This is a genomic window from Solidesulfovibrio sp. C21, assembly GCF_047785625.1.
Lineage (GTDB): Bacteria > Desulfobacterota > Desulfovibrionia > Desulfovibrionales > Desulfovibrionaceae > Solidesulfovibrio.
In genome coordinates this window covers 1-54,421 of sequence record NZ_JBLODY010000024.1, presented here as the reverse complement: position 1 = coordinate 54,421, position 54,421 = coordinate 1, and the positions used below count along the sequence as shown (strand labels likewise).

Annotated in this window: 51 protein-coding genes and 1 other RNA gene; 15 read left to right on the top strand and 37 right to left on the bottom strand. The window is 65.6% G+C overall.

Translation table 11 applies throughout. The features are described 5' to 3' along the window. Window positions 1-169: 169 nt before the first annotated feature. The 23 genes from tyrS to ACMZ6R_RS09415 form a co-directional block, all read right to left on the bottom strand. Entirely contained in the window at window positions 170-1,444 is a 1,275-nt protein-coding gene (tyrS, locus tag ACMZ6R_RS09525) for a tyrosine--tRNA ligase (protein WP_416110755.1), read from the bottom strand. 38 nt (window positions 1,445-1,482) lie between these two features. Next, entirely contained in the window at window positions 1,483-1,842 is a 360-nt protein-coding gene (locus ACMZ6R_RS09520; protein ID WP_416110753.1) for an SPOR domain-containing protein, read from the bottom strand. Window positions 1,843-1,850: 8 nt separating this feature from the next. Then, window positions 1,851-2,330, bottom strand: a complete 480-nt coding sequence (locus ACMZ6R_RS09515; RefSeq protein ID WP_416110751.1) for a hypothetical protein — start codon at window positions 2,328-2,330, stop codon at window positions 1,851-1,853. Between the two features lie 27 nt (window positions 2,331-2,357). Beyond that, a complete protein-coding gene (locus ACMZ6R_RS09510; protein WP_416110749.1) occupies window positions 2,358-3,134 on the bottom strand; it encodes a TIGR00282 family metallophosphoesterase in 777 nt (258 codons plus the stop codon). Window positions 3,135-3,302: 168 nt separating this feature from the next. Beyond that, entirely contained in the window at window positions 3,303-4,862 is a 1,560-nt protein-coding gene (gene rny, locus ACMZ6R_RS09505; RefSeq protein ID WP_416110747.1) for a ribonuclease Y, read from the bottom strand. A gap of 162 nt (window positions 4,863-5,024) precedes the next feature. After that, window positions 5,025-5,206: non-coding RNA, 6S RNA (ssrS, locus tag ACMZ6R_RS09500), on the bottom strand. A gap of 25 nt (window positions 5,207-5,231) precedes the next feature. Then, window positions 5,232-5,489, bottom strand: a complete 258-nt coding sequence (locus ACMZ6R_RS09495; RefSeq protein ID WP_416110745.1) for a cell division protein ZapA — start codon at window positions 5,487-5,489, stop codon at window positions 5,232-5,234. A 45-nt stretch (window positions 5,490-5,534) separates the two neighbouring features. Further along, the gene (zapB, locus tag ACMZ6R_RS09490) at window positions 5,535-5,714 is read right to left on the bottom strand and encodes a cell division protein ZapB (protein ID WP_416110743.1); all 180 of its coding nucleotides are present in this window, start codon (window positions 5,712-5,714) and stop codon (window positions 5,535-5,537) included. 44 nt (window positions 5,715-5,758) lie between these two features. Continuing rightward, a complete protein-coding gene (gene glmU / locus ACMZ6R_RS09485; protein WP_416110741.1) occupies window positions 5,759-7,120 on the bottom strand; it encodes a bifunctional UDP-N-acetylglucosamine diphosphorylase/glucosamine-1-phosphate N-acetyltransferase GlmU in 1,362 nt (453 codons plus the stop codon). A gap of 84 nt (window positions 7,121-7,204) precedes the next feature. Continuing rightward, window positions 7,205-7,642: a F0F1 ATP synthase subunit epsilon gene (locus ACMZ6R_RS09480; RefSeq protein ID WP_416110739.1), complete on the bottom strand. Its 438-nt coding sequence runs from the start codon at window positions 7,640-7,642 to the stop codon at window positions 7,205-7,207. A gap of 135 nt (window positions 7,643-7,777) precedes the next feature. Next, a complete protein-coding gene (locus ACMZ6R_RS09475; protein ID WP_416110737.1) occupies window positions 7,778-8,203 on the bottom strand; it encodes a F0F1 ATP synthase subunit epsilon in 426 nt (141 codons plus the stop codon). 5 nt (window positions 8,204-8,208) lie between these two features. Continuing rightward, on the bottom strand, window positions 8,209-9,621 hold the full coding sequence (gene atpD, locus ACMZ6R_RS09470; protein ID WP_416110735.1) for a F0F1 ATP synthase subunit beta: 1,413 nt from the start codon (window positions 9,619-9,621) through the stop codon (window positions 8,209-8,211). A gap of 18 nt (window positions 9,622-9,639) precedes the next feature. After that, window positions 9,640-10,524, bottom strand: a complete 885-nt coding sequence (locus ACMZ6R_RS09465; protein WP_416110733.1) for a F0F1 ATP synthase subunit gamma — start codon at window positions 10,522-10,524, stop codon at window positions 9,640-9,642. A 65-nt stretch (window positions 10,525-10,589) separates the two neighbouring features. Further along, the gene (gene atpA, locus ACMZ6R_RS09460) at window positions 10,590-12,098 is read right to left on the bottom strand and encodes a F0F1 ATP synthase subunit alpha (protein WP_416110731.1); all 1,509 of its coding nucleotides are present in this window, start codon (window positions 12,096-12,098) and stop codon (window positions 10,590-10,592) included. Between the two features lie 4 nt (window positions 12,099-12,102). After that, window positions 12,103-12,654, bottom strand: coding sequence for a F0F1 ATP synthase subunit delta (locus tag ACMZ6R_RS09455; protein ID WP_416110729.1), 552 nt, complete (start codon window positions 12,652-12,654; stop codon window positions 12,103-12,105). Next, window positions 12,651-13,235: a F0F1 ATP synthase subunit B gene (locus ACMZ6R_RS09450; protein ID WP_416110727.1), complete on the bottom strand. Its 585-nt coding sequence runs from the start codon at window positions 13,233-13,235 to the stop codon at window positions 12,651-12,653. Before ACMZ6R_RS09450 ends, ACMZ6R_RS09455 begins: the two co-directional genes overlap by 4 nt. 44 nt (window positions 13,236-13,279) lie before the next feature. Beyond that, a complete protein-coding gene (locus ACMZ6R_RS09445) occupies window positions 13,280-13,699 on the bottom strand; it encodes a hypothetical protein (RefSeq protein ID WP_416110725.1) in 420 nt (139 codons plus the stop codon). A 37-nt stretch (window positions 13,700-13,736) separates the two neighbouring features. Continuing rightward, window positions 13,737-14,243: a bactofilin family protein gene (locus ACMZ6R_RS09440; RefSeq protein WP_416110723.1), complete on the bottom strand. Its 507-nt coding sequence runs from the start codon at window positions 14,241-14,243 to the stop codon at window positions 13,737-13,739. A gap of 61 nt (window positions 14,244-14,304) precedes the next feature. Continuing rightward, window positions 14,305-15,417: a rod shape-determining protein RodA gene (gene rodA / locus ACMZ6R_RS09435; RefSeq protein ID WP_416110721.1), complete on the bottom strand. Its 1,113-nt coding sequence runs from the start codon at window positions 15,415-15,417 to the stop codon at window positions 14,305-14,307. Window positions 15,418-15,438: 21 nt separating this feature from the next. Beyond that, window positions 15,439-17,304, bottom strand: coding sequence for a penicillin-binding protein 2 (gene mrdA, locus ACMZ6R_RS09430; protein WP_416110719.1), 1,866 nt, complete (start codon window positions 17,302-17,304; stop codon window positions 15,439-15,441). Next, on the bottom strand, window positions 17,294-17,764 hold the full coding sequence (locus tag ACMZ6R_RS09425) for a hypothetical protein (protein WP_416110717.1): 471 nt from the start codon (window positions 17,762-17,764) through the stop codon (window positions 17,294-17,296). Before ACMZ6R_RS09425 ends, mrdA begins: the two co-directional genes overlap by 11 nt. Further along, complete coding sequence (gene mreC, locus ACMZ6R_RS09420; protein ID WP_416110715.1) at window positions 17,761-18,699, bottom strand: rod shape-determining protein MreC; 939 nt, start codon at window positions 18,697-18,699, stop codon at window positions 17,761-17,763. Before mreC ends, ACMZ6R_RS09425 begins: the two co-directional genes overlap by 4 nt. A 154-nt stretch (window positions 18,700-18,853) precedes the next feature. Next, window positions 18,854-19,894, bottom strand: coding sequence for a rod shape-determining protein (locus ACMZ6R_RS09415; protein ID WP_416110713.1), 1,041 nt, complete (start codon window positions 19,892-19,894; stop codon window positions 18,854-18,856). Between the two features lie 107 nt (window positions 19,895-20,001). Here ACMZ6R_RS09415 and ACMZ6R_RS09410 point away from each other — a divergent pair, with 107 nt between their 5' ends. The 5 genes from ACMZ6R_RS09410 to ACMZ6R_RS09390 all read left to right on the top strand — a co-directional run bounded on the left by ACMZ6R_RS09410 (window position 20,002) and on the right by ACMZ6R_RS09390 (window position 23,250). Beyond that, window positions 20,002-20,916: a TIGR01212 family radical SAM protein gene (locus ACMZ6R_RS09410; RefSeq protein ID WP_416110711.1), complete on the top strand. Its 915-nt coding sequence runs from the start codon at window positions 20,002-20,004 to the stop codon at window positions 20,914-20,916. Between the two features lie 180 nt (window positions 20,917-21,096). Beyond that, complete coding sequence (locus tag ACMZ6R_RS09405) at window positions 21,097-21,567, top strand: methylated-DNA--[protein]-cysteine S-methyltransferase (protein WP_416110709.1); 471 nt, start codon at window positions 21,097-21,099, stop codon at window positions 21,565-21,567. A gap of 36 nt (window positions 21,568-21,603) precedes the next feature. Then, entirely contained in the window at window positions 21,604-22,095 is a 492-nt protein-coding gene (locus ACMZ6R_RS09400) for a hypothetical protein (protein ID WP_416110707.1), read from the top strand. 43 nt (window positions 22,096-22,138) lie between these two features. Further along, entirely contained in the window at window positions 22,139-22,792 is a 654-nt protein-coding gene (locus ACMZ6R_RS09395) for a riboflavin synthase (RefSeq protein ID WP_416110705.1), read from the top strand. A 26-nt stretch (window positions 22,793-22,818) separates the two neighbouring features. After that, window positions 22,819-23,250 (top strand): DUF4019 domain-containing protein, encoded by a 432-nt coding sequence (locus ACMZ6R_RS09390; RefSeq protein WP_416110703.1) that lies wholly within the window; start codon window positions 22,819-22,821, stop codon window positions 23,248-23,250. A gap of 3 nt (window positions 23,251-23,253) precedes the next feature. Here ACMZ6R_RS09390 and ACMZ6R_RS09385 read toward each other — a convergent pair whose 3' ends face one another. From ACMZ6R_RS09385 to ACMZ6R_RS09375, 3 genes are read right to left on the bottom strand one after another with little or no spacing between them, the layout of a single operon-like run. Beyond that, window positions 23,254-24,198 carry an ABC transporter substrate-binding protein gene (locus ACMZ6R_RS09385; protein ID WP_416110701.1) on the bottom strand — a complete coding sequence of 315 codons (945 nt, stop codon included), beginning with the start codon at window positions 24,196-24,198 and terminating at the stop codon, window positions 23,254-23,256. Then, a complete protein-coding gene (locus ACMZ6R_RS09380; protein WP_416110699.1) occupies window positions 24,195-24,998 on the bottom strand; it encodes an ABC transporter ATP-binding protein in 804 nt (267 codons plus the stop codon). Before ACMZ6R_RS09380 ends, ACMZ6R_RS09385 begins: the two co-directional genes overlap by 4 nt. After that, window positions 24,995-25,672: an ABC transporter permease gene (locus tag ACMZ6R_RS09375; protein ID WP_416110697.1), complete on the bottom strand. Its 678-nt coding sequence runs from the start codon at window positions 25,670-25,672 to the stop codon at window positions 24,995-24,997. The genes ACMZ6R_RS09380 and ACMZ6R_RS09375 overlap by 4 nt, the downstream gene beginning before the upstream one ends. Window positions 25,673-26,014: 342 nt before the next feature. Between ACMZ6R_RS09375 and ACMZ6R_RS09370 the strand changes: the two genes are divergently transcribed. The 5 genes from ACMZ6R_RS09370 (at window position 26,015) to leuS (ending at window position 31,502) form a co-directional block, all read left to right on the top strand. Next, a complete protein-coding gene (locus ACMZ6R_RS09370) occupies window positions 26,015-26,491 on the top strand; it encodes a VOC family protein (RefSeq protein WP_416110695.1) in 477 nt (158 codons plus the stop codon). A gap of 144 nt (window positions 26,492-26,635) precedes the next feature. Further along, entirely contained in the window at window positions 26,636-27,862 is a 1,227-nt protein-coding gene (locus tag ACMZ6R_RS09365; protein WP_416110693.1) for a bifunctional 3,4-dihydroxy-2-butanone-4-phosphate synthase/GTP cyclohydrolase II, read from the top strand. Window positions 27,863-27,916: 54 nt separating this feature from the next. Continuing rightward, on the top strand, window positions 27,917-28,387 hold the full coding sequence (gene ribE, locus ACMZ6R_RS09360) for a 6,7-dimethyl-8-ribityllumazine synthase (protein ID WP_416110691.1): 471 nt from the start codon (window positions 27,917-27,919) through the stop codon (window positions 28,385-28,387). A gap of 48 nt (window positions 28,388-28,435) precedes the next feature. Next, on the top strand, window positions 28,436-28,924 hold the full coding sequence (gene nusB / locus ACMZ6R_RS09355) for a transcription antitermination factor NusB (protein ID WP_416110689.1): 489 nt from the start codon (window positions 28,436-28,438) through the stop codon (window positions 28,922-28,924). A gap of 64 nt (window positions 28,925-28,988) precedes the next feature. After that, complete coding sequence (leuS, locus tag ACMZ6R_RS09350) at window positions 28,989-31,502, top strand: leucine--tRNA ligase (RefSeq protein WP_416110687.1); 2,514 nt, start codon at window positions 28,989-28,991, stop codon at window positions 31,500-31,502. 152 nt (window positions 31,503-31,654) lie between these two features. Here leuS and ACMZ6R_RS09345 read toward each other — a convergent pair whose 3' ends face one another. Further along, entirely contained in the window at window positions 31,655-32,740 is a 1,086-nt protein-coding gene (locus ACMZ6R_RS09345) for a calcium:proton antiporter (RefSeq protein WP_416110685.1), read from the bottom strand. A 69-nt stretch (window positions 32,741-32,809) separates the two neighbouring features. Beyond that, on the bottom strand, window positions 32,810-33,997 hold the full coding sequence (locus ACMZ6R_RS09340; protein WP_416110683.1) for an acyltransferase family protein: 1,188 nt from the start codon (window positions 33,995-33,997) through the stop codon (window positions 32,810-32,812). A 230-nt stretch (window positions 33,998-34,227) separates the two neighbouring features. Between ACMZ6R_RS09340 and ACMZ6R_RS09335 the strand changes: the two genes are divergently transcribed. Continuing rightward, window positions 34,228-36,621 carry a methyltransferase domain-containing protein gene (locus ACMZ6R_RS09335; RefSeq protein WP_416110681.1) on the top strand — a complete coding sequence of 798 codons (2,394 nt, stop codon included), beginning with the start codon at window positions 34,228-34,230 and terminating at the stop codon, window positions 36,619-36,621. A 190-nt stretch (window positions 36,622-36,811) separates the two neighbouring features. On the opposite strand, the gene ACMZ6R_RS09330 is transcribed toward ACMZ6R_RS09335, so the two are convergent. Further along, window positions 36,812-38,323, bottom strand: coding sequence for a sigma-54 interaction domain-containing protein (locus ACMZ6R_RS09330; RefSeq protein WP_416110679.1), 1,512 nt, complete (start codon window positions 38,321-38,323; stop codon window positions 36,812-36,814). A 307-nt stretch (window positions 38,324-38,630) separates the two neighbouring features. On the opposite strand from ACMZ6R_RS09330, the gene ACMZ6R_RS09325 reads away from it, so the two are divergent. Beyond that, window positions 38,631-38,993, top strand: a complete 363-nt coding sequence (locus ACMZ6R_RS09325; RefSeq protein WP_416110677.1) for an iron-sulfur cluster assembly scaffold protein — start codon at window positions 38,631-38,633, stop codon at window positions 38,991-38,993. Between the two features lie 203 nt (window positions 38,994-39,196). Continuing rightward, window positions 39,197-41,650 (top strand): glycogen/starch/alpha-glucan phosphorylase, encoded by a 2,454-nt coding sequence (locus tag ACMZ6R_RS09320; RefSeq protein WP_416110675.1) that lies wholly within the window; start codon window positions 39,197-39,199, stop codon window positions 41,648-41,650. Window positions 41,651-42,193: 543 nt separating this feature from the next. Here ACMZ6R_RS09320 and ACMZ6R_RS09315 read toward each other — a convergent pair. The 8 genes from ACMZ6R_RS09315 to ACMZ6R_RS09280 all read right to left on the bottom strand — a co-directional run bounded on the left by ACMZ6R_RS09315 (window position 42,194) and on the right by ACMZ6R_RS09280 (window position 51,848). Then, window positions 42,194-43,516: an HD domain-containing protein gene (locus ACMZ6R_RS09315; RefSeq protein WP_416110673.1), complete on the bottom strand. Its 1,323-nt coding sequence runs from the start codon at window positions 43,514-43,516 to the stop codon at window positions 42,194-42,196. 42 nt (window positions 43,517-43,558) lie between these two features. Continuing rightward, window positions 43,559-44,857, bottom strand: a complete 1,299-nt coding sequence (locus tag ACMZ6R_RS09310) for a dihydroorotase (protein WP_416110671.1) — start codon at window positions 44,855-44,857, stop codon at window positions 43,559-43,561. Further along, window positions 44,854-45,792, bottom strand: coding sequence for an aspartate carbamoyltransferase catalytic subunit (locus tag ACMZ6R_RS09305; protein ID WP_416110669.1), 939 nt, complete (start codon window positions 45,790-45,792; stop codon window positions 44,854-44,856). The genes ACMZ6R_RS09310 and ACMZ6R_RS09305 overlap by 4 nt, the downstream gene beginning before the upstream one ends. Before the next feature lie 92 nt (window positions 45,793-45,884). Further along, window positions 45,885-46,685: a sirohydrochlorin cobaltochelatase gene (locus ACMZ6R_RS09300; RefSeq protein WP_416110667.1), complete on the bottom strand. Its 801-nt coding sequence runs from the start codon at window positions 46,683-46,685 to the stop codon at window positions 45,885-45,887. After that, a complete protein-coding gene (locus tag ACMZ6R_RS09295; protein WP_416110665.1) occupies window positions 46,685-47,557 on the bottom strand; it encodes a cell division protein FtsX in 873 nt (290 codons plus the stop codon). The genes ACMZ6R_RS09300 and ACMZ6R_RS09295 overlap by 1 nt, the downstream gene beginning before the upstream one ends. Beyond that, window positions 47,554-48,255 (bottom strand): cell division ATP-binding protein FtsE, encoded by a 702-nt coding sequence (locus ACMZ6R_RS09290; protein WP_416110663.1) that lies wholly within the window; start codon window positions 48,253-48,255, stop codon window positions 47,554-47,556. The genes ACMZ6R_RS09295 and ACMZ6R_RS09290 overlap by 4 nt, the downstream gene beginning before the upstream one ends. A 42-nt stretch (window positions 48,256-48,297) precedes the next feature. After that, window positions 48,298-51,132 (bottom strand): ATP-binding protein, encoded by a 2,835-nt coding sequence (locus ACMZ6R_RS09285; RefSeq protein ID WP_416110661.1) that lies wholly within the window; start codon window positions 51,130-51,132, stop codon window positions 48,298-48,300. A gap of 239 nt (window positions 51,133-51,371) precedes the next feature. Next, window positions 51,372-51,848 (bottom strand): C40 family peptidase, encoded by a 477-nt coding sequence (locus ACMZ6R_RS09280; RefSeq protein ID WP_416110659.1) that lies wholly within the window; start codon window positions 51,846-51,848, stop codon window positions 51,372-51,374. A 374-nt stretch (window positions 51,849-52,222) separates the two neighbouring features. Between ACMZ6R_RS09280 and ACMZ6R_RS09275 the strand changes: the two genes are divergently transcribed. Together ACMZ6R_RS09275 and ACMZ6R_RS09270 are read left to right on the top strand one after the other, a co-directional pair. Next, window positions 52,223-52,990 carry an ABC transporter ATP-binding protein gene (locus tag ACMZ6R_RS09275; RefSeq protein WP_416110657.1) on the top strand — a complete coding sequence of 256 codons (768 nt, stop codon included), beginning with the start codon at window positions 52,223-52,225 and terminating at the stop codon, window positions 52,988-52,990. Window positions 52,991-53,071: 81 nt separating this feature from the next. After that, window positions 53,072-54,199, top strand: coding sequence for a branched-chain amino acid ABC transporter substrate-binding protein (locus ACMZ6R_RS09270; protein WP_416110655.1), 1,128 nt, complete (start codon window positions 53,072-53,074; stop codon window positions 54,197-54,199). Window positions 54,200-54,421: the final 222 nt, after the last annotated feature.

Genomic DNA, 54,421 nt, shown 5'->3' with positions numbered 1-54,421 from the left:
CCATCTTCACTCTCCGGCCTCGCGCCCGCCAGCCCCTCCCCCGCCCGGCCAAAGCGCACCGGATGGGGGGTCCGGGGGGCGCGCTCGCCTCCCGGCGGGGTCTGGGGCAGAGCCCCAGCCGGCCTCCGGAGGCAGAGCCCCAGCCGGCTTCGCTCGCCGTCAGCCAGCCCTACCCCAACGTCACGACGCCGTAGTTCTTCTTGCCCTTGCGCAGGATGAGCAGGTCGCCGCCGAGAAAGTCTTCGGCAACGAGGGCCCGGTCCTCGGAGGGGACACGTTCGTTGTTGAGGTAGATGCCGCCGGCCTTGATGTCCTTGCGCGCCTGGGAGTTGGACGGGCACAGGCCGATGTCGGCCAGGAGCTTGGGCAGCGGCGGCACATCGGAGAGCGCGTCGAAATTGAGTCCCGGCGCGGCTTCCAGGGCGGCCTTAAGTGTCCACGGGTCCACGGCGTGGAGATCGCCGCCGCCGAAGAGCGCCTCGGTGACGGCCTCGACCTTGGCCAGCTCTTCCTTACCGTGGATCATGGCGGTGGTTTCGCGGGCCAGACGCTTCTGGGCGGCGCGCAGATGCGGCCGCTCGGTGGTCTCCACGGCCAGGGCGTCGATCTCTTCCCTGGGCAGGAAGGTGAAATAGCGCAGGAAGTTGCAGACGTCGCGATCGTCGGCGTTGATCCAGTACTGATAGAAGGCGTAGGGCGAGGTCAGCTCGGGGTTGAGGAAGATCGCGCCCTTTTCGCTCTTGCCGAATTTCGCGCCCGAGGCGGTGGTGATGAGCGGAAAGGTCAGGCCGTAGACGGTGTTGCCGGTCTTGCGGCGGATGAGTTCCAGGCCGGCGGTGATGTTGCCGAACTGGTCGCCGCCGCCGATCTGGAGCGTGCAGCCGAGGGTGCGGCTTAAGTGCTCGAAGTCCATGGACTGGAGGATCATGTAGCTGAATTCGGTGTAGGAGATGCCGGTCTCCTCGCGGCCGATGCGCGATTTCACCGAATCCTTGGCCATCATGTAGTTGATGGTGAAATGCTTGCCGATATCGCGCAGGAACTCGATAACGGACATGGGCCGGGTCCAGTCCAGGTTATTGGCCGGCGTGACCTCGCCTTCGACGCCGAGGCGGGCGAAAAAGGCCATGGCCTGGGCTTTGATCTTCGCGGCCGAGGCGGCAATGGTTTCGGCGGTCTTGAGCTGGCGTTCCTTGTCCTTGCCGCTGGGGTCGCCGATAAGCCCGGTCGCGCCGCCGAGCAGGAAAAGGGGCTTGTGCCCGGCCTTGGCGAAGCGGGCCAGGGCCAGAAGCGGCACGAGGTTGCCGATGTGCAGGCTGTCGGCCGTGGGATCGAAGCCGCAGTAGAGCACGCGGCCCGGGGTGTCGAGGTGTTCGCGCAGTCCGGCGTCGTCGGAAGTCTGGTGGACGAGGCCACGCCAGGAGAGTTCGTCGAAGATGTTCAAGGCAGGTCCTTTTGGGTTGTCGGGAATCGCGCGGAAAATCAGATGTCCTTGCCGGGGATCGGGGCGACCGGCTTGGCCGTTTCACCGGTCTTGGGACCGCGCAGGTACGGCTTGACGCCGCTGATGCGTTCGAGCTGCGTCAGCGTGTCCGGGGTCTTGTTGTAGACGTCGACAAGCACGTTGAGAAAAAACTGCCCGTTCTTGATGTCGGTTTCGATGCGGCAGTCGAAACCGTTTTTCTGCAGCTTGTTTTTAAGCGCCTCGGCGTTCTGGTATTTGCTAAACGAGCCGACCTGATAGGTATCGTGGGGACGTTGCCAGTCGTAGACCGTTTCATCGCCGCAGCCGGCGAGGGTCGAGGCAAGAATGAGGGCCGTCAGCACGAGGATGCGCAGCATGGGTATCCTTATGGTTTTTTGCCGCCGCCGCGACGTTTGGCGTCGTTGTATTCGATGACCTCGGTGCGGCCGTTCTGCTTTTCCGTAACCAGCATGAGCTTGTCGCCGTCGACATTGATGCTCACCAGGCGTGAACATTTATTGATGTTCGGGGTGACGAGGGAGGCTTTGTCGGCCCCCACGGTCACGAGGTCGAAGGTGATGGGGCACTCGGCGTCGCCGACGCCGTGGCGCAAGAGGAGCGCGTCGTAGCCGTCGGCCGGGTCGCCCACGCTCATGTAGGACTGGGCGGTCAGGGACGCGTCCTGGGCCTGATGGATGACCTTGCCGCCAAGCAGAATGGAGGAGGACGCGCCGTCGCGCACCACTTCCAGCGGCCCGGCGACGGTCATGTAGATGGCCATGCGCTCGGGAGCGGCCAGAGCCGCGCCGGCGGCGAGGACGACGAACGCGGCGGCCAGGGCCAGGGCATGAAGGCGTCGGATCATGGCAGGTTCCTCCGGTTGCGGCGGCGCTTACGCAAGCCGCCAGGCAGCGATAGTTACGACCTTGCCCGTGGCCGCGTCAACATCCAGCAGCGCGCCTTGCATTTCCGGCGGCGTGCGGGCCACGGCAAAGCGGACGGGCAGCCCGGTCAGGTAACGGGCGATGACTTCCTCGGGGTCCATGCCGATGGCGGAGGCGGCCGGCCCGGTCATGCCGCAGTCGGTGAGCGTGGCCGTGCCCCGGGGCAGAAGCTGGGCGTCATTGGTCTGGACGTGGGTATGGGTGCCGAGCACGGCGCTGACCCGGCCGTCCAGGTAGTAGGCCAGGGCCTTTTTTTCCGAGGTGGCTTCGGCGTGGAAATCGACGAGCCGCAGCGTCACGTCCGCGGGCATTTTGGCCAGGATGGCGTCGGCGGCGCGAAAGGGGCAGTCCATGGCCGGCATGAACACGCGCCCGAGGAGATTTATGATGGCGAAGGCGGGGCGGTCGTGCGGCCGATACACCCTCCAGCCGCCGCCCGGCGCGCCGGGCGGATAGTTGGCCGGGCGCAGCAGGCGGTCCTCGGTCGCGAACACCGGCACGAGGTCCTTGTGGCGAAAGATGTGGTTGCCGCCGGTCAGGACGTCGATGCCGGCCTCGAGCAGCTGCCGGGCCGCCTTGGCCGTCAGCCCGAGGCCGCCCGAGGCGTTCTCACCGTTGGCGATGACCAGATCGAGGGAAAGATCGCGCCGGATCTGGCGCAAGCGCTCGAAGACGATGCCCCTGCCCGGCCGGCCGACGATATCGCCCAGAAAAAGAATGCGCATGGGGCGGGCCGCTCCCTTCGGCCAGGGGTCAGAGCATTTCGTCCGCGTCGGCGGCCGCGCCCGACAGGGCGCTGGGAACGGGCGTGTCCAGGGGCGGCGGCGGGCCGCCGCATTTGCGACACCGCAAAACAAAGGGGGCGCGGATGCGCCCCCGACACAAAAAAACGCCTATTTGGCGAACCCCACCGCCCGCTTCTCGCGGATGACCGTGACCCGGATCTGGCCGGGATAGGTCAGGTTGTCCTCGATGCGCTTGGCGATGTCCTTGCACAAGATAAACGTCTTGTCGTCGTCCACGTTCTCGGAATCGACCATGACCCGGATCTCGCGGCCGGCCTGGATGGCGTAGGCCTTGGACACGCCGTCGAAATCGGTGGCCAGGTTCTCGAGTTCCTCCAAACGCTTGACGTAACTCTCGAGGAGCTCCTTGCGGGCCCCGGGCCGCGCGCCGGAGAGGCTGTCCGCGGCCTGGACCAGGGTCGCCAGCACGGATTTGGGCGGCACGTCCTCGTGGTGGGCCTGGATGGCGTGGAGAATGTCGGCCGGTTCCCCGTACTTCTTGGCCAGGTCCGCGCCGATGAGCGCATGGGGGCCTTCGATCTCGTGGTCCACGGCCTTGCCGATATCGTGGAGCAGTCCGGCCCGCTTGGCCCGCTTGACGTCGAGGCCGAGTTCCGCGGCCATGATGCCGGCCAGGGAAGCCACTTCCAGGGAGTGCTGGAGCACGTTCTGGGAGTAGCTGGTGCGGTACTGGAGCTGGCCCAGCAGGCGCACGAGCTCGGGATTGATGCCGTGGACGCCGGTGTCGAAGGTGGCCTGCTCGCCGATCTCGCGGACCTTCACGTCGAGCTCCTGCTCGCACTTGCGGACAATGTCCTCGATGCGGGCGGGGTGGATGCGGCCGTCGGTGATGAGCCGCTCCAGGGCCATCTTGGCGATCTGGCGTTTGAGCGGCGAAAAAGCGGACAGGATGACGGTCTCGGGCGTGTCGTCGATGATGAGGTCCACGCCGGTGGCGGCCTCCAGGGCGCGGATGTTGCGGCCCTCGCGGCCGATGATGCGGCCCTTCATCTCCTCGGACGGCAGGCTCACGGCGGTGACGGTCTGCTCGGCCACGAAGTCGCCGGCATAACGCTGGATGGCCAGGGCCAGAATCTTCTTGCCGCTTTTGTCCGCCGTTTCCTTGGCTTCGGTCTCGATCTGGCGGATCATGCGGGCGGCCTCGTGGCGGGTCTTGGACTCGATTTCGTCCATGAGCCGCTTTTTGGCCTCTTCCATGGTCAGCCCCGAAATCTCCTGAAGCCGTTTGTCGTGCTCGGCGGCCAGCCGGGTAAGCTCCGCGCCCTTCTCGTCGAGCTCGCGCTCCTTGGCGGTCAGGCGCTTTTCCGTGGCCAGCATTTCGGATTCCTTCTGGACGATCAGCTCCTGCTTTTCCTCCAGGCGCTCGCGGCGACGCAGCACCTGATCCTCCTTGTCCTCCACGGAAGCGATCTTGTCGCGGAAGTCCTTTTCCAGCTCCTGCTTTTGGCGGAACAGTTCGTCCTGGGCGGCCAGAACGACTTCCTTCTTATGGGCGGAGGCTTCCTTGCGGGCTTCGTCCAGGATGCGGTCGGACAGGGTTTTGGCTTCGTTGAGGGTTTTTTGGGAAATCCATTTGTCGAGGTAGTAACCGGCCGGCAGACCGAGTCCCACGCCCACAATCCCCATGAATATGGTCGAGAATTCCATAGGTTCTCCCGAAGCGGGGAGAGGAAGGGACTCGAATAGCAAGGGAGCGGATTTTTTCAAATCCGTGAGACGGCCTGCAGCATGCCGCAAAGGGTATGGCGCGAATCCAGGAGGCTTGCGAGCGGAATTTTTCCCCGCCGGCACACTTTGCCTGGTTTATGTAAAAGCCCCGGAGCGCCGTGTCGTCAATTCTTTTGAACCTTGGCAACCAAGGCGGACGCCCCTGTTTGACCTTCAGGCCACCCGGTCGCAGCCGGGCACGCACACCAGCCACACGTCGCGGCATCCTATTTTTGAGTATCGGCTCAAAAATAAACTAACAATCACGCACACTCCAGGGAACTTTCCAACAGCCGCCCATGGCGGCAATCAATCTATCTTTGTCAGCAGCGCTCCGACCCGGGTTTCGAGGTCGTCGAGCCGCTGGTTCGAGATGAGCACATCGTCGGCCAGACCCAAGGCGACATAGGCCAGCAATTTCTCCTTACCGAGAGTTTTCCCGCCCGCCTTCAACATGTTGTTGCAGCGTTGCTCCACCAGTTTCCTGGCGGACTCGACGCGCTGTGCTTGCGCGTCTGTCTTGAAAGACAGCTCAAAGCCCAAAATGGACACATTGTAACTGGGCATCGACACCCCGCAGCCGTCCCGGCGGATGTGACGTCAATCGGGAGGTTACGGCTCCAGTTCTACCTGAAGCTTGGCCAGGAGTCCGTCGATCCTATCGGCCACAGCCTTCTTTTCATTGGAAAGCGTGGCCACCTCGGCCCGAAGCGTCGCGTTTTCCTCTTCCAAGGCCTTTTTGAGGGCCACAAGCTCTTCCACGCGTTGCTCAAGCGTATCGAAAATGTCCATGGCTGTTTCCTACGCCCGAATAGTCCCGAAATCAAGCCGCCATCCTACTTGCGCGGTTTTGTCACCTGTCTGCCGCGTCCCAGGGCCAACGCCCCGCCCGGCACATCGGAAGTAATCACGGAACCGGCCCCGACAAGGGCCCCATCGCCGATCGTCACGGGCGCGACCAGGGCGCTGTTGGAGCCGATGAAGGCATGGGCGCCGATGACGGTCTGGTGTTTGTGCACTCCGTCGTAATTGCAGGTGATGGTGCCGGCCCCGATATTCGCCTCGGCCCCGACGGTTGTGTCGCCGAGATAGGTCAGATGGCTGGCCTTGGCCCCCGGGCCCAGGGTCGATTTCTTCATTTCCACGAAATTGCCGATCTTGGCCCCTTCGAGAAGCACCGCGCCGGGACGCAACCGGGCATAGGGACCGACTTGGCAGCCGGCCGCCACGCGCGCGTCCTGCAGGTGACAAAAGGAATGCACGGTGACGTTAGCACCGATTGCGACATTGGCGAGGACGCTGTGTGAAAAGACCGTGGCCCCGGCCGCGACCCGCGTATCACCGTACAGCTCCAGCGGGCCGCACAGTTCCACCCCGGGGGCGAGGGCCACACGCGGTCCGATGCGCACCGCCCCGGCCGCCCGGATGACCACGCCGGCGTCGAGATGGCCGTCGACGATGCGACGACGCAGCGCTTCCTCGGCCGCGACCAGTTCACGCGGGCTGTTGATGCCGAGATAGGCCGGGTCGTCGCCCCGGTTGACGGCCAGGACGGCAAGCCCCGCCGCCGCGCCAAGGCCCACCAGATCGGTGATGTAATATTCGCCGCTCTTGTTGTCGTTGCGCAGACCGGCCAGCAGCGGCGCGACCGCCTCCAGGCGCAACAGATACACGCCGGCGTTGATTTCGCCCGTGGCCGGGCCGTCACGCGACACGTCGTAATCCTTGGCCTCGACGATGCGCACGCCCCCGCCCTGACGCACCACCCGGCCATAGGCGCCGGGATCGGGCAGTTCGATCGACACGAAAGCGACATCCGCCGCCGCGCCAAGGGCTTCGGTAACGAACGCGCCAAGGCTTTCGGCCGTGACCAGCGGCGCGTCGCCGTTGGCCACCAGCACATGGCTGTAGCCCGCGTCCAAAAGGAGCGGCATGGCCACGGACAGCGCATGGCCGGTGCCGAGCTGCTCGGCCTGGAGCACGAACCGGCCGGCCAGGTCGGGAAAGGCGGCCTCGACCGCCTCGGCGCGGTGTCCGATCACCGTCAGCACGCCCTCGCCCAGAAGCGTGGCCAGGGCCTGTTCGCCGTACCACAGCATGGGCTCGCCAAGCAGGGTCTTGAGCACCTTCGGGGCATCGCTTTTCATACGCGTGCCCTTCCCCGCCGCCAGAATCAACGCGCCAATGCGCTTGTCCATGAAAATCTCCCAAACGCCATCAGAAGATATGCGTAGGCCCCGCGCCCTCCGGCGCGGCCGAAAAAGGAAGCCCGGCAACCGGCCCTACGCGCCGGGGTGGAGTCCCAGACCGCTTTTGCCCAGCTCGTGCAGCTTGATGCGCATGACCGACCGCTCCAACGCCGACCTGGCCCGGACGTAATCGATATTTTCCCGGCGTTCGAGAGCCAGCCGGGCCTCCGCCCTTTCCCGGGCCCTCTTGGCCCGGTCCACATCGATTTCATCGGGCAGTTCGGCTGCTTCGGCCAAAACAAGGACCTTGTCAAAGGCCACGTCGGCAAAACCGCCGGAGACGAACACCGTGTGCACCACCCCATCAACGCGAAACGAAAGGTAGCCCACCGCCAACGACGTGAGAAACGGGATATGCAGGGGCAGCACGGTAAACGCGCCCGCCGTGCCGGCTCCGGTCACGGAGGCGACTTCCTGGCCGAGCACCAGCCTGTCCGGCGTCACGATTTCAAGCAACAGTGATTTCGCCATGTCTTTCCTTTTGTTCCAGTCCGACCGCCCTCAATCTACCAGGAAAACGACGAGGACAAAAGGAGCGTACAGGCAACAAAAAACGGGCGCGGCCTTTCGGTCGCGCCCGTGTTGCATTTCGTGTTCCGTCCGCGGCTAGTGGGCCGTGGACGGCGAAGTGCCGGCGACTTCCCGAACCTTCATCCGATAGAAGGCCCGCTGCATGGAAGCCTGCGCTCTGGCGAAGTCGACTTTTTCGCGTTCGCGTTCCAGACGCTGCTTGGCCCGTTCCTGGGCCTTGCGCGCGCGTTCCACATCGATGTCCTCGGGGCGCTCGGCCACCTCGGCAAGGACAGTCACCTTGTTCCCCGAAACCTCGGCAAAGCCGCCGGAAACGAAGACATAGTGCGCCTTTCCGCCGACCTTGTACATCAGGCTACCGATGCCAAGGGCGGACAGAAACGGGATGTGGTTGGCCATAACGCCGAATTCGCCAAGCAGACCCGGCGCGCCCACATACTCCACGTCCTGGGACAAGACGAGCTTGTCCGGAGTGACGATTTCAAGGAGGAGTTGGGCCATGGCGGTTAACCCTTCGTGGCCTTTTCAACGGCCTCGTTGATGTCGCCGACCATGTAGAAGGCACCCTCGGGAATCTCGTCGTGCTTGCCTTCGATAATTTCCTTGAAGCCCTTGATGGTGTCCTCAAGCTTCACGTAGCGGCCTTCCTTGCCGGTGAACTGGGCGGCAACGAAGAACGGCTGCGACAGGAAACGCTGGATCTTACGCGCCCGGGAGACGGTGAGCTTGTCCTCGTCGGAGAGCTCGTCCATGCCCAGGATGGCGATGATATCCTGAAGGTCCTTGTACTTCTGCAGGATCTGCTGGACTTCGCGGGCCGTGGCATAGTGCTCGGCGCCAAGAACCAGCGGGTCCAGGATGCGCGACGTGGAGTCGAGGGGGTCCACCGCAGGGTAGATGCCGAGCTCGGCGATCTGACGCGAAAGGACCAGCGTGCCGTCAAGGTGCGAGAACGTCGTGGCCGGCGCGGGGTCGGTCAAGTCGTCGGCGGGCACGTAAACGGCCTGCACCGAGGTGATGGAACCCTTCTTGGTGGAGGTGATGCGTTCCTGCAGGGCGCCGAGGTCGGTACCCAGGGTCGGCTGGTAGCCGACCGCGGAAGGCATACGGCCAAGGAGGGCCGACACTTCGGAACCGGCCTGGGTGAACCGGAAGATGTTGTCGATAAACAGCAGCACGTCCTGGCCTTCCTCGTCGCGGAAGTACTCGGCGCAGGTCAGGCCGGTCAGGGCGACGCGGGCACGGGCTCCAGGAGGCTCATTCATCTGGCCGTAAACAAGGCAGGCTTTGCCCAGAATATCGGCTTCTTTGAACTCGTTGTAGAGGTCGTTGCCCTCACGGGTGCGCTCGCCGACGCCCGCGAAGACCGAGAGGCCGCCGTGGTGCTTGGCGATGTTGTTGATCAACTCCATGAGAATAACGGTCTTGCCGACGCCGGCGCCGCCGAACAGGCCCATCTTGCCGCCCTTTGGGAAGGGGATCAAGAGGTCGACGACCTTGATGCCGGTTTCGAGCAGCTCGATGCTCGTGGACTGGTCCACAAAGGACGGGGCCGGGCGGTGGATCGGCCACATGGCGGCGGCGTCAACCGGACCCATCTCGTCGACGGGACGACCGACGACGTTCAGGATGCGGCCCAGGGTCGCCTTGCCGACCGGGACCGTGATGGGCAGGCCGGTGTCCTTGGCTTCCATGCCACGCACCAGACCGTCGGTGGAGTCCATGGCGATGCAGCGCACGACGTTGTCGCCGAGGTGCTGGGCCACTTCGACCACGAGGTCCTGGGCGTAGGGGTTGTTGGGGTTTTTGATTTCGAGAGCATTTAAAATGCTCGGCAGTTTGCCCTCAGGAAATTCGACGTCGAGAACGGCGCCGATGACCTGAACGATTTTTCCGACATTTCCGCTTGTCGCGCTCATTGTATGGTGCCCCCTTGGTTATCCCTTGAGTGCTTCGGAACCGCCGACGATGTCCATCAGTTCCTTGGTAATGGCCGCCTGCCGGGCCTTGTTGTAGACCAGGGTCAGCGAGCTGACGAGGTCGTCGCAGTTCCTGGTGGCATTGTCCATGGACCGCATCCGGGCAGCGTGCTCGCTGGCGGAGGTGTCGAGCAGCCCGCGGTAGATCTGGACATTGATGAACCTGGGCAGGAGTTCGGCAAGCAGGCCCTCCACCGACGGTTCGTAGATGTACTCCGCCTTGGGCCCGACCGGCTCCGTCGCCTCTCCGCCGGCCTCGGCCGGGGACAGGGGCAGGACCGGAAGCAGGGTGGCTTCCTGCCGGGCAAGGCTGATGAACTTGCCGAAAGCCATGATCACTTCGTCGTAGGTCCCGTTGACAAATCCGCCGATAACCTCGGCGCCGATGCGCGAGGCAAGGGTGAAGTCAAAGGAATTCATCTCGTTGACATAGGCGGCGACGGTCTCGAACTCGCTGTGCCGGAAGGAATCGCGGCCCTTGCGTCCGATGCACAGGAGTTTGACCGTCTTGCCTTCGGCCGCCTTGGCCCTGGCGACCTTGAGGACCGCCGAGACGATGTTGTGGTTAAACCCGCCGCAAAGGCCACGGTCCGAGGTGATGGCGACGATAAGGACCGTCTTCACTTCCTCCCGGGACTCGAGCAGCGGATGCACCGTATGGTCCGCTCCCTTGGCCAACTCGCCGAGCATCTCGTAGAACTTGTCGGCGTAGGGGCGAAACCGCTCGATGCGCGCCTGGGCGTTGCGCAACTTGGCCGAGGCCACCATGTTCATGGCCTTGGTGATCTGCTTGGTCTTCTTGACCGCAGTTATCTTAACCTTGACGTCTTTGAGCGCAGGCATGGCTCCCCCTTTAGGCCTGTCGTGACGTTGACAAAAACACTTTGCTGTTTTCGATCAACGCGCGGCTAGGCCTTGAAGCCCTTCTTGAACTCTTCGATAGCCGCGCCGAGCTTGGCGATAAGGCCGTCGTCGAGTTTCGCCTTCTCCCGGATCTCGGCCAGGATGTCGCTCTTGGCGTTGTGGAAGTACTCCTGCATCGCGACCTCGAACTGGCCCACGCCCTCGACGGGCACTTCGTCCATGAAGCCGCGGGTGCCGGCGAAAAGCGACACGACCTGCTCTTCAACGGTCATGGGCCGGTACTGGGGCTGCTTCAGGAGTTCGACCATGCGCACGCCGCGGTTCAGTTTCAGCTGCGTGGCCTTGTCCAGGTCGGAACCGAACTGGGCGAAAGCGGCCAGTTCGCGGTACTGGGCGAGGTCGAGACGCAGCGTGCCGGCGACCTGCTTCATGGCCTTGACCTGGGCGGCGCCGCCGACGCGGGAGACCGACAGACCGACGTTGATGGCCGGACGGACACCGGCGTTGAACAGGTTCGGCTCGAGGTAGACCTGTCCGTCGGTGATGGAGATGACGTTGGTCGGAATGTAGGCCGAAACGTCGCCCGCCTGGGTTTCGATGATGGGCAGGGCGGTCAGCGACCCGGCGCCGAGCTTGTCGGACAGCTTGGCGGCGCGCTCCAGCAGACGGGAGTGCAGGTAGAAGACGTCGCCCGGATAGGCCTCACGTCCGGGAGGACGACGCAGCAACAGGGACATCTGGCGGTAGGCCACGGCCTGCTTGGAAAGATCGTCGTAGATGATCAGGGCATGGCGGCCGTTGTCGCGGTGATACTCAGCCATGGTGCAGCCGGAGTAGGCGCTGATGAACTGCAGCGAGGCCGGCTCGGAAGCGGTGGCCGAAATGATGGTGGTGTAATCCATGGCCCCGTAGCGGCGCAGGGTCTCGGCGACCAGGGCGACGGTGGACTTCTTCTGGCCGATGGCCACGTAGAAGCAGTGCACGTCCTGTCCCTTCTGGGCCAGGATGGCGTCGAGGCAGACGGCGGTCTTGCCGGTCTGACGGTCGCCGATGATCAGCTCGCGCTGCCCGCGGCCGATGGGCGTCATGGCGTCGATGGCCTTGAGGCCCGTGTACATGGGCTGGTGGACCGACTTCCGGGCGATGATGCCGGGGGCCTTGATTTCGACCTCGCGGGTCTCCTTGGCATCGATGGGTCCCAGACCGTCGATGGGGTTGCCCAGAGGGTCGATGACGCGGCCGGTAACGGCCTCGCCGACGGGCACCGAGAAGATCTTGCCCGTGCGCTTGACCGGGTCGCCTTCCTTGATGTGGGTGTCCTCACCGAGAAGGGCCACACCGACGTTGTCCTCTTCCAGGTTGAGCACCAGACCCATGACCCCGCCCGGGAACTCCAGGAGCTCCATGGCCATGGCGTTTTGCACGCCATAGACGCGGGCGATCTGGTCGCCGACGGACAGCACCGTGCCGGTCTCGCTCATTTCCACGCGAGACTCGTAGTTTTGGATCTGCTGTTCGATGATCTGGCTGATCTCTTCCGCTTTAATTTGCATGGCCCTACTCACCCCTCTTGATTTGTTCTTTCAATATTTCAAGTTGGGCGCGAAGGCTCGCGTCCAACACCTTGTCGCCGACCTTGAGGAGCACGCCGCCGAGGATGGCGGGGTCGACGGCAAAGGACAGCACCAGCTTTTTGCCGGATTGCTTTTCGAGTTTGGTCTTGATCTGGTCCTGCCGCGTGTCAGCCAGGGCGTACGCGGTGACGAGCTGGCCGCGCAGCACGCCCTCGGCCTCGTCCAGAAGCGACCGGTAGTAGGCGGCCACCTCCAGCACGAAGGGCAGGCGCTCCTTGTCGGCCAGGAGCGAAAGGAAGTTGACGACACTGGGCTTAAGGCCAAGCTTGCCCAACACCCCGGCCAACACCGCCTTCTTGTCCTCGGGGGCGATGACGGGATTGGCGAAGACCTTAAGCAGGTCCGGGGACGCCTCAAGGACGGCGGCGAAGGCTTCCAGGTCCTTGCCGTACTCCGCCGGGGCTTTCTTGCCGGCTTTCTTGGCCAGCGCGAAGAGCGCCTTGGCGTAACGGCGCGCGACGATGTTGCCGGTCAATTGAACACCACCTTTGTTAAGTATTCATCCACAAGCTTTTCCTGGTCCTTGGCCGAGAGCTTTTTCTCCAGCATGGCGGACGCGGCGGAAACCACGGACTCGGCCAGTTCGGCGCGAATCTGCTGCACGGCCACCTTGGCCTCGGCCTCGGCGGCGGATGCGGCCTGGGCCTTGATCTGGGCGGCCTTGGCTTCGGCGGCGGCGACGATGGAGTCGCGCAGGGCCTCGCCCTGACGGCGATACTCCTGCTCGATGGCGGCCTTCTCGTCGGCCAGGTTGCTGATCGAGGCCTCGATGTCGGCCAGACGCTTGGCGGCGTCGGCCTTGCGCGCATCAAGGTCGGACAGCTGGTTTTCAATCTGCTGCGTGCGGCCGCGGAAGAAACCCACGATCTTCTTGCCGGCCAGCTTGGCGATCACGCCGAAGACCAGCACGAAGTTGACCACACGAAACAGGAAATCCTTCCAGTTAAGCCCGTGATGCGCCGCTTCCGCGCCGTGTGCGGCCTCCCCGGAGGCGTAGGCCACAGCGGCCACGCCGAGCACCAGGACAACGGCGGCGATGAGGTGGAGCTTTTTCAATTGAACCCTCCCTTTCCTTGAGAAATCCACGTGAACCCCCGAACCTAGGCCGCGAGCACCTTGGCCACTGCCTTGGAAGCAAGACCCGAGATCTTGGTCGAAAGCGTCTTTTGCGCCGTTTCGGTCTGCACGGCGATGTCGCCTCTGGCCGCTTTCAGCGTTGCGGCAGCCTCGGCGGCGGCGGCGTCGAGCATATCCTTTTCCTGGGACAGGCCCTCGTCCTTCATGGCCACACGCTGCGCCGTGGCGGCCTGGCGCGCCGCATCGAGGGCGGCCTCATAGTCTTTGAGCTTGGTATCGGCGGAAGCGGTGAAGGAGTCGATGCCGTCCACCTGGGAGGCGATGAAATCCGCACGCTTTTTGAGCATGCGACGGATGGGCCCGATGAGGATGACGTTAAGCAGGATCAGGATGAGCAGAAAATTGACGAATTGGACGAAAAACGTTGCGTTTAGGTCAATCATCGGCACCCTCCGGGAGGTTGTGAAAATTTTTGCAAAGTCAGCAAGCGGCTGTAGCGGATTTGGGCCAGCCTGTCCAGCCCTTTTTGCCAAAAAGGGGAACCGCCATGCGGCTCAAAAACCGCACAACGCCTGTTTTTTCCGACCTATACCCCTGTGGCGCATCCTCGCCGCCCGTCAGCGCCGCCGGACCGTTTCCGTGATCCGGGCGAACATCGTTCGGCCCGCCCATGACCACCTCGCCATCAAGGCGCCCGCCTTCCTCCAGGGACATGGCCGGGGCGCGCACCGAGCCGGTCAGACGCCCGGTTGCGTGCACAGCGACCAGGACCGAGGCCGTGACCTCGGCCGCGACCACACCGCCGCAGACCAGCCGGCCGACCTCGAGCCGCCCGGTGACCCGCGCGCCTTTCCCCACGATCAGGGTCCCGGAAGAGACGATCTCGCCTTCGAATGTCCCGTCGATGCGCACCACGCCCTCAAAGGCCAGTCGCCCGACAAAGGACGTACCGGCCCCCAAAAAGGCGTTGATGTCGTGCTTGCCCACGTCGGTCCTCCGGCTGCCGGCGAGGATGGACTTCCCCCCGTGCGCCGCAAGACCCCATCCGCTAGCCCTTCTTGAATAAAAAGCGCCGCATGGAGACGTTGACGACGATGCCCACGAGGGTGAAGTTCACGATGGTGGCGCTCCCCCCGTAGCTGATAAACGGCAGGGGGATGCCAACGACCGGCATGATGCCGAGAACCATACCCATATTGATGAGGATTTGCCAGAAGAAATAGAAGAAGACCCCGGCCGCCAGATAGCTGCCGAAGCGATCCTTGGCGTTTCTGGCCGTGACGTAGAATTGCAGCAGAAACAGGCAGAAAAGGGTCAGAAGCGCGATGGCCCCGACAAAGCCCCACTCCTCGGCGAAGACCGCCACGGCGAAGTCGGTGTGCTTTTCCGGCAGGTAGCGCAGCTGGCTTTGCGTGCCCTCCAAAAAGCCCTTGCCCCACATCTGCCCCGAGCCGATGGCGATCTGGGACTGGATGATGTGGTAGCCCGCGCCCAGCGGATCGCGCTGGGGGTCGAAGAGCGTCAGGATGCGGCCCTTCTGGTAAGGTTTGAGAAAAAACCAGCCGCAGGGAATGAGGATCGGCCCGGCGATGGCCAGGGTCTTAAGGACCGGCCCGGTGAGCCCCCGGTAGAGGATCAGCCCGCACACCAAAAGGAGTACGTTGAGCCCGGTGCCGAGGTCGGGCTCGACGATGATGAGCCCGGCAATGGGCAGGGATACGGCCAGAATACCGGCCAGATCGATCCAGCCTATGCGCTCCGAGCGTTTGGAGAGGATTTTGGCGGCCAGAAGCAGCATGGCGATCTTGGCCAGTTCGCTCGGCTGGAAGGCGTACCCGCCGATGGGCAGCCAGCGCTTGGCCCCGGACACGGTCTTGCCGAAAACGAGCACCATGACCAGCAGCACGGCCACAAAGATGGCCAGGGGCCAGGCGATGGTGGCCAGGTGCTTGTAGTCGAAAAGCACCATGGCCAGCATGCAGCACAGCCCGCCCAGGCCCCAGATGAGTTGCTTGTTGTAAAAAGGCTGCATGGACAGTTCGTCGCCCATGCGAAAGCCGCTGGCCGAGTAGAGGTTGAGCACCCCGACCCCGAACAGCAGGGCGGTCAGGCCGAGCAGGGGCCAGTTGACGCAAAAAACCAGACGGCGGTCGAACGGCATGAAACGTCCTTACAGAGCGGTCTAATCCGGAATCTCACCCGGAGCGGCGACTGGTTCGGGCTCAGGGGCCGGCGCCGCGGCGGCGGCCCGGGCCTTTTTGGACGGGGCGGGACCGAAAAGATCTTCGTAAATCCTGCGCTCGATGGGGCCGCAGATCTCGCCGCCATGTCCGCCGGCGTGCTCCACGACGCAGACCACGACGTAGGTCTTGCCGTCCTTCTTGCCCCAGCTCGCCATCCAGGCGTGGTCGCGCTGTTCATAGGGCATGAACTTGCCCTTGATCCGCACGTCGGCGTTGACGAGCTTGACCACCTGGGCCGTGCCGGTCTTGGCCCCGGTCACGACATCAGGGCGGAAAAGCGACTTGCCCGTGCCACGTTCGACCGTGGCCACCATGGAGTCGACGATGAACTGGCGGTCGGCTTCCTTGAGCGGCAAGGCGGCATCCACCCGGGGGGCCTCGGTCTCCACCAGCTCGGGCTTGCGCAGCTTGCCGTCGGAAACCAGGGCCGACAGGTAACGGGCGATCTGTAGCGGCGAGGTCAGCACGTAGCCCTGGCCGATGGAGGCGATGACCGTCTCGCCCCGGGACCAGGCCGCGCCGAAGCGCTTGCGCTTCCATTCCTTGGAGGGAATGAGCCCGCCCTTCTCATGGGGCAGGTCGATGCCGGTGCGGGCGCCGAACCCGCTGGCCAGGGCGTAGTCGTGGATGCGCTCGATGCCCATGCGGTCGCCGAGCTTGTAGAAATAGACGTCGCAGGAATGGACCAGGGCGTCCCTGAGCGCCAGGGAGCCGAAGCCCGATTTCTTCCAGTCGTGGAACTCCCGGTTGCCGACTCGGTAGGCCGGCGGGCAGCTCACCACGTCGCCGGGCTTGATGAATCCCTCGGACAGGCCGGCGGCGGCCATGAGCAGCTTGAAGACCGAGCCCGGCGGATACACGCCCTGGGTCACCCGGTTCTGGATGGGGTGGCGGGGATTGTCGCGCAACTCCTTCCATTTGTCCGTGGGCACGCCGAGCACGAACAGGTTGTTGTCGAAGCTCGGCTCGCTGACCAGGGCCCGGATCTTGCCCGTATCGGGCTCCATGACGATCAGCGCCCCGGCCTGGCCCTCCAGGAGCTTGGCGCAGGTTTCCTGCAGCTTAACGTCGATGGCCAGGGTCATGTCCTTGCCGGCCTGGGGCGGTTCCAGGATCTGCTCGTTGTGCTGGCGGCCAAAGGCGTCCACCTCGACCTGCTTTTTGCCCTTGGAGCCGCGCAGCACATCCTCCAGGGCGTATTCCAGGCCCTGCTTGCCCACGGAATCGCCGAGCGACAACTCGGGATTTTTCTCCAACTCCTGCTCGTTGGCCTCGGCCACGTAGCCGAGCACGTGGGCCATGAGCGGCCCGGTTGGATAGGAGCGCTTCTGGCGGATGACGATGTCGAGGCCGGGGTAGAACATCTCGTTGGCCTCGATGCGGGCCAGGGCCTCGTAGGGCAGGTCGGTGATGAGGATCAGCGGCTCGAAGGGCTTGACGCGCTTTTTGCCGCGCCGGAACGTCTCGGCCAGCGTGGCCTTGTCCACCCCCGTCCATTCCGAAACCTTGGCCAGGGTCCCGGGCACGTCCTCGCAGTCCTCGCGCACCAGCCCCAGGGCGAAGGAAGGTTCGGACACGGCCAGGGGCACGCCGTTTTTGTCCAGGATGCGGCCCCGGGCGGAATTGATGAGCACCTGCCGCAGCTGGTTGTCCCGGGCCATCTCCGCGAACTTGGTCCCCTTGTGGACCTGCAAATACCACAGGCGCAGGGTGAACAGGCAAAAAAGGCCCAATACCAGAAGCTGGATCAGGACGAGCCCGGACCGGGGGGCGTGTTGCTGGGGCGCTTCGCTGTCAAGCCGCATGGGGAGTATCCGGAAGGTAACGGTGGATCAGGTAGATAAGGCCCCACTCGACGGGGAAGATCAACGCTTGCATCACGCTTTCCATGAGCAGTCGCTCCAGGGGGACGGTCCAGTCCAAAAGCAGGGCCATGAGGTTTATCAGCACGAAATGCATGGCCCCCAGACACAGCCCCACGATGAACATGAAAAGGAAATTGCGGGCCTCGAAGAGCCAGTGGCCGAAAAAGTACAGGCCGGCCAGCCCGCCGTACCACAAAAGGCCCGCTCCGAAGGCCAGGCTGCCGGTCCCTTCCTGAATGAAAAGCCAGGCCAGACCGAGCCAGATGGGCACCGTCCACTTCTCTTCCTGCATGGCCAGGATAAGGCCGGGGGCCAGAAAGTCCACCCCGGGGATGGTGTTTTCCAGCCAGACGCCGCAGACGGTGAAAAGCACCCAGAAGACGATGCGGCCCGGGTTCATTGGCCGGTATGCCGGGGCGCTTTCCGGCGTTTCTTGCGCTCGCCCCGGTCGGCGGGGGCGGCCTCGTGCTTTTGCCCGTCGGCGGGGGCGGCCTTGACCGCCTGGGGCGCGGGAGCGGGGGCGACGTTTCCCTGGCGCGCGGCCGCGGCCGGTGTCTGGGGCACGGCGGACGGCTGGGGCGCATCGCCGGGACGGGCGGCCGGGGCGATGGCCGCCGGCGACTTGGGATAGCGGGCCGCCTTGTCCGCGGCGACGGAACCGGGCTGGTTCGCGGCGGAAGCCCGGAACAGCAGGGCCACCTCCTCGAGCCGCAGCGGATCGAACAGCGGCGCGGCATGGATGAGCTGGAAAAGCGAGGCCCCGTATCGGCCCACGGACGTCACCCTGGCCACGGGCACTCCCTTGGGAAAAATCTCCTCCAGGCCCGAGGTGACCAGGATCTCTCCCTCTTCGATGGGCGTGCCCTGGGGCACGTACTCCAGGATCAGTTCATGGCCGGGCCCCTCGCCCTTGAGGATGCCCTGGGTGCGATTGGTCTGGGAAAGCACGGGGATGCGGCTGTTGGGGTCGGTGATGAGCAGCACCGTGGCCGCGCTCGGGGAATAGCGCAGCACGCGCCCGACCACGCCTTCCGGCGAGACGACCGGGGTGTTGGTGGTCACGCCCGAAGCGCTGCCCTTGTCGATGAGGAACGTTTCCAGGGCGGCGTTCGGTCCCAGGCGATGGGAAATGACACGCGCCCCCTGGCGCGTCCAGTCGCCGGGCGGAGTCATGGACAACAGCCGGTGCAGGCGTTCCACTTCCGAGGCGTTCTCACGAAGCCTGGACAGTTCGTCTTTCGCGGCCGCAAGCTCCTGAAGCAGCTGGTCGTTCTGCTGCCGGATGCCCACGAAATACAGATAGCGGGTCCAAAACGACGCCACCTGCCCATGCACCCACTTTCCCGGGGCCAGGACCCACCTGGCGAACTCCAATCCGCTATGGCTCGCCAACGTGTCGACGTAGCCTGTCCGGATGTTCCAGGTAAAAAGGCCCAGATAGAGAAAGAGGACGATGAGCAGGCCGATCGCGATCCGCTGGGGAGACGGTTTAATCTATCGTGACCTCCCTTAGCACATTCAGGTTGTCCAGGGCCTTTCCGGACCCGAGGACAACCGTCGAAAGGGGATCCTCGACGACGGTGATGGGAAGGGAGGTCTCCTCGCGCAACAGCTGGTCGAGGCCGCGCAAAAGCGCCCCGCCGCCGGTCAGGACGATGCCGCGGTCCACGATATCGGCGGCCAGTTCCGGCGGCGTCTGTTCCAGGGCGATACGCACGGCCTGCACGATGCTCTCCACCTGTTCGGAGATGGACTTCTGCACTTCCTCGGCGGTGATGGTGATATTCTGGGGAATGCCCGTGACCAGGTCGCGGCCCTTGACCTCCATCTCGCCGGAACTGGTGGAGTGGTGGGCGGAGCCGACCTGGATCTTGATCTGCTCGGCCGTGGATTCGCCGATGAGCATGTTATATTTGCGCTTGACGTACTGCATGATGGCTTCGTCCATCTTGTCGCCGCCCACACGCACGGATTTCGAATAGACCACGCCGGAAAGGGAGATCACGGCCACCTCGGTGGTGCCGCCGCCGATGTCGACCACCATGTTGGAGGTCGGCTCGGTGATGGGCAGGTTGGCGCCGATGGCGGCGGCCATGGGCTCCTCGATGAGGTAAACCTCGCGGGCGCCGGCGCTTTGGGCCGATTCCTTGACGGCGCGCTTTTCCACCTGGGTGATGCCGGTGGGCACACAGATGATGATGCGCGGCCGGACCAGTCGCCTGGAATTGTGCACCTTGGAGATGAAATGGCGCAGCATGGCTTCCGTAACCTCGAAGTCGGCGATGACGCCGTCCTTCATGGGCCGGATGGCCACGATGTTGCCGGGGGTGCGCCCGAGCATCCGTTTGGCCTCGAGGCCGACGGAGAGCACCTTGTTGCCGCCGCGAGGGTCCTTCTTCACCGCCACCACCGACGGCTCGGACAGCACGATGCCCTTGCCCTTGACGAACACCAGCGTGTTGGCCGTTCCCAAGTCGATGGCCAGATCGTTGGAGAACAGGCCCAATATACGATCCAAAATCCTGGACATAGCGCCTCGCTTGCCGCAAACTCGGCTCTCGTGATCTCGTAAACGCGTTGTGTTTGCCGATTCGCACCGCGTTGTCAACGGTTGATTTTCCGCCCCGGCGACCGGCCATGACCCAGCGTTACAATACCCTTTCCCAGGCGTACCGGCGGCTTTTCGGCCGCCGTGCCAAAAAAATACCGCTCGATGCGGGCAGTTCCTGCCCAAACCGCGACGGCGCGATTTCCCGCTCTGGATGCCTGTTTTGCAATGCGGCCGGGTCGGGGACGGGTTTTTACCATAAAGGCTTCGGGCTCCGGGCGCAATGGGACAGGCTCACCCCGCCGGCCCGGGGACGCGGTGAGGCCCTTGTCGCCTATCTCCAATCTTTTTCCAACACCTACGGCCCGGCGACGCGGCTGGCCGGGCTGCTTGGCGAACTGTGCGCCCTGCCCGGCGTTTGCGGGCTGTGCCTGGGCACGCGGCCGGACTGCCTGGACCCGGAAAAAATCGCCCTGCTCGCCGCCGTGCCCCTTCCCTACGTCTGCCTGGACCTGGGGCTGCAATCCGTGCGCGACGAGACGCTAAAGCGCATCAACCGGGGCCACGACGCGGCCTCCTTCGCCGTCGCGGCCAGGCTTGCGGCCGCGGCCGGGCTTTCCGTCACGGCCCATCTCATGGCCGGACTGCCCGGCGAATCGAACGCGGATTTTTTCGCCGCTGTTTCCTTTATTAATGATCTTCCCGTCACCGGGGTGAAATTCCACAATACCCTGGTCGTTGCCGGCGCGGGGCTGGCGGAGCTTTTCGCCGCCGGAGGCTACGTCCCGCCAGAACGCGATACCTATGTCGCGGCGGTCGCCGAGGCCATCGCCCGGCTGCGGCCGGACATCGTGGTCGAACGCCTAAACGCCGATCCCGCGCCCGGGGAGCTCGTCGCCCCGGCCTGGGCCGCGGACAAGCGCGGGGTGCGCGAGGCCATCGCCGCCGCCCTCGAAGCCGGCGACATCCGACAGGGCTGCCGCTACGACGCGGTGTCGCCCTGACGACCCCTGGCGTCCCAAGGCGGCATCGCGTACAGTTCTCCCATTGATCTTTCGGCAGCGTCGCATCCCGTGAAAAGTTTTTTGGAAGGGGTCCGGGGGAACCTTTTTTTCAAAAAAGGTTCCCCCGGCCGCCGGAGGCTCCCGCCTCCTCCCCCACCACACTCCGGAGGCACACACACCATGACCAGCCCCAGCCTGACCGAAACGTGCGTGGCCGCGCCGCTGGCCCTCGGCATCGAGTGGCGCGGCGGCGAGATCATCAAAATGCGTCTCATGTGGTCCGAGGGACAGGAGCCGTCCCTCGCCAGCCCGGCCGGCGAGGCCTTGCAGGCCGCGCTGACCCGCTATGTGGCCGGCGAGGAGCCGGACTGGCCCGAGTTGCCGCTTTCCTGGCGGGGCGTATCGGATTTTTCCCGGCAGGTGCTGACCGCCCTGACCCGGGTTCCCCTGGGGCAAAAAGTCAGCTACGGCTGGCTGGCCGCCCGGGTGGGCCGGCCCAAGGCGGCCAGGGCCGTGGGCCGGGTCATGGCCCAAAACCCCTTTCCGCTGCTCATCCCCTGCCACCGGGTGGTCGGATCGAGCGGCGCGCTGGTCGGATTCGGCCCAGGCCTTAAAATGAAGCAATATTTGCTGAAACGCGAAGGAGCCTGACCGCCGCAGGGCGCGATTCCCCGGGAGGAACAACGCATGAGGACCGCACATTGGGGCCGGCTGGCCATCGTGTTGGCCGCCATCCTCCTTTCGCCGGGGCTTCGGCCCGTTTGCGCCGCCGAGCGCCCCTCCTTTTCCGTGGATGCGCCCGGGGACGCCACGTACGCGCAGCACATCGTCGCCCTGTGGGAAAAGACCAAGCCGACGCTGCGCGAGGATCTGGCCGCCAATCTGCCGGACGCCGAATATCTGCGCCTGGGCAAAACCATGCGGGCCGCCTGGGTCAATCTCCAGGTCCACGGCTCACTGCACCACGCGGACAAGCGAGGCAGCGGCGTGGCGGACACCAGGGATGACACGCTCGCCGACCTCGTGGGCAAGATCATCGAGCTCGTGGACGACGTCTACGGCTGGCCGCCGGACACGCCCCGGGAGCGGGAGGACAAGCGCCAGGCCATGCGCAAGAGCCGGCTGGAATACAAGATCAAGCGGTTCGACGCGGTGCTGCGATCCGCCAACGTCAACTAACGACCCCGGCGGCGACCGAGCCGCCCTCTTGTAAGGATACGCGATGTTTACGGGACTGGTGATGGGACTTGGCCGCGTGGCGGCCATGGACGCGCGCGGCGACGAGACGCGCTTTCGCATCCAGGCGCTTTTCGACCTGGACAACATCGTCATCGGCGAATCCATCGCCGTCAACGGAGCCTGCCTGACCGTGGAGACGGCCAAGGACCGGGAATTCACCGCCTACGCCTCGGCCGAGACGCTGTCCAAGTCGGGCCTCGGCAAGCTCAAGCCCGGAAGCCAGGTCAACCTGGAACGCGCCCTGGCCCTTGGCGACCGGCTCGGCGGCCATCTGGTGTCCGGGCACGTGGACTGCCTGGCCAGCGTGGAATCGGTGACGCGGCTCGGCCAGTCCGTGCGCTACAAGATCACCTTTCCCGAGGAATTTTCCCAGTTCGTGGTGCCCAAGGGCTCGGTGGCCCTCGACGGGGTGAGCCTGACCGTCAACGACTGCGGCAGCGGCTTTCTCACGGTCAACGTCATTCCCTCGACCCAGGGCGCGACCACCATCGCCGCCTGGAAGCCCGGCGTATCCCTCAATATGGAGACGGACATGCTGGGGAAATACGTGCTGCGCATGCTCGGGCCCTGGCAGGAAGCCACGGCCGGGAAGGCCTCGAACATCACGGAAGACTTCTTGAAACGACACGGATTCTGATCCCCCGCGCCCATCTGGAGGACCTCATGAAAATACGTATTGCTTCTTTGCTCGTCCTTATCCTGCTTTTTCCGGCCGCAGCCCTGGCGGCCGCCGACTCCGCCGTGACCGACGCGGAGAAGCCGGCCGTAACCGCCGCCAAGGCCTGGCTCGGGCTCAACGACGCCGGCGATTACGGCAAGAGCTGGCAGGAAGCGGCGCCCTTTTTCCAGGCCGCCGTCACGAAAGAAAACTACGTCAAGGCGCTGTCCGCCGCTCGCAAGCCGCTCGGCGCCCTCGCCTCCCGCAGCCTCGCCCGGGCCGAGAGCAAGACCTCCCTGCCCGGCGCTCCGGACGGCGCGTATGTCGTGATGGCCTTCGACGCCCGCTTCGCCAACAAGGAAAGCGCCGTCGAAACCGTGACCTTCGCGCGCCAGGCCGACGGGACCTGGCGCGCGGTGGGCTACTACATCCGGTAGCGCCTAGTTCACGAATTCCCGGTCGATGACCACGGCCATATCCGGCGCGGCCGGAATCACCTTTTCGCGCACCAGAAAATCCGCCGTGGCGGACAGGCTTTTCACGATGCCGTCGTCCAGGCGCAGCCTGTAGACATGCCGAGCCAGCGCCGCCTTGGTCGCGGGCAGCGGCAACCCGGTCTGCGCGGCCATGATCCGGGCCGTCTCCTCGGGATGGGCCGCCGCATAGGCTGCGGCTTTTTTGAGCGCCGCGAAAAAAAGGGTCAGGGCCTTCTTGTTGGCCGCGACGTACTTTTTGCGGGCCAGCAGCATGATCGGATACTCGTTGCCGAGCCCGGACAGGTCGACGAGCTGGCGCGCGCCCTTGGTTTCGGCCACGGACGGCGTGGGCTCGCTGGCGGCAAAGGCATCGATGGAGCCGGCGAAAAGCGCCTCGGTCATGGTCGGGGGTGAAAGATCGATGATTTCCACCGACCCGGCCGGAATGCCCGCCTTGTCGAGCGCCGCCAGCACCCCGCCGTAGGTGGAGGTGCCCTTTTTGACGCCGAGTTTTTTTCCTTTGAGATCGGCCAACGTTTGAAGCGGCGAATCGGCCCGGACCATGATCCGATGGCGTCCCTCGCCCGTGGCGTGGCTGGCCAGCATGACCATGCCGGAAGCGCGCGCCGCCATGATGAGCGCCGCCGTGTCGCCCATGGCCGCGACATCCGCCGCGCCGGAATAGAGCGCCTCGGAGCAGGCCGGTCCGCTGGAAAACTGCAACGGCTTGAGGTCGAGTCCTTCCTGCTTGAAATACCCCTCGTGCAGGGCGATGATCGGCATCACGCTGCCGATGCGGTCCTGATAGGCCAGCCGCAACGAGGGATCTCCCCCGGCCAGGGCCGCGCCGCACGACATGAGCATGGCCAGAGCCCAAAGCGCCGCCGTCGGCATCCATCCCCGTTTCACGATTTCCCCTCCTCGGTCGCGGCCGGCGTTTGCAACAGACAGGCCCGCAACGCGTGCCGCAACCGCGCCTCGAGCCCCATCACCTCCCGCCCGAGCCGCGCGCGCGGCCGGGGGATGTCCACGGAAACCTCTTCGACGCAGCCGCCGCCGGGGCGCGGCATGACCAGGACACGGTCGCCGCAGTAGGCCGCCTCCTCCACGCTGTGCGTGACGTGGAGCACGGTGGCGCCGGTTTCGGCCCAGATGGCGAGCAGTTCGTCCTGCAACCGCTCGCGCGTGGGCAGGTCCAGGGCGGAAAAGGGTTCGTCGAGCAGCAGCACGGCCGGCGAAAGCGCCAGCACCCGGGCGATGGCCACCCGCTGGCGCATGCCGCCGGAAAGGGCGTGGGGATACTTGCCGGCATGGCCGGAAAGCCCCATGCGGGCGATCTCCCGGCTAACGGCCGCTTCGAGCGCCTCGCCGCGAAGGCCCTGACGCCGCAGGCCAAAGCCCACGTTGCCGGCCACGGTCAGCCACGGGAAAAGCGTCGCTTCCTGAAAGACCACGGCCCGGTCCGGACCGGGACCGGCCACAGGCCGGCCGCCGCAAAGCACCTTCCCCCGGCGCGGCGCGAAAAATCCGGCCACGAGGTTTAACAGCGTGGTCTTGCCGCAGCCGCTCGGTCCCAGCACGCACAGCCACTCGCCCGGCGCGGCGAGCAGGGAAAAATCGGCCAGCACCGGCCGGGCCGGTATGCCTCCCGCCCCGTACCAATGGGTCACGGCCTTAAGGCGTACGACGGCCCGCGCCTCCCCGTTCACGGCCGCTCCCGGTCCAGGGACCAGCGCCGCACGGTCACGGCCTCCAGACGGCCGAGCAGCACGCCTTCCACGAAAAAGCCGATGGCGCAGATGATGACCAGACAGGCGAAGGAGGAAAGATAGTCGAGGGTCCAGCGGGCCTGGATGATGGAATAGCCAAGGCCGGTGCCCGCGCCGACGACCATCTCGGCCGCGACCAGCACCCGCCAGCCCGTGCCGCAGCCGATGCGCAGGCCGGTTAGGACCATGGGCAGGGCGGCCGGCAGGAGCACCCGGAAAAAAAGCGCGTTTTTCCCGGCCCCGAGCATCCCAGCCGCGCGCACCAGCGCCGGGTCCACGCCCCGGATGCCGGAGAGCACGCCCACGGCGATGGGGGCGAAGGCCGTGGCCGCGATCATAAAGACCGTGGCCGCCGGGCCGATGCCGAAGGCCAGGATGGCCACCGGAATCCAGGCCAGGCCGGGCACAAGCAGGAACAGGCGGGGAATCTGGCCGGCGGCGGCCTCGAACAACGGAAACCGCGCCGCCAGCACCCCGTAGGCAATGCCGCCCGTGGCGGCGAGCCCCAGCCCGGCCAGCCAGCGGCCGAGACTGGCCCGGACATGGGTGAGGATGCCGTGGCCGCTTAATGGCGCGCCGGCGAGCAGCTCAAAGAGCCGACGGCAGGTCTGCAACGGTGTGGGAAAAGGAACGTCTCGCAGGGTGGAAATGGCTATTGCGACAATTTGCCAAACGGCCAATAGAACGCAAAGACCGATAAGACCTACAAGAAAACCCCGGATATCCCCGGGGCCAAGCCGCTTGCCAAAGGGAAACGCCATCCGACCTCAAGAGCACAGCATTCCGTCACAGACCGTATCGCTGGCGACAGGCGCGAAGCACACCGCCGTAACAGATCATTGCATCATGGCACACGTCCAGGCAGCTGGTCAATTGCGACGCCGGCTCCGGGCGGGACTGGACGGCCGGGCCGTCAGCCGGTATTGGGGCCGCACCACGTTGCTTCGGGAGGTCCCATGCCCATCCGTTTTCACAGCCCCTGCGTGTTCGTGCGCGACATGACGGCCGCCCGCGCCTTTTATGAAGAGGTGCTGGGCCAGACGCCGACCCTGGTTCTCGAAGGCTACGTGGTCTACGCCGGATTTGCCCTGTGGCGGGCGGATACGGCCGGCAGCCACATATTCGGCGACGTCCTGGCCCTGCCGGAGGGGCCCCTTGGCCGGGACAATTTCGAACTCTATTTCGAGACGGAAGAACTGGACGGGGCCTTTGCGGCGGTCGCCGCCCGGACCGCGCCGCTGTGCGCCGTCACCGAACAGCCCTGGGGCCAGCGCTGCTTCCGGGCGCGCGACCCGGAAGGGCACATCGTCGAGGTGGCCGAGCCCATGGAGGCGGTGGTGCGACGCATGGCCGCCTTGGGCCTGGACGAAGCGGCCATAGGCAAGGCCACGATGATGCCGGCGGCCTTCGTTCGCGCCGCGCTCGGCTCCTGAGGCGGCCCGGCGGGAAAATCCTCGCCCTTCTTGCCTTGCCAACCCCCGTCGCGTAGATTATCTCCCCCTTGGACCCGGCTCGGCCGGGTCTTTGGTCTTTTCCACAGGGGCCGGCCGCACAGCTCCCAACGAGGTATATCCACAATGCGCATCAGCCCAATCGAGGAAGCCATCGAGGAAATCCGCTCCGGACGGATGGTCATCCTCGTCGACGACGAAGACCGCGAAAACGAAGGCGATCTCACCATAGCCGCTGAAAAGATCACCCCCGAAGCCATCAATTTCATGGCCACCCACGGGCGGGGACTCATCTGCCTGTCGCTGGCCCCCGACCTGGTCGACCAGCTCGGGCTGCCCATGATGACAAACGACAACAAGTCGCCGTTCGGCACCGGGTTCACCGTTTCCATCGAGGCCAAGGTCGGCGTGTCCACGGGCATCTCCGTTTTCGACCGGGCCACCACCATTCTGACCGCCGTGGCCGAGGGAGCCGGTCCCGACGACCTGGTCACGCCGGGGCACATCTTTCCCCTGCGGGCCAAGGAAGGCGGCGTCCTCGACCGGGCCGGCCAGACCGAGGGCTCGGTGGACCTGGCCCGGCTCGCCGGGCTCAAGCCCGCCGCCGTCATCTGCGAAATCATGCGCGAGGACGGCAACATGGCCCGCATGCCGGACCTCCTGGAATTCGCCGAAAAGCACAACATCAAGATCGCCACCGTGGCCGCCCTCATCCGCTACCGCATGAAGTACGGCCGGCTCGCCGTGACCAAGGTGGCCGAGGCCGGGCTGCCCACGGCCTTCGGCACCTTCCGCGCCCTGGCTTTTACGGGCAGCGAGGATAAAAAGACCCACATCGCCCTGGTCAAGGGCGACATCCACCCGGACGAGCCCGTGCTCGTGCGCGTGCACAGCGAATGCCTGACCGGCGACGTGTTCGGGTCGTTGCGCTGCGACTGCGGCAACCAGCTCCACGAGGCCATGCGCATGATCGAGGCCGAGGGCAAGGGCGTCATCCTCTACATGCGCCAGGAGGGCCGGGGCATCGGGCTGGCCAACAAGATCAAGGCCTACGCCCTCCAGGAGCAGGGCCTCGACACCGTGGACGCCAACCTGAAGCTCGGCTTCAAGGCCGATCTGCGCGAATACGGCACCGGCGCCCAGATCCTGGTGGCCCTTGGCGTATCCAAGATGCGGCTTATGACCAACAACCCGAAAAAGATCGTCGGGCTCGAAGGTTACGGCCTGGAAGTGGTGGACCGGGTGCCCATCGAGACCTGCCCCTGCGCCGAGAATACCTGCTACCTGACCACCAAGCGCGACCGCATGGGGCATCTGCTCCATCTGCCCGATCAGCAGGCGGCCAAAGAGTAGGACGGCTTTATTCCGCAATCCCCAAACGGGCGGCCCCCGCCCGGGAGAATCGCCATGCAGCACGTGACCACCATCGAAGGCCAGCTTGACGCCAAAGGCCTCAAATTCGCCATCGTCGCCGGCCGTTTCAACGATTTCATCACCGAGCGCCTCGTGGGCGGGGCCATCGACTACCTGACCCGCAACGGGGCCGACCGGGCCGACCTCACCATCGTGCGCGTGCCGGGCGCATTCGAGATTCCGCTGGCCGCCAAAAAGCTGGCCGCCTCCGCCAGGTACAACGGCGTGATCTGCCTCGGCGCGGTCATCCGCGGCGCCACCCCCCATTTCGAGTACGTGGCCAACGAGTGCGTCAAGGGGCTCGCCCACGTCATGCTCGAAACGAACGTGCCCGTGGGCTTCGGCGTCCTGACCGTGGACACCCTGGAACAGGCCATCGAGCGCGCCGGCTCCAAGGCCGGCAACAAGGGCGTTGAAGCCTCCGCCGCCGTCCTCGAGATGGTGCGGGTTATGGAGCAACTCTAACCCATGCCTGTCGCCGCCCAAACCGCCATGTCAGAAAAAGCCTCCCCTATGTCAGAAGAAGCCTCCCACAACGGGGACAAGAAGCCCGTTTCCCGCCGCAAGGCGCGCAAACAGGCCTTCGAGTGCCTCTACGGTCTTATTTTCGAATCCGCCGCCGACGAACGGTCCCTGCGCCGGGTCTTTGCCCGCTGTCCCCACGACGTGGCCGAAGGCGAGGACGGCTCGGGCCAGGATTTCGCCTGGGAACTCGTCTCCGGCGTCTGGACCAACCAGCGGGAACTGGACGCGCATATCGTGCGCTTTTCCAAGAACTGGAAGCTTTCCCGCATCGCCAAGGTGGAGCTGACCATCCTGCGCCTGGCCGTCTACGAGATCCTCTACCGGTCGGACATTCCGCTGCGCGTGGCCTTAAACGAAGCCATCGAGCTGGCCAAACGCTACGGCGACGAGAACTCCCGCAACTTCATCAACGGCATCCTCGACGCCATCGCCAAGGCCGTTGACAACGGGGAATTCGAAATCCACAAGGATCTCTAACCTGCACTGCGTCCACGCCGTCGTGCGTGTCCCACAAGCGCCCATCGCCAAGGAGCATTTCCCCATGAGCAAGTACGTGCCCGAGGACGTCGAGAAAAAATGGCAGGCCATCTGGGAGGAAGGCGGCCACTTCAAGGTGGAGGCCGATCCCTCCCGGCCCAAGTACTACGTCCTCGAAATGTTCCCCTACCCCTCCGGGCGCATCCACATGGGGCATGTGCGCAACTATTGCATCGGCGACGTGGTGGCGCGCTTCAAGCGCATGGAAGGCAACAACGTCCTGCACCCCATGGGTTGGGACGCCTTCGGCATGCCGGCCGAAAACGCGGCCATCAAGCACAAGCTGCACCCCGCCGCCTGGACGCTCTCCAACATCGAGTCCATGCGCACGCAGATCAAGCGCCTTGGCTATTCCTACGACTGGCGCCGGGAGCTGGCCACCTGCCATCCCGACTACTACGTCCATGAGCAGGGCTTTTTCCTGAAGCTTCTGGAAAAGGGCCTCGTCTACCGCAAGTATTCGCCCCAGAACTGGTGCGAGACCTGCGGCACGGTGCTGGCCAACGAACAGGTCATCGACGGCTGCTGCTGGCGCTGCGACCAGCCGGTGGTGCAAAAGGACCTGGAGCAGTGGTTTTTGCGCATCACGGCCTATGCCGAGGAATTGCTCGACGACCTGGACAAGCTGGTCGGCGGCTGGCCCGAGCGCGTGCTCACCATGCAGCGCAACTGGATCGGCAAGTCGGTTGGCGCGGAACTGACCTTCAAGCTGGCCGAGCCCGTCGACGGGGCCGATTCCGTCACCGTCTTCACCACCCGGCCGGACACGCTTTTCGGGGCCACCTTCATGAGCCTTGCCGCCGAGCATCCGCTGGTGCCGAAGCTCATTGCCGGCAAGCCCCAGGAAACGGCGGTCAACGCCTTCGTCGAATCCGTGCGCAACATGGACCGCATCGTGCGCGGGGCCGACGACCTGGAAAAGGAAGGCGTTTTCACCGGGGCCTCCTGCATCAACCCGGCGACCGGAAAGCCCATCCCCATCTACGTGGCCAACTTCGTGCTCATGGGCTACGGCACGGGCGCGGTCATGGCCGTTCCGGCCCACGACCAGCGCGACTTCGAGTTCGCCCGCAAGTACGACCTGCCGCTTAAGGTCGTCATCGCGCCCGAGGGCGAAACCCTCGATCCGGCGACCATGGAGGCCGCCTACAGCGATCCGGGCAACCTCGTCGATTCCGGCGAGTTCACCGGCCTGCCAAACGAAGAGGCCAAGGGCAAAATCATCGACTGGCTGGCCGAAACCGGACGCGGCACCAAGAGCGTCAACTACCGGCTTCGCGACTGGAACATCTCGCGCCAGCGCTACTGGGGCGCGCCCATCCCGGTCATCTACTGCGACAAGTGCGGCGTGGTGCCGGTGCCGGAAAAGGATCTGCCCGTGGAGCTGCCGCGCGACCTGTCGCTTTTGTCCGACGGCCGCTCGCCGCTTCCGGTCTCCAAGTCCTTTACCAACGTCGCCTGCCCGATCTGCGGCGGCCCGGCCCGGCGCGAAACGGACACGCTCGACACGTTTTTCGAATCCTCCTGGTATTTCATCCGCTACGCCTCGGCCAGGGAAAAGGACCGGCCCTTCGATCCCGAGGCCACCAAGTACTGGCTGCCCGTGGACCAGTACATCGGCGGCATCGAGCACGCCATTTTGCACCTGCTCTACTCGCGCTTTTTCGTCAAAGCGTTGCGCGACCTGGGCTACCTCTCCTTCGACGAGCCCTTCGCCCACCTGCTGACCCAGGGCATGGTCATCAAGGACGGCTCGAAAATGAGCAAGTCCAAGGGCAACGTGGTGGACCCCGACGATATGATCGCCAAGTACGGGGCCGACACGGTGCGGGTGTTCATCCTTTTCGCCGCGCCGCCGGAAAAGGACCTGGATTGGAGCGACACGGGCATCGAGGGCGCGTCGCGGTTCCTTTCGCGGCTGTGGCGGCTGGTGACCGAGGAGCTTGCGGCGGTCCTGTCGCCGGTCGCGGCCTGCGCGCCGGCCGGGGAACTCGGCCAGGGCGGCCTGCCGGAACTCTTCGCCGAACTGCGGCGTCGCGAGCACGCCACGGCGGCCAAGGCCGGGGCGGACATCCGCGAGCGGTTCCAGTTCAACACCGCCATCGCGGCGGCCATGGAACTGGTCAATTTCCTCTATGCCAACGTGGAGGCGCTTCGGGCCGAGCCCAGGGGGGCCAAGGCGGTCTCCTCGGCCGTGGCCACGCTTTTGGCCATCCTTTCCCCCATCGCGCCCCACATCTGCGAGGAGCTGTGGCAGCGGATCGGGCACGGCACGCTACTCATCGACCAGCCCTGGCCGACCCACGACCCGGCCGCCCTGGTCACCGACGAGGTGGAAGTGGTGGTGCAGGTCAACGGCAAGCTGCGCGGCAAGGTGTGCGTGGCCCGCGACGCCTCCAAGGCGGACCTGGAAAAGGCGGCGCTGGCCGACGCCAACGTGGCCAAGCACCTCGAAGGCAAGACCGTGCGCAAGGTCATCGTGGTGCCCGGCAAGCTGGTCAACGTGGTTGTCGGGTAGAAAACGAGCGAAGATACGTGCGAGAGGGGGACCTTTTTTGGCAAAAAGGGTCCCCCTCTCGCGCTCTCCCCTCCCAAAAATTTTCAATGGTTACGCGTGATCAATAGAGTCCATAGTCAGCCTCCTTGCCGCCGGCCAGCAGTCATCCGCCCTTACGGAATGATCGCCGTCAACACGTAGACCCCGAAAATCACCAGCAGCACCGCGCCCTGCAAGATCGTGGTGCGCCCGGTGCCGAGCGACAGCACCGAGACGAAAAGCGACAGGATGAAAAGCACCGTCGCCTTCATGTCGATGCCGAGCGCCAGCGGCATGCCTGTTATGAGCGACACCAGGGCCACGGCCGGAATCGTCAGGCCGATGCTGGCCAACGCCGACCCCAGCGCCAGATTGAGGCTCGTCTGCAACCGGTTGCAGTGCGCCGCCCGCACCGCCGCCGTGCCCTCGGGCAGCAGCACGATGGCCGCGATAATCACGCCGACGAAAGACGTGGGCGCGCCGATGGCCTCCGTCACCGCCTCAAGGGTCGGGGCCAGCGCCTTGGCCAGAAGCACCACCGCCCCCAGACAGCCGAGCAGCAGCCCGGCGGCGAAAAACGCGCCTCGCGTCGACGGCGGCGCGACATGGACGTCAGCGCCCGCGCCATCGCCCTCGGCCAGAAAATAACGGCGGTGCCGCACATTCTGGACCAGCAGAAAGGTGCCGTAGAGGATCGCCGAAACAATGGCGATAAAGACAAGCTGCGCCTTGCTGTAGACCGGGCCGGGCACGCTCGTGGTGTAGTTGGGCAAAATCAGCGTCAAAACGGAGATGGCGACGAGCGTCGTCAGCGCGGCCCGCACGCCGTCGGCGCGAAAGGCCTGCTCCTTGTGCAACACCCCGCCCTCGAGCAGGCACAAGCCGACAATGGCGTTTAAAATAATCATGACCGCCGCGAACACCGTGTCCCGCGCCAGCCCCGAGGCATCCGGACCGCCGGCCACCATGAGCGAAACGATGAGCGCCACCTCGATGATGGTGACCGCGACCGCCAGCACCAGGGACCCGAACGGCTCACCCACCCGATGGGCGACGACCTCGGCATGGTGCACGCCGGCAAAGACGCTCCACAAAAGCCCGGCCATGAGCACAGCGGCATAGACGGAGCCGCCAAGGCCAAGCAGCACCCCGGCCAAAAGCGCCCAGGCGACAAGCGGAGCCGCCACCGTCCAACGTGGAAACAGGCTGGTTTTCGTCATAACCAGCCTGTAAACCACGCCGCAGCCTTTTGGCAAAACGCTTTTGCGAAAAATTGCGGGAGACAGCCGTCAGGCTTGCCGTTTTACCTGCTCGCAGGCAACAGCGGCTTTGTTTCCAACCGGCAAAGGCGCTCCGGAGCCGGACGCCGACGCGGAAAAACGCAGCCGCAGCGGCGCGCCGGTCAGCACCGAAAAAAGCCTCGGCACATACACCGCCAGCCCCCAACCAAGCATCGAAAGCCCCACAATGGCCGCAAGCCCGACCGAAGGATAGGCGACAAGCTGGCCCAGCGTGGACGCCGGCTGCCACACCCGCATGAGCAAGGCCTGCAAGACGGACACCGTGGGCTCATGGGTGAGGAACACGAAAAAGCTCATGGCCGCCATGCGGTGCAACATCCGGCTGCCCTTGACCCACCGCTGGCGCGAGATGCACCAGAACGCGGCCACGCCCACGATCTGGTACGCCTTGTTGAGGCCTGCCTGGGCAGGCGCACCGAGCCCGAGCCACGGCTGCAATCCGAGCACGACGAGAAAGCCGACGAACAGAGGCAACACATACCTGTCCCAACCGGCCGTATCGCGCAGGTTGACCCGCATCCTGACCAAAAGCCCGCCGGCGTAAAAGGCGAAGAAAAACCCCGGCAGGGAGTAATCCTGGTCCGGCGCGCCCAGAAACCACCAAAGCCCGAGCAACACCAGCCCCCCCAGGGGCAGCCACCGGAAAAACGCCAGGAACAGGGGTGTGGCCGCAAACACAAGCAGCAGGTCGCGCAAGAACCACAACGGATAGTTGAGCGGCGGCGTGCCGATGCCGAAAAGCTTTTGCACAATGCCGGCGTTGAGCACGAAGCTTTGGGAAGCGAAAAACGGAATGCTGCCAACGCCGAGCAGCCAAGCGATCCAGATGCCGTTGAAGATAAGCAGCGGCACGCCGATGGCGATGACCTTGCCGCGCAACAACCGGCCATAGGCCACGGGCGTCGCCTCGAGCTTGCGCAAAAGCAGAAAACCCGAGATGGCGAAAAAAAGCGGAATGACCGCACAATCCAACCCCTGGTTGACCATGGCCAGGACGAAGGTGACGACGGGCGAGGCGAGAGGCACGCTGCCACCGATCCACCGGCCGCCGTGGCACAGCACGATCAGGCCGATGAGGACGGCGCGCAGCACGTCAATGCGCGCGGAGACATCCGGGTCGATGGGATCACGCACGGGCTCGAGGGGTCGTTTGGCAAAGGAAAGCAAAGGGGGCAAGCGGGCTCCTGGTTTTCTGCGGCCACGGAAATCCGGGTTGGCCGCGTTGACGTCGCAGCATGCCATAACAACGCGTCGCCCCCAACACAATCTCGGTTACGGCGACAATCGTTGCCGCGCCGCGTCCCTTGTCTCGGCATGGAGCATGGGCTACCCTATCAGGCAAAGTCTTGATTCCTGCCGGATTTCGCCGCGCACAACGCCAAAATCACCCGTAAACGAGGGATGTCATGCCGTTTGACGCCGAGTACTGGACCAGGATTGCCCATGAGGACGCCACGATCTACCTGCGCCCCGACGCGCCGGACTGGTTCGTGCCCAACGCCGCCGGGGACGCGGCCTTGCTGGCGGCCGGCCATGGGGTGCGGCCTGACATGGAGACCGCTCTTTTCCTGGAACGCCTGCCCGACAACCCGCCCGCGCCGTATGCCGGCCGGGCCGCCGTGTTGCCGCTGACCGGGCTGGCCGAGTTGTGGCTGCACGTCACGGACCGGTGCAATCTGGCCTGCCGCCATTGCCTTTTCTGCTCCGGACCGGCCGCGACCCGCGAACTGTCCACGCAAACCGCGCTTTCGCGCATCGCCCAGGCGAAACGTCTCGGCTGCCGGGTGTTCGCGCTGACCGGCGGCGAACCGTTTCTCCACCCCGGCTTCGAAGCCATCCTCGACGCCGCCCTGGACGATCCGGCCGCCCATGTGGTGGTGCTCACCAACGGCACGGGATTTGATGGCTCCTGTCCGGGCCTTGGCCGCTGGCCCCGGGAGCGGCTCCATTTCCAGGTGAGCTGCGACGGCTTGCGGGCGCGCCACGACGCCCTGCGCGGGGCCGGCGCGTTCGACCGGCTTCTGGCCGATGTCCGCGCGGCCCGGGAGCTTGGCTATGGCGTGACGCTCTCCTTCTGCCCCACGCGCGACAACCTGGACGACCTGCCGGGAGTCGTTACCGTGGCGGCGGACATTGGCGCGGCCGGGCTCCATCTCATGTGGCATTTCACCGTGGGCCGGGCGGAAAACGACGGGCAGCCGGACCTGGACGCGCTCTACCTCAGCGTGGTGGCCGCGGCCGAACGGGCCGAAGCCCGGGGCCTTGGCATCGACAATCTCGAAGCCCTGGCCACCCAGGTCTTCGCCCCGGTCGGCACACGCCACGACGGCACCACGGCCGGGTACACGTCCGTGGCCGTGGGGCCGGACGACAGGCTCTATCCCAGCCCGGCGCTCATCGGCGTGGACGCCCTGGCCACGCCCATAAGCGACGCGGCCGGCGGGCTGGAAGCGGCCTGGAGGGACAGCCCGGTGCTGGCCGGCCTGCGCGCGGCCACCTGCGCCGCGTCCGACGCGCCCTGGCGCTTCATTCTCGGCGGCGGCGATCCGGACCATTCCTACCGGCACAGCGGCACCTTTTCGGGCCACGATCCCTACCAGCCGCTGCTCGAACGCCTCGCCGCCTGGATGATCGTGCGCGAATCCCGGGTCGTTTCCCCGCGCCTGCCACAGGGACGGCCGGGGCTGACCCTCAAGATGGGCGAGATGCACGAGAGCTGCCATGCCCACGGCGAGGTGGCGCTGGCCCACACCAACTGTCTGCTGTCCATCGCCGACGCCGGCAGCCTGTCGCAGATCAAGGCCTTTTACACCGAAGCGGCGGCGGTGGAGAAAGGCGACATCGTCAATCCGGTACACTATCCGCTGGAAATGGTGGAACACATTCCCGAGCGCTTTCGGGTACGCGGCTACGGCTGCGGTTCGCCCATCGCCGACGCCGGGCTTTCCCCGGGCGAAACCATGGTGGACCTCGGCTGCGGGGCCGGGGTGGAGTGCCTCATCGCGGCCAAAAAGGTGGGGGCTAAGGGACGGGTGATCGGCCTGGACATGCTGCCGGCCATGCTGGCCCGAGCGCGCGCGGCGGCAAAGGCCACGGCCGAGGTCCTGGGCTATGCCAACGCGGTCTTTTTCCAGGGCTATCTGGAGGCCATGCCGCTAACCGACGCCACGGCCGATTGCGTGACGTCCAACTGCGTGCTGAACCTGTCCACGCGCAAGCGCCGGCTCTATGCCGAGATTTTCCGCATTTTAAAGCCCGGTGGACGCATCGTCTTTTCCGACGTGGCCACGGAAACGCCGGCCACGGCCGCCATCTGCAACGATCCCACCCTGCGCGGGGAATGCATTTCCGGGACGCTGACGCAAAAGGACCTGGTGGCCATCCTGGAGGAGTCCGGATTCGTCGGCATCCGGTTCCTGCGGCGCTTCCCCTACCGCGTGGTGCAGGACCACCGGTTCTACTCGGTCACGGTGGAGGCGCGAAAGCCGCGGCCCGCGCCCGTGCGACGCAAGGTGCTCTACCGGGGGCCGTTTCGGGCCATCGTCACGGCCTCGGGCGAGGTCCTGCGGGCCGGCGAGGTGAAGGAAATCGCGCTCCATGAGGAAGACCGGCGCGCGGAGGCAATTTTCGTGCTGGACGAGGCGGGACGCATCGCCAATCCGGACTTCGACGCCGGCAGCAACGCCTGCTGCTGCGGCGCACCGGCCGAGCCGTCCGCGGAAGTCGCCGCCCTGCTCGACAAACTTCCCGCCCACGACACCCTCACCGAATTCAACCTCACCCCGCCGGCTGCTGAGTAAGGGCGGGGATGCAACCGGGGGGAAACCTTTCTGTAGAAAGGTTTCCCCCCGGGCCCCCTTTCCCAAGACTTTTAACGGTTACAGCCTGTTGGCATTATTCCATCCGTAACCGTTAGAAGTTTTGGGGAGGGGAGAGCGCGAGAGGGGAACCCTTTTTTCCAAAAAGGGTTCCCCTCTCGCACCCTCTTCCCTACTCCCCACAAGCCTTCTTCATTTTGCGGAAAATCGTCGTGCGGTCGAGGCCGAGCTGTTTGGCCGTCTCGCCGACCGAGCCGAAGTGTTCGATGGCCCGCTCAAGGTAGGTGCGCTCGAAAGCGGCCAGCACTTCCTTATAAGGACGCTCCCAGTCCATGGGCACGGCCACGGCCGATCCCATGGGCACTTCGGCCGGCGCGGGCACGTCCGGACCGCCCATGGCCGCCGCCGGCACCACCGGTCCGCCGGTCGCCGCCGGGAGCAGACATTCCTTGATGCGCATGGGAGTGGGCAGGTCGTCGGCCGTGATCTCGCTGTCGCAGGTGATGACCAGCCCTTCGATCAGGTTTTCCAGCTCGCGCACGTTGCCCGGCCAATTGTAATGGGCCAGCACCCGCTCGGCCTCGAGGGACAGCGTGGCCCGCTTGCGGTAGCGCGAGCCGAAGCGCTGGAGAAAGAGCCTGGCCAGCGGCAGGATGTCGTCCGGCCGGTCGCGCAGCGGCGGAATCTCCAGCACGGCCACCCGCAACCGGAAAAAGAGGTCGCTGCGAAAGGTGCCCATGCGGGCCTCGGCCTCGAGGTTGCGGTTGGTGGCCGCGATGACCCGCACGTCGGTCTTGCGCGCCTTGCTCGACCCGACCGGCATGACCTCCCGGTCCTGCAACACGCGCAGCAGCTTGGATTGCAGCAGCAGCGGCATCTCGCCGATCTCGTCGAGGAAAATCGTCCCGCCCCCGGCCATCTCGAAAAACCCCACCCGGCCCTTGGGGTGCGCGCCGGTGAACGCGCCCGGGGCATAGCCGAACAGCTCCGATTCGATGAGGTTTTCCGGAATCGAGGCGCAATCCACCTTGACGAAGGGCTTGTCGCGCCTGGGGCTCGCCTCGTGGATCATGCGGGCGAAAAGCTCCTTACCGACCCCGGTCTCGCCAAGCACCAGGGCCACGGCGTCCGTGGCCGCCACCCGCCGCAGCAGGTCCATCAGCCGCTTCATGGACGAATTCTCGGCAATGAAGTTGGTGATGCCCCCGCCCTCGCGGATGAAAAAATCCATCTGGTGCTGGTAGGTCTCGATCAGCTCCTGCTGGCGCGAGATGCGCTCGCGCATGCGGGCCATGAGCGTGATGTCGCGGGCGTAGAGCACGACGAGGCTCACGCTGCCGTCCGGGTCGCGCACCGGTTTGCCGTCGATGGTCATGGACCGGTTGTCGCGCGTGACCTGGATGGAGGAGGCCGGACGGCCCGTGGCCACGATCTCGGGAGTGATGGGCGCGATGTTGAAAAGTCCCGCTTTTTTGAGCTCCTCGACGTTTTTGCCGACAAGCTCGGGCTTGGTCATGCCGGTCAGCTGCTCGTAGGCGGCGTTGACCTTGAGGGCGTACCCCTCGTGGTCGGTGATGAGCACGCCGTCCTCGATGCTGTCGAGGATGGCGTCGAGATTGCGGGCCACGGGGTCAGCCGGTATTTGTTCTTTTTTTCTCAATTCTGGCCTCGTATTGCCTCGCATTCGTCACATTTTTCCCAAACTGCCGCTTCGGTCTTTGTGCAATAGCGCAACCTGAGGCAAAAGCGCAACATGGGGCTCTTCTCTTCAACGGCTTGATTTTCCATGTCTTTGTGAAAACCCGCGCAAAGTCATGGATGCGCTTTTGCAACATGGCATGGGCCTTTCGGTGTGATCATCGGACCTTTAAACAATATTTCTTTCTATTTCAGTATAATACAGCACATGGCACACCGGTTGCTTAAAGAGAGTCAACACGCAAGACGCGAAACCGAAAAAGCAAACGGACCGAAGCATAAAGGAGACCGCCATGACCGCTCCCGAAACCATCACCAAGGTTCTTCCGATCGTAGCCCCCCTGACCCGCTATACCGCCGAAGGCGCCACCGAATGCGCTCCCTGCGGCCGGGCCATCAAGGTGCAGCTGCTCATCGAAAACGACGTGATCATCGACGCCGGGGGTTTGGTCGAAAGCTGCGGTTTCATCCGCGAATGCACCGCCGCCCTGCTCGCCACGGTCATCGGCATGAATGTCTATGACGCCCAGGCCATCTCCACCGAAGATTTCCAGCCGCGCATGACCAGCGTCGTCGAGCACCTCGGCTGCGACAACTGGCCCGTGGCCGCGTTGCGCATCGCGCTGCGCAACTACCGCCTTCAGGAAGCGGCCTAGGCACCCCGCTTCCTTCACCCGGCCACCCGTTTGACCCACACGGGCGGTCGGGGGCAAGCCGGGGGACGACCGCCGCTATCGTCCCCCGGCTTTTTTATATCCCAACGCTTCCGGCCCGCCCAGCTTTGACATTGCCCCGCCCCTCTCGTAGATCCTCTATTGACCAATCCGTCTTCGCCCACACCTCGGACCAGGAGACGCCCATGCCAGCCGACGCCCCCCCGGACCTCCACGACCTGGAGGCCCTTGGCGAGGATATCCGCCGCCACATCCTGTCCAACCTCGGCAACGACATCTATCCCCCGGACCCTTTCCGCTATTTCACCGGCCTGGCCTACGCCATCCGCGACCGCCTCATCCGCATCTGGCTCACCACCCAGGCGACGTACTACGACACCATGTCCAAGCGCGTCTATTACCTGTCCATGGAGTTTCTTCCCGGCCGGTTCCTCATGAACTACGTCACCAACATGGGCCTGGAAAAAGACTGCCGCCAAACGGCCGAGACCCTGGGCTACAACCTCGACGACCTGGCCGAGGAAGAGCGCGACGCCGGGCTTGGCAACGGCGGCCTCGGGCGGCTCGCCTCCTGCTACATGGACTCCATCGCCACCCTGCGCATCCCCGGCTACGGCTACGGCATCCTCTACGACTACGGCCTGTTCCATCAGACCATCGTGGGCGGCTGGCAGGAGGAGCGGGCCGACAACTGGCGACGCCACGGCAGCCCCTGGGTCATCGACCGGGTGGAACACCTCTACGAGGTGCGTTTTCACGGCCGCAGCGAACCCTACCGCGACGACAAGGGCAACCTGCGCTATCGCTGGGTCGACGCGGACACGGTCATGGCCATGCCCTGCGATATCCTCATCCCGGCCCACGGCGGCAGGCACGTGACCAACATGCGCCTTTGGACCGCCGCCTCGTCCCAGGGATTTTCCCTGCGCGACTTCAACCAGGGCGATTTCGTCGGGGCCATGCAGGCCAAGATCCTGTCCGAAAACATCTCCAAGGTCCTCTACCCCAACGACGAGCCCGTGGCCGGCAAGGAACTGCGGCTCAAGCAGCAATATTTCCTGGTCGCGGCCACCTTGCGCGACATCCTGCGCCGCCACAAGAAATCCGACCCGTCCTTCGCCGCCTTCGCCGACCAGGTGGCCATCCAGCTCAACGACACCCACCCCACCATCGCCGTGGCCGAACTCATGCGCATCCTCGTGGACGAGGAATTCCTGCCCTGGGAAGAAGCCTGGGACATCTGCCGCCGCACCTTCGCCTACACCAACCACACCGTCCTGCCCGAGGCCCTGGAAACCTGGCCGCTTGACCTCATGGGGCGTGTGCTGCCCCGCCATGTGGAAATCATCGCCGAGATCGACCGGCGCTTTCAGGAAGAGGTCCGCGCCACCTATCCCGGCGACGAAGGCAAGGTTTCGCGCATGGCCATCATCGACCGGGGCTCTTCGCGCGTGCGCATGGCCAACCTGGCCATCGTCGGCAGCCATGCCGTCAACGGCGTGGCCAGGCTCCACTCCGACATCCTGCGCGAAAAGGTCTTCCCCGACTTCGACGCCTTCTACCCCGGCAAATTCACCAACGTCACCAACGGCATCACCCCGCGCCGCTGGCTGCTCCAGGCCAACCCGGCGCTTTCAAGGCTCATCACCGACCGTATCGGCCCGGACTGGGTCACGGAGCTCACGCGCTTAACCGAACTCATCCCCCTGGCCGACGCCCCGGATTTCCGGCAGGCCTGGCGCGACGCCAAGCGCGAAAACAAAAAACGCCTGGCCCGCTACGTGCTGCGCAAGACCGGCCTCGGCATCAACCCCGGCTCGCTTTTCGACGTCCAGGTCAAGCGCATGCACGAATACAAGCGCCAACTCCTAAACGTCCTGCACGCCGTCACCCTCTACAACCGCCTGCGCCGCGACCCGGAACTCCCCGTGCCGCCGCGCACCATCCTCATCGGCGGCAAGGCCGCGCCCGGCTACTTCATGGCCAAGCGCATCATCCGGCTCATCACCGCCGTGGCCGAAAAGATCAACGCCGACACCACCATGAAGGGCCGGCTGCGCATGCTCTTTCTGCCCAACTACTGCGTCTCACAGGCCGAAAAAGTCATCCCCGCCGCCGACCTGTCCCAGCAGATATCCACCGCCGGCATGGAAGCCTCGGGCACCGGCAACATGAAGTTCGCGCTGAACGGCGCGCTCACCATCGGCACCCTCGACGGGGCCAACATCGAAATCATGCAGGAAGTGGGCGCGGAGAACATCTTCATCTTCGGTCTGAGCGCCCCCGAAGTCGAAGCCGCCCGCGCCGGGGGCCTCGACCCGCGCCGCCGCGTGGCCGACGACCCGGAACTGGCCGAAGCCCTGGACATGATCGGACGCGGCTATTTCGTCCCGGACGATCCCGATCTGTTCACCCCCATCATCGACAATTTACTGAACCACGGCGACTACTACTGCGTCACCGCCGATTACCGCCCCTGCATCGAAGCCCAGGACAGGGTCAACGCCCTGTACCTCGACCCCGACGCCTGGACCCGCACCTCCATCCTCAATACCGCCAACATGGGCTACTTCTCCAGCGACCGCGCCGTGATGGAATACGCCCGCGATATCTGGCGCATCGCCCCACTCGGCGAATAGCGGAGGGTGGGGGGAAGGAAGGAGGAAGGAAGCGGGGCTCCGCCCCGGACCCCGCCGAGGGGCCACGGGCCCCCCGGTCCCCCCGACTCGGCTTTGGTCGGGCGGGAGGTCGGTCGGCTGTCGGGAAGGCGGTTGGATGAAGATGGAGGCGGAATTCGTCGGGACGGTGCCGCCGCTTCGCGGCAGGCTCGTCCCAGGCAAATTCCGCCTCCACCACGCCGGTCGCCCCTTTGGGGCGACATTTCAAAAAAAGTGATTGTTCTTCAAATGCGGCGCTTCGCCGCTGGCGCGGTTGTTGCCGCAATCGTGTCCGGCGTCGAGGCGCGAAGCGCCTCGTGCCGCCGGGCCGATTGCGGCAACAAACAACGGGCGTTCCGCCGCCCGTCACGACCAACCCGACCGCCTCCCTGCTCTCCCCCACCGGCCGTCCCAACCCGGTAAAGGGGGGTCCGGGGGGCATCAAGCCCCCCGGCGGTGCGGTGCAGGAGAGGCAGAGCCTCTCCTGGCCGCCGGAGGCGCGCAGCCGTAGCCGCAGCGCCAGCCTTAGTGCAACTCTTGCTTCTCCCAGGAATCGCGCACGAAGTGTTCGGCCTCTTCGAGGCTGGTGACGTCGCCGGCGATTTGGGCCTTGAGCAGCGCGTCGCGGATGAGTCCCACGGCCGGGCCGGGCTTGAGTTCGAGCAGTTGCATGATCTGGGCGCCGTTTAAAAGCGGTTCGAGCATCTCCTCGGGCGTTTCGGTACGCTCGAGCATTTTGATATTGTGATTGAATTCCTTATAGTTGCCACCAACAGCCTTGATATCGGCCCGGGCCATTTCGATCAGGCGCGGGTACTGGTCCAGGGCTTTGAAGCGGCGGATGCCCCGGTCGGTGAGCATGAAGTGGAAGCGCATGTGGCCGCGCACGAGGTTGCAGACGAGGTCGGTCTCGTCCGGGGGAAAGCCCAGGCGCGAGAGGATCTTGCGGGTGACCTTGGCCCCGACCTGATGGTGCTGGAAGAAATGCAGGTCGCCCGCGGCGTATTCGGCGGTGTGCAGCTTGCCCACGTCGTGGAACAGGCAGGCCAGCGTACCGTACCAGTCGTAGGGCAGCTCCTCGGGGTAATGGCGCATGACGGCGAGGGTTTCCTCGAACAGCGTATATTCGACGCCTTCCTCGGACTTCTGCTTGATGCGGGCAAGCGTCGCCACCTCGGGCAGAAACCAGTGCAGGATCATGGTGTCGTAGAGCAGTTCGACGAAGGTGGCCATGTTCTCGGCCTCGACCCTGCGCCACTCGTCCATGATGTCCTTGACCGACACGTAGTCGAGGATGCGGCGCGAGGCGCGCAGGATGGCCATGAGGGTATTGGCCTCGACCGGGATGTTGTAGTTGGCCGAGAAGCGCAGCGCCCGGACGGCCCGCAGGTAGTTCTGGCGGATGGATTCGTCGGGGATGCCGAGCAGGCGCACCTCGCCGCCGGAGAGGTCGGCGAAGCCGTCGTGGTCGTCCCGGCAATGCGGCAGGTAGGGGCTGATCTGGTTGCCCGGCAGGAGTCCCAGGGCGTCGAGGCGGTCGATCATGCGCCGGGTAAGCCGGGCCACAGTCTCCTCGGGATGGGAGGCGTCGGCGGTATCGGCCGGGTGGAAGTTGAGCTGCGTGTCGCCGTGGCGCACCCGGGCGTAGGCCCCGTCTTCGCTTACGGCCTCGGTTTCGGAAAAAAGCTTTTGCAGTTCGGCCAGGGGGGCGTCGGTCGCCAAATCGAGTTCGGGCGCGGCGGGGTCCAGGGCTTTTTCCTGGAGCACGGCGTTGATGACGTAGGCATCGTAGCCGTTGCGCATGATGGTCTTGCAGATGGCGTTGGCGTCCTTGAAGGGTTGCGCCATGGAAAAAACCTCCGGGGGGCGTTTGGGTGTCGGGGTCTTGCGTCAGGCTCCGGTGGGGCGGATGCGGTCGTGCACCACGACGCCGCCGACAGCGGTCAGGACCACGCGGCCGGTGAGCGGCTGGCCCAGAAGCGGCGTGTTCTTGCCTTTGGAGCGCAGGGCTTCGGGGGTGACGACCCAGGAATCTTCCGGGTCGAAGAGCAGAAAATCGGCCGGGTCGCCGGGGGCGAAGCGGTTGACCGGGAGCTTGAAAATCTCGGCCGGACGCCAGGCAAAGCGGGTGACGATGTCCTCGGGGGCCAGCCGTCCCTGGCGCACCAGCTCCCACAGGGAGGCCAGGGCGGTATCCAGGCCCGAGATGCCGTTTTTGGCGTCCTCGAAGGGGGTTTCCTTTTCGTGGGCGGCGTGGGGGGCGTGGTCCGTGGCCAGGATGTCGATGACGCCGGCGCGCAGGGCCTCGACCAGGGCCAGCCGGTCGTCGTCGGTGCGAAGCGGCGGATTGACCTTGGCCAGGCTGTCGTAGCCCAGCAGCGCCGCGTCGGTCATGAGCAGATAGTGCGGGCAGGTCTCGGCCGTGACCCTGACCCCGCGCTTTTTGGCGTCGGCGATGAGTTCCACGGATTTGCGGCAGGAAATGTGGGCCAGATGCACGGAAACGCCCAGGTATTCGGCCAGCAGGATATCGCGGGCGGCCTGGATGGCCTCGGCCGCGTCGGGCTGGCCGCGAAGGCCCAGGCGCGCGCTCATGGCCCCTTCGTTGGCCCCCGATCCCTTGGCCATGTAGGGGTCCTCGCAATGATCGATGACCGGGGCCAGATCGGCGGCGTATTCCAGGGCGCGGCGGAAAATTTCGGTATCGGCCACGGGCTCGCCGTCGTTGGAAAAGGCCACGCAGCCGGCTTCGAACAACTCGCCCATGGGCGCGAGCTCCTTGCCGCGAAGGCCGACGGTGAGCGCGCCGATGGGGAAAAGTCGCGGCCCGTCGGGCCAGGTCTCGACGGCGCGGCGCAGCATCAGGCGCGTGACGGCGGCGTTGTCGTTGACCGGCACGGTGTTGGCCATGCACATGATGTTGGCAAACCCGCCGGCGGCCGCGGCGGCCAGTCCCGAGGCGATGTCCTCCTTCCATTCCTGGCCGGGCTCGCGCAGGTGGGTGTGGGCATCGGTCAGGGCCGGCATAAGCAGCATATCCCGGCCGTCTATGCCCTCGTAATCGTCGAAAGGCGCGGCCGGATCATGGGCGAGCAGTTCCCGGATCACGCCTTCGGCCACAAGCAGGTCGAACACGCCTTCACGGCCGGGAACCCGGACGTTGCGGATGGCCAGGGATTTGGCTGTCACGCGGTTTCCCCTTTTTCCTTGCGGGTGATGTGCAGGTAAAGGACGGCCATGCGCACGGCCACGCCCGAGGACACCTGGTCGAGAATGAGCGAATTGCCGGCGTCGGCCAGTTCCGAGGCGATCTCCACGCCCCGGTTGATGGGGCCGGGATGGAGCACCTTGACGTCGGGATTGGCCAGGGCCAGGCGCTTTGGCGTGAGGCAGAAACGGCGGGCGTATTCGCGCAGGTCGGGCAGGAGCCCGGCTTCCTGGCGTTCGAGCTGGAGGCGCAGGCACATGACCGCGTCGGCCCCCTTAAGCGCCTCCTCCGGATCGTGGAAGATTTCGGCGTCGAACGCGCCGGCATCGGTCGGCAGCAGGGTGCGGGGGGCGCAGATGCGCACCCTGGCCCCAAGGGTGGGGAGCAGGCGGCAGTTGGACCGGGCCACGCGGCTGTGGGCCACGTCGCCGAGGATGACGATGGTCTTGCCGGCCAGGGTATCCCAGACATTGAGCAGCGTGAAAAGATCGAGCAGCGCCTGGGTCGGATGGGCATGCCAGCCGTCGCCGGCGTTGATGACGGCGCAGGAGACGCGCTGGGCCACGAAATCGGCCGCTCCGGAAGAGGAATGGCGGATGACGATGGCGTCGGGGTTCATGGCTTCGAGGGTGCGCACCGTATCCTTGAGCGTCTCGCCCTTTTGCAGGGAGCTGCCGGTCTTGGCCAGGCCGAAGGTGTCGGCGGACAGGCGCTTGCCGGCGATATCGAAGGAGGTTTTGGTGCGGGTGCTCGGCTCGGCGAAAAAAAGGACCACGCTTTTGCCCTTGAGCGTGGGCACCTTCTTGACCGGCCGGGAGTTGATCTCGCGGAAGGACGCGGCGGTGCGCATGATCACGTCCACGTCTTCCCTGGAGAGCTGGGATACGTCGAGAAGATCCTTGTGGGGCCAGTTCATGGGGGAATCCTCAGGAGCGGAAGTTTGGCCGCGCACCCGTGCGCGTAAGCCGACCGATATTTTCACAACCCCCCTGCGGCGTCAACGTCGCGTTACGCGAGGCGGGCCAGGGCGGTGGCGAGGTGATCGCGCCAGACGGCGGTCATGGCCGGCTGTTCGACGAGACCGGCGAGGTGCGGCCGGCAGGCGATGCCGGCAGCTTCCAGGCGGCCGCGCCAGGAGGCCGGGGCGTCGCCGGCCAGGTCGCAGCAGGCGTGGGCCCCGGCCACGGTGAGAAAAGGCAAAAGCCAGGCGGTGCGCACATTCCGGGCGGTCAGGTCGGCCACGATGGCTTCGAGATCGGGGCACGGCACACCCCGCTCGCGCGGCATGGCCCCGAACCGGGCGAGCGGATCGAGGCGGAGAAGTTTTTCGCGCAGCGCCTCGTAAAAACCGGCCCCGGGCGGCGGCGCGCCGTGTCCCATGACCACCAGCCCCTCGTTTGGCCCGCGACCCGGCGGCAGCCCGGCCAGCACCGCCCCGGCCACCCGGTCCACATCGGCAAGGCTGGCCAGAAGCGGCGCGCCAACGGAAAACGTCATGCACCGGCCGCCGTTTTCCAGAAACCGCCGCAGCCCGGCCAACATCTCATGATATTCCTCGCCCGGCACCACATGCAGGGACTGGACAGCCACCCGTTTTATCCCCTGCGCCGCCATGGCGGCCAGAACCTCCGGCACGCGCCGCGTCCCGCCGAAGACCTCGGTGCCGCCGTGCTTGCGGCCGACCGTGCGGGCGATGGCCACCAGGCATTCCGGGTGTTCCCGGCCGAGACGTTCGCCAAAGGCGGCCAGTCCGGCCATGGCCCCGGGATGCCGCGAGCCATGGGCGGCCAAAACGATGCCGCAGGCCATCAGGAACGGGGCTCCAGGGCGGCGGCCAGTCCGGCCAGCCCGGCGACGAAGGCGGTGGCCAGGGCCAGGGCCACGGCCAGCCAGGCGGGCATGAAGGGCAGGCGGAAAAAAATCGGCGGCACGTCCAGGGCATAGGCCAGGGTGGCCTGGGTGAGTCGCAGCGCCATAAGCGCCACGCCCGCGCCGCAAAGCCCGGTCAGGGTCGCGCCCACGGCCAGCGGCAGCCGGATGTACCATTCGCTGGCCCCGACCAGCCGCAAGATTTCGAGTTCCTCCCGGCGGTGCAGCATGGACAGGCGCACCATGCCGCCGACCACGAGCCCGACAAGGAGCGTGAGCAGCCCGGCCAGGGGCAGCACGGCCCGCCGCGTGACCAGCCCCACGGCCACGGCGGCGTCCATGGCGTGGGGGTCGTAGCGCACCTCGGCCACGCCCTCGACCCCGGACAGGCGCTTGTACATGTCGCGGGCGAAGCCCTCCCCGGCCACGGGCGGGCGGAAGGTGAGGAGCATGGTCTGGGGCAGCGGGTTATGGGCGGCGAAGGCGGACAGGTCGGCCTGGGGCCCGAGGCTGTGTCCCAAAAGGGCCAGGGCCTGGGACGGAGTGAAGGCCTGGGTGGCGACAAGTCCGGGCAGGGCGCGCATCCAGTCCATCTGCCGGGCGATGAGCGCCGGATCGGCCCCGGGCTTCCAGTAGACCTGAAAGCGCACCCGGCCCTGTTCCCGGGCGAAAGCGGCGTCCAGCGCCGTGCCGGCCAGCACGAAAAGCCCGCACAGGTAGACCACGGCGGCAACCCCGGCCACGGTTGCCGCCAGCCGCCCGGGATGGCGCAGCAAATCCCGCGCCCCGGACAGGAAAAGCCGGACGATCATGCCGCCCCCTCCCGGCCCGGCAAGGTGAAGACCCGGGCGTCGGGCACGCCGGCCATAAGCTCCCTGTCGTGGGTGGCCATGAGCACGGCCGTGCCGTGGACGGCGAACTGGCGCAGGATGGAAAGCACCTTCACGGAAAGCGCGGCGTCGAGGTTGCCGGTCGGTTCGTCGGCCAGCATGATTTTCGGGCCGGCCACCACGGCCCGGGCAATGGCCACGCGCTGCTGGCCGCCGCCGGGCAGTTCGGCGCAGGACCGTTCGGCGTCGTCGGCCAGTTCCAGGGCGAGCAGCGCCGCGCGCACCCGGTGGCGCAGCCGGGCGCGCTCCATGCCGCGCACCAGCAGCGGCAAGGCCACGTTGTCGAACACGCTGCGGTCGGGAAGAATGCGGAAATCCTGGAAAACCATGGAGACGTCGCGGCGCAGCCGGTAAAGCCCGGCCGGGGTCACGGCGGCCAGGTCATGGCCGGCGATCATCCCCCTGCCCTCCTGCCAGGGCAGACTGCCGTGCAGCAGGCGCAACAGCGTGGTCTTGCCCGAACCGGACGGGCCGGTGAGAAAGGCGAAATCCCCCTGGGCCAGCGTCAGGTCGATGCCGCCGAGCACGCCCCTGTCGCCAAACGTGCAGGCGACCCCAGCCAGGTCCAGCACCGTGTCCGGGCCCATCGGGGCCTCGCCTGTGGCGTTCGCTGCATCCATCGTTTTTTTTTACGGGATAAGGCCGGTCTCGCCAAGGGGCGGTCAATCCCCGTTTTTTGCGCGCCAATCGAGATAGGCCACGCGCAGGGCCTCCCACAGGGTGGAAAGCTCTTCCAGGGCCTTGCCGGCGGCGACCGCGTCGCCCCGGCGCAGGGCCTTTTCCAGTTCCGACGCCGCGCGCCGGCAGGCGTAGGCCCCCATGGTCGCGGTCGCGCCCTTGACGGTGTGGGCGGCGATGGTCGCGCTTTCCGTGTCCCCGGCGGCCATGGCCTGCCCGGCGTCGGACAGCCGCCGTTCGCCCTCGTTGAAGCTGACCAGGGCCAGTTCCCGGTACTGGGGCCAGGTGATGCCCATGCCCTGCCGGGCCGCGTCGGGATCGAACAGGTCGTCGTCCGGGGCTGGCGCGGCGGCGGCATCGGGCGCGGGGACGCCCGGGTCCGCGGCCTCGCCCGTTTGTTCGAGGATGCGGCGCAGGGTCCGGTAGTTGACGGGCTTGGTGACGAAGCCGCTCATGCCGGCTTCCAGGCATTTCTGGCGCACGTCCTCCACGGCATGGGCCGTGACCGCGATGATGGGGATGTCGGGATCGCGAACCGGGCCGTCGGTCGGCCCGCCGGCCCGGATGACCCGGGTGGCGGTGATGCCGTCGACATCGGGCATCTCGATATCCATGAGCACGGCGTGGAAGGGCTCCCGGGCCAGCAGCTCGTAGGCGGCGGCGGCGCTGTCCGCCACGGTCAGGTCGTGGCCCATGCGGGCCAGGTGCAGCCTCGTGACGGCGGCATTCAGGGCATTGTCCTCGACAAGCAGGATGCGCAGGGGCCGCAGGAGGGCGTCGGGGGGCGGCTCGCACTCCGGCGCCTCCGGAGCGACCGCCCGGCCCGGGGCGAACCAGGTCGTGCAGACAAACACGCTGCCCCCGCCGGGATTGGCTTCCACGGTGAGGGTCCCGCCCATGCGCGTGACGATGCCCTTGCAGATGGCCAGCCCCAGCCCCGTGCCGCCGAAGCGCCGGGCAATGGACCCCGCGCCCTGCTGAAAATCCTCGAAGATGCCGTCCCGCCGGTCCGGGGCGATGCCGATGCCGGTATCCGCCACCCGGATGACGATGCCGACCCGGTCCGGCGGCCCGGCGGCGGCGGGCGCGACGCCCAGGGAGACCGACCCGGCCTCGGTGAATTTCACGGCGTTGCCGAGCAGGTTGAGCAGCACCTGGCGCAGCCGGCCCGGATCGCCGCGCAAAAACGCCGGCACGGCGTCGTCGACCGCAACCGCAAAATCGAGCCCCTTGACGCGGGCCTCCCGGGCGAACACGTCGGCCACGCCGGCCACGAGTTCGCGCACGCTGAAGTCGATACGCTCGAGCACCAGCTTGCCGGCCTCGATCTTGGAAAAGTCGAGGACGTCGTTGACCACGCCGAGCAGGTGGGCGGCCGACTGCTGGATGATCCGGAAGTGGTCCCGCTGTTCGCCCGTGGCCTCGCCGGCGAGCAGTTCCTCGGTCAGGCCGATGACGACATTGAGCGGCGTGCGGATTTCATGGCTCATGACGGCCAGAAAAGCCCCCTTGGCCTTGCTCGCCTCCTCGGCCATGGTCTTTTGCTGTTCCGTGCGGGCCCTGTGCCGCGTCTCTTCGGTCACGTCCACATAGGAAAACACGCGCCCGATGGAGGCGCTTCCCTGGCGGATGGGACCGGAGCGGCGCTCGAAAAAGCGGCCGTCGCGAAGCGCCAGCACCGTCGTCTCCAGGCGCCGCCCGTCGCCCATGAGCGCCTCGTACCCGGCCCGGGCGGCCTCGGGGTCGGCCAGATTGTCGAGAAGAAGCCGCGCCCTCTCCGACTCCGGCAGCGTGGCCCAATTTTCCGCAAGCCCCCACAGTTCCAGAAACCGGCGGTTGTGGGCCAGCACGTCCCCGGGCATCGGCAGGGACACGCAGACCATGCCCTCGGCCGTGGACTCCAGGATGGCCCGATGCAGGGCCAGGGCGCGCTGCTGCCGGTCCTCGGCCTCGCGGCGGGCCGAGGCCTCGGCCAGAAGCCTTCCGTTGGTCCGGGCCAGCTCGGCCGTGCGCTCCTCGACGCGCTTTTCCAGAAGCCGCCGATTCTCCTCGAGCTCGTCGCGGCTCCTGGTCAGAGACTCGCTCGTCTCCTTGAGCCTTTCGGACATGGCGTTAAACGCCAGGGCCACGCGGCCCATGGCGTCGCTCGAACCCACCGGCACGCGGTGGCCCAATTGCCCGCCCTGCACGGCCTCGAGGCCCCGGCGCAATGTCTCCACGGGGGAAAGCACCAGCCGGTGCAGCAGGATATTGAGCAGCCCGGCCAAAAGCACGTAGGCCGCCACCACGGCCAGGACGAAGACCGTCCAGGTCCGGTGGTTGAGGTCGGTGAGCTCGCCGAGGGAATAGCACAGTTGCAGAGAGCCCAGACGGCGGCCGTCGGGGCTTTCCAGGGGTTCGATCAGGGAGGCGGACAACCGGCCGTTGGTCTCCGAGGCGGCGATGGTGAAGACGCGCCCGGGCGGCGGGGACAGGCGGCGGTCGTCGCCGAGGCCCCCGGTCGCCTTGGACGTGCCGGCGGAGGCCAAAAGACGGCCGTCGGCGCCGAAAAGGGAGGCCTCGGTCACGCCCTCGACCCGGATCACCCGATCGAGGATGTCCTTGGCGGCCGTCAGTTGCCCCTGCTTGTCGAGCAACGACTCCAGGGCTTCCAGGCGATGGGCGGCCACGGCGGCCAGCAGCAAGCGGGCCCGGTTCTGGGCGGCAACCTTGCGATTGCCCATATACCGGGTCAAAATCATCCCGAAAGCCACGGCGGCCACGAGAAACGCCAGAAATATCGCAACATTGATTTTAACCCGCAAGGACGCGTGGCGCATGGGACTCCCGGTTTTCGGCCGCGAACGGGCGGGTGGTCGCGCTTTGGCCGACAAGAAGGATGGGGCAAACGGCGGACCGTTTGATTTTCTATGAATTTAAAAAGAAAGCCCGGGGACTGTCAAAGCCTTTGGCCGGCCGCGTACCGCGCAAAAATACGACGGTATTTCCAAGAAAGAAATCCCCCTTCAAATGCACCGGCATCGACACCAATACGACGAAGTTCCCGAAAGCCCGTCACTTAGCGTGTGACGCGGTTGGCCGCGTAATACGTCGCGCGCCAGTACGGGGCGAGCATGCTGTCCGCGCGCACCCGCCCGCCGGAGGACGGGCTGTGGATGAAGCCGCCGTGGCCGTCGAAGATGCCCACATGCAGGCTGCCGGACTTGGCCGACGGCATGAAAAAGACCAGATCGCCGGGTTTTAGCTCGCTTTTGGACACATGCCGGCCGGCCCGCAGCTGGTCATCGGTCCGGCGGGGCAGGCGTATGCCGTGGCGGGCGTAGACCCACTGGACGAACCCAGAGCAATCGAAGCCGTTGCGGGGCGACTCCCCGGCATACCGATAGGGCACGCCGAGTTGCGACCGGGCCGTGTCCACGATGGACCCCTTGCCCGGGGCGATGGGCGGCGGCTGGCGGTCGGAACCGAAAAAGGCGCAGCCGCCGAGCGACAGGCCGAGAAAAACCATCAGGGCGATGCGTAGGGCGCTCCGCATGCGCGACACCTCCTGGCCGTCCAGGATGCAACGGCCGTGCCCGGCATGGCGGACGGCCGGTCCGGAGGGAAAAAACGGACGCGGCGGCGGAGCGGCCGTTTCCCGAAACTTCGACGGGTATTTTGACAAAATCAGAATTTTTCCCCTGTCCGGCGAAAAAATACTCGTCGATCCTTTCCCGGGCAAAATCCGGCCCTCCGGCCGGAAATAACGGTTGAAAAGGCCCGACGGCGTAACGAAGTTTTAACAAATCCGCCAAGTTCCGCGCGGCGGCCGGCACAGGGACCACAGCCGGAGAAGCGGCATTAACCCGTTGGATGCTTTGCAATTTTCCCTTTGTTTTTTGACGGATTTTTTCGTATGGACCTTGTTCCATGGCCCACTTGCGCTTAACCGATGTCAGCGTCCACTTCGGAGGACTCCAAGCCCTCACGGAAGTGTCATTCGATCTTCGCCCAGGCGAGATTTTAAGCCTCATTGGGCCCAACGGCGCCGGGAAAACCACCATCTTCAACGTCATTACAGGTGTTTACAAAATTTCCGGCGGCCAGGTCACCTACGACGACGCATCCCTCGCCGGGCTGCGACCCCACCACATCCTGGCCCGGGGCATTGCCCGCACCTTTCAGAACATCCGGCTTTTCACCGCCATGACCGCCCTGGAAAACGTCATGGTAGCCAGGCATTGCCGCACCAGGGCCACCGTTTTGGGCGCGGTGCTGCGCTCGCCCTCCCAGCGCCGCGAGGAAGCCGGGGTGCGCCGCCGGGCCCTGGAGGCCCTGGAGTTCGCCGGACTGGCCGACCATGCCGACACGGTGGCCAAGAATCTTCCCTACGGCCTCCAGCGCCGCCTGGAGATCGCCCGGGCGCTCGGGTCCGACCCCAAGACCCTGCTTTTGGACGAGCCGGCCGCCGGGCTCAATCCCTCGGAAAGCCGGGAGTTGATGGAAACCATTCAGCGCATCGCCGCAACCGGGATCAACGTGCTTCTGGTCGAACACGACATGAGCGTGGTCATGAACGTCAGCCATCGGCTGGTGGTGCTCGACCACGGCGTGTGCATCTGCCAGGGGACCCCAGGCGAGGTCCGGGCCAACCCGGCGGTCATCGAGGCCTATCTCGGCTCCGAGGCCGAGGCATGACCACATAGCCGCGAATACGCCCGCATGGCCGCACGTCGCGGCGAGGGGGGCGAGACCAAGGAGACAGGAGGTTTGCAGAACATGAAGACGAGAAGCATCATCCTCACGGCCCTGGCCATCTGCCTCGTCATGGCCGGCACGGCCACGGCGAAAACCCTCAAGATCGGCAGCATGAGCCCCTTGACCGGGTCCTACGCCGCCGACGGCAACGACATCGCCAACGGCGCCCGGGCGGCCATCGCGGTCATCGAAAAGGCGGGCGGCATCCCCGGCTACGACAAGATCGAGCTTTTCGCCGAGGACACCGCCTGCGATCCCCGGCAGGCCGTGGCCGCCGCCAACAAGCTGATCAACGAAAAGGTCGTCGGCGTCGTCGGCGCCTACTGCTCCTCGGCCACCATCCCGGCCTCCGAAGCCCTGGCCGACGCCGACATCCCCATGCTGACCCCGGCCTCCACCTCGGAGAAGGTCACCGAGCGCGGCCTGCCCTACATGTTCCGCGTCTGCGGCCGCGACGACGACCAGTCCCTCGCCGCCATGAAGTTCATCAAGGACGTGCTCAAGGGCAAGACCCTCTTCATCGTGGACGACAAGACCACCTATTCCCAGGGGCTGGCCGACAACGTCGAGAAGCTGGCCAAGAAGGAAGGCGTCAAGGTCATCGAGCATGACCACGTCAACCAGGGCGACAAGGACTTCTCCGCCGTCCTTACCAAGATCCAGGAAGCCAAGCCCGACGTCTTCTACATGAGCCTGCAAAACTCCGCCTCCGGGGCGCTCATGCTCATCCAGGCCAAGCGCGCCGGCGTCACCGCCGCCATCATCGGCCAGGATGCGGTCTACCATCCCCAGCTCATGGAAATCGCCAAGGGCGCCGCCGAGGGCGCCTACCTGACCTTCGGCTACATCGACGACAACACCCCGGCCTACAAGAAGTTCCTGGCCGCCTACGAGAAGTACGGCAAGCCCGGCGCCTATTCCGCCTACTCCTTCGACGCCGCCTACTCGCTGCTGGCCGCCATCAAGGCGGCGGGGTCCACCGACCCGGCCAAGATCAAGGCCGAACTGCTCAAAATGAACATGGACGGCGCGTCCAAGAAGATCAGGTTCGCCAAGAACGGCGAATCCGGCTCCAACTACATCATCCGGGTGGTCAAAGACGGCAAGTTCGTCAACTACTGGGACCCGCAGACCGGCAAGAAGTATTAGAGAGGATTGAAAGAGACGCCGGGGGAGAACCTTTCTGGAGAAAGGTTTCTCCCCCGGGCCCCCTCTCCAAAGACTTTTCAAGGTGAGACCGTATAAGGCGGACGTGGATTGCAAGGTGCCTGCGGCACCCACCCAACGCGAAGTGTAGAACACACCATTCCCGGTAAAAGTTTTTGCGGGAGGGGGTCCGGGGGAGGGCGCTTTTTTCAAAAAGCGCCCTCC

Bases quoted from the DNA above. Each gene is read 5' to 3' on its own strand.
- ACMZ6R_RS09520 (WP_416110753.1), bottom strand. From the start codon at position 1,842: ATGCTGCGCATCCTCGTGCTGACGGCCCTCATTCTTGCCTCGACCCTC.
- ACMZ6R_RS09515 (WP_416110751.1), bottom strand. From the start codon at position 2,330: ATGATCCGACGCCTTCATGCCCTGGCCCTGGCCGCCGCGTTCGTCGTC.
- ACMZ6R_RS09510 (WP_416110749.1), bottom strand. From the start codon at position 3,134: ATGCGCATTCTTTTTCTGGGCGATATCGTCGGCCGGCCGGGCAGGGGC.
- rny (WP_416110747.1), bottom strand. From the start codon at position 4,862: ATGGAATTCTCGACCATATTCATGGGGATTGTGGGCGTGGGACTCGGT.
- ACMZ6R_RS09495 (WP_416110745.1), bottom strand. From the start codon at position 5,489: ATGCCCAGTTACAATGTGTCCATTTTGGGCTTTGAGCTGTCTTTCAAG.
- zapB (WP_416110743.1), bottom strand. From the start codon at position 5,714: ATGGACATTTTCGATACGCTTGAGCAACGCGTGGAAGAGCTTGTGGCC.
- glmU (WP_416110741.1), bottom strand. From the start codon at position 7,120: ATGGACAAGCGCATTGGCGCGTTGATTCTGGCGGCGGGGAAGGGCACG.
- ACMZ6R_RS09480 (WP_416110739.1), bottom strand. From the start codon at position 7,642: ATGGCGAAATCACTGTTGCTTGAAATCGTGACGCCGGACAGGCTGGTG.
- ACMZ6R_RS09475 (WP_416110737.1), bottom strand. From the start codon at position 8,203: ATGGCCCAACTCCTCCTTGAAATCGTCACTCCGGACAAGCTCGTCTTG.
- atpD (WP_416110735.1), bottom strand. From the start codon at position 9,621: ATGAGCGCGACAAGCGGAAATGTCGGAAAAATCGTTCAGGTCATCGGC.
- ACMZ6R_RS09465 (WP_416110733.1), bottom strand. From the start codon at position 10,524: ATGCCTGCGCTCAAAGACGTCAAGGTTAAGATAACTGCGGTCAAGAAG.
- atpA (WP_416110731.1), bottom strand. From the start codon at position 12,098: ATGCAAATTAAAGCGGAAGAGATCAGCCAGATCATCGAACAGCAGATC.
- ACMZ6R_RS09445 (WP_416110725.1), bottom strand. From the start codon at position 13,699: ATGATTGACCTAAACGCAACGTTTTTCGTCCAATTCGTCAATTTTCTG.
- rodA (WP_416110721.1), bottom strand. From the start codon at position 15,417: ATGCCGTTCGACCGCCGTCTGGTTTTTTGCGTCAACTGGCCCCTGCTC.
- mrdA (WP_416110719.1), bottom strand. From the start codon at position 17,304: ATGCGGCTTGACAGCGAAGCGCCCCAGCAACACGCCCCCCGGTCCGGG.
- ACMZ6R_RS09425 (WP_416110717.1), bottom strand. From the start codon at position 17,764: ATGAACCCGGGCCGCATCGTCTTCTGGGTGCTTTTCACCGTCTGCGGC.
- ACMZ6R_RS09415 (WP_416110713.1), bottom strand. From the start codon at position 19,894: ATGTCCAGGATTTTGGATCGTATATTGGGCCTGTTCTCCAACGATCTG.
- ACMZ6R_RS09410 (WP_416110711.1), top strand. From the start codon at position 20,002: ATGACCCAGCGTTACAATACCCTTTCCCAGGCGTACCGGCGGCTTTTC.
- ACMZ6R_RS09405 (WP_416110709.1), top strand. From the start codon at position 21,097: ATGACCAGCCCCAGCCTGACCGAAACGTGCGTGGCCGCGCCGCTGGCC.
- ACMZ6R_RS09400 (WP_416110707.1), top strand. From the start codon at position 21,604: ATGAGGACCGCACATTGGGGCCGGCTGGCCATCGTGTTGGCCGCCATC.
- ACMZ6R_RS09395 (WP_416110705.1), top strand. From the start codon at position 22,139: ATGTTTACGGGACTGGTGATGGGACTTGGCCGCGTGGCGGCCATGGAC.
- ACMZ6R_RS09390 (WP_416110703.1), top strand. From the start codon at position 22,819: ATGAAAATACGTATTGCTTCTTTGCTCGTCCTTATCCTGCTTTTTCCG.
- ACMZ6R_RS09370 (WP_416110695.1), top strand. From the start codon at position 26,015: ATGCCCATCCGTTTTCACAGCCCCTGCGTGTTCGTGCGCGACATGACG.
- ACMZ6R_RS09365 (WP_416110693.1), top strand. From the start codon at position 26,636: ATGCGCATCAGCCCAATCGAGGAAGCCATCGAGGAAATCCGCTCCGGA.
- ribE (WP_416110691.1), top strand. From the start codon at position 27,917: ATGCAGCACGTGACCACCATCGAAGGCCAGCTTGACGCCAAAGGCCTC.
- nusB (WP_416110689.1), top strand. From the start codon at position 28,436: ATGTCAGAAGAAGCCTCCCACAACGGGGACAAGAAGCCCGTTTCCCGC.
- leuS (WP_416110687.1), top strand. From the start codon at position 28,989: ATGAGCAAGTACGTGCCCGAGGACGTCGAGAAAAAATGGCAGGCCATC.
- ACMZ6R_RS09345 (WP_416110685.1), bottom strand. From the start codon at position 32,740: ATGACGAAAACCAGCCTGTTTCCACGTTGGACGGTGGCGGCTCCGCTT.
- ACMZ6R_RS09335 (WP_416110681.1), top strand. From the start codon at position 34,228: ATGCCGTTTGACGCCGAGTACTGGACCAGGATTGCCCATGAGGACGCC.
- ACMZ6R_RS09330 (WP_416110679.1), bottom strand. From the start codon at position 38,323: ATGCGAGGCAATACGAGGCCAGAATTGAGAAAAAAAGAACAAATACCG.
- ACMZ6R_RS09325 (WP_416110677.1), top strand. From the start codon at position 38,631: ATGACCGCTCCCGAAACCATCACCAAGGTTCTTCCGATCGTAGCCCCC.
- ACMZ6R_RS09320 (WP_416110675.1), top strand. From the start codon at position 39,197: ATGCCAGCCGACGCCCCCCCGGACCTCCACGACCTGGAGGCCCTTGGC.
- ACMZ6R_RS09315 (WP_416110673.1), bottom strand. From the start codon at position 43,516: ATGGCGCAACCCTTCAAGGACGCCAACGCCATCTGCAAGACCATCATG.
- ACMZ6R_RS09305 (WP_416110669.1), bottom strand. From the start codon at position 45,792: ATGAACTGGCCCCACAAGGATCTTCTCGACGTATCCCAGCTCTCCAGG.
- ACMZ6R_RS09300 (WP_416110667.1), bottom strand. From the start codon at position 46,685: ATGGCCTGCGGCATCGTTTTGGCCGCCCATGGCTCGCGGCATCCCGGG.
- ACMZ6R_RS09295 (WP_416110665.1), bottom strand. From the start codon at position 47,557: ATGATCGTCCGGCTTTTCCTGTCCGGGGCGCGGGATTTGCTGCGCCAT.
- ACMZ6R_RS09290 (WP_416110663.1), bottom strand. From the start codon at position 48,255: ATGGATGCAGCGAACGCCACAGGCGAGGCCCCGATGGGCCCGGACACG.
- ACMZ6R_RS09285 (WP_416110661.1), bottom strand. From the start codon at position 51,132: ATGCGCCACGCGTCCTTGCGGGTTAAAATCAATGTTGCGATATTTCTG.
- ACMZ6R_RS09280 (WP_416110659.1), bottom strand. From the start codon at position 51,848: ATGCGGAGCGCCCTACGCATCGCCCTGATGGTTTTTCTCGGCCTGTCG.
- ACMZ6R_RS09275 (WP_416110657.1), top strand. From the start codon at position 52,223: ATGGCCCACTTGCGCTTAACCGATGTCAGCGTCCACTTCGGAGGACTC.
- ACMZ6R_RS09270 (WP_416110655.1), top strand. From the start codon at position 53,072: ATGAAGACGAGAAGCATCATCCTCACGGCCCTGGCCATCTGCCTCGTC.